Below are 54,528 nucleotides of genomic sequence, written 5' to 3'. Positions count from 1 at the left end.
GCAGTTGAGGCAGTTGAGGCAGTTGAGGCAGTTGAGGCAGTTGAGGCAGTTGAGGCAGTTGAGGCAGTTGAGGCAGTTGAGGCAGTTGAGGCAGTTGAGGCAGTATCAGGTTCCATTAAAAGAAAAGCCGGGACAAGCCCGGCTTTTTCTTTATCACTCAGCAGCTGCTTCAGCAGCGGCCGGGCGGTCTACCAGCTCGATGTAAGCCATCGGAGCGTTGTCGCCGGCACGGAAACCGCATTTCAAAATGCGAGTATAACCGCCGGCGCGCTCCAGGTAGCGCGGGCCCAGTTCATTGAACAGCTTAGCCACAATCGCGTTGTCGCGAGTGCGGGCAAATGCCAGACGACGATTAGCAACGCTATCGGTCTTGGCAAGGGTGATCAGCGGTTCAACGACACGACGCAGCTCTTTTGCCTTAGGCAGAGTCGTCTTGATGATCTCATGACGAACCAGGGAGCTGGCCATGTTGCGGAACATAGCCTGACGATGGCTGCTGTTCCGGTTCAGTTGACGACCACTCAAACGATGGCGCATGACCTTATCCTTCTAACTAAATCTGTGAAACCCGTAATCTGGATTACTCGTCAGCGATGCTGGCGGGCGGCCAATTCTCAAGGCGCATGCCAAGAGACAGACCACGGGAGGCCAACACATCCTTGATCTCAGTCAGGGACTTCTTACCGAGGTTGGGAGTCTTAAGCAACTCAACCTCGGTACGCTGTACCAGATCACCAATATAGTGGATAGCTTCTGCCTTCAGACAGTTCGCAGAACGAACTGTCAGCTCCAAATCATCGACAGGACGCAGCAGGATCGGATCGAACTCGGGTTTCTCTTCTTTCTTCTCGGGCACGCTGACATCGCGCAGATCCACGAAGGCTTCCAGTTGCTCAGCCAGAATAGTGGCAGAGCGACGGATAGCTTCTTCAGGATCCAGAGTACCATTGGTCTCCATGTCGATAACCAGCTTGTCCAAGTCGGTACGCTGTTCCACACGTGCTGCCTCAACATTGTAGGCAATACGAACGATGGGGCTGAACGCAGAGTCCAGCAACAGGCGACCGATAGGACGCTCTTCATCATCGTTGTGAACACGAGCAGAAGCAGGCACATAACCACGACCGCGCTGAACTTTCAGGCGCATGCTGATCTCAGCATTGGCACCAGTCAGGTGGCAGATTACGTGCTCCGGGTTAACAATCTCGACTTCATCACCGTGAGTGATATCACCTGCGGTAACGGGGCCTGTTCCAGACTTGGTCAGGGACAGAGTTACCTCGTCCTTGCCTTCCAGCTTCACAGCGATACCTTTCAGGTTGAGCAGGATTTCAAGAATGTCTTCCTGTACACCTTCTTTGCTGCTGTACTCATGCAGCACGCCGTCGATCTCGACTTCTGTGACTGCACAACCGGGCATAGATGACAGCAAAATACGACGCAGGGCGTTACCCAGCGTGTGACCAAAACCACGCTCAAGTGGCTCAAGAGTCACTTTTGCGTGAGTCGGGCTAACTTGCTCGATGTCAACTAGCCGCGGCTTAAGAAAATCTGTTACAGAACCCAGCATTGTGTCCTCTCTTTAGAAGCTAGCTTTACTTGGAGTAAAGCTCGACGATCAGCTGCTCGTTAATGTCGGCAGACAGGTCAGAACGCTCTGGCAGGCGCTTGAAGGCACCTTCCATTTTAGCGGTATCAACCTCTACCCAAGTCGGCTTCTCACGCTGACCAGCAACTTCCAGGGAAGCTTTGATACGCGCTTGCTTCTTAGCCTTCTCACGAACGCAGATCACGTCCTCAGGGGAAACCTGGAAAGAAGGAATGTTAACAACGCGACCGTTTACCAGGATAGCCTTGTGGCTCACCAGCTGACGTGATTCAGCGCGGGTAGCGCCAAAGCCCATGCGATAAACGACGTTATCCAAACGACCTTCCAGCAGCTGCAACAGGTTTTCGCCGGTGTTGCCTTTTTGACGGGCAGCATCGCGGTAGTAGTTGCGGAACTGTTTTTCCAACACGCCGTAGATACGACGAACTTTTTGTTTCTCGCGCAGTTGCACGCCGTAGTCAGACAGACGCGCTTTACGCGCACCGTGTTGACCAGGAGCAGTGTCAATCTTGCACTTGGAATCTATCGCACGAACACCTGACTTCAGGAAGAGGTCGGTGCCCTCACGACGGCTAAGCTTAAGCTTAGGACCGATATATCTTGCCATCTTCTTTCTCCAACAATCCTAGACCAATAAGCAACAGCGTTATACGCGGCGCTTCTTGGGAGGACGACAACCGTTGTGCGGGATCGGAGTCACATCAGTAATATTAGTGATGCGGAAACCAGCCGCGTTCAGCGCGCGGATGGAGGACTCACGACCGGGACCCGGACCTTTGACCATGACTTCCAGGTTCTTCACGCCGTATTCTTTGGCGATCTCACCAGCACGCTCAGCAGCTACCTGGGCAGCAAACGGAGTGGACTTACGGGAACCACGGAAACCTGAACCACCAGAGGTAGCCCATGACAGAGCATTGCCCTGACGGTCAGTAATGGTCACGATTGTGTTGTTGAAAGATGCATGAACGTGTGCAATACCGTCGCTCACTTGCTTTTTAACGCGCTTGCGAGCACGAGTCGGAGTTTTAGCCATTTTCTACCTTCCCGTTACTTCTTGATAGCCTTGCGCGGACCCTTACGGGTACGAGCATTGGTCTTGGTACGTTGACCACGAACAGGCAGGCTACGACGGTGACGCAAACCACGGTAGCAACCCAGATCCATCAAGCGTTTGATGTTCATGGATATCTGACGACGCAAGTCACCTTCAACGGTGAATTTACCTACTTGCTCGCGCAGACTCTCGATCTGAGCTTCGTCCAAGTCTTTAATTTTCACATTCTCAGCGATACCGGCTGCGGCACAAATGGCCTTGGAGCGGGTACGACCGACGCCATAAATCGCAGTCAACGCAATGACTGCATGCTTATGGTCAGGAATGTTAATGCCAGCGATACGGGCCACTGTTCACTCCTACATAGAGTAGATAACGACCACCACAAAGCCCGTGAGCGGATACGTGGCGGTCAACCAATACACAACAAAAGTTGGCTGGCTATATTAGCCAGCACAACTGTTTGTTGCAAGTCCTAACCGTAAAAAATTAGCCTTGGCGCTGTTTATGCTTTGGCTCGCTGCAAATCACACGCACCACACCGTGACGCTTGATGATTTTGCAGTTACGGCAGATTGCCTTAACGGAAGCACGAACTTTCATTGCTTAACTCCGTAACTACGCCGACCTTTAGCGGCCGTAGCCCTTCAGGTTGGCCTTCCTCAGGACGTCGCCATATTGATGAGACATCATATGGGTTTGTACCTGAGCCATGAAGTCCATGATAACCACCACGATAATCAGCAGCGAAGTGCCGCCGAAATAGAACTGTACGTTCCAGGCAGTCATCAGGAACTGGGGTACCAGACAGATAAAGGTTATATAGAGTGCACCTGCCAATGTCAGGCGAGTCATAACCTTATCGATATAACGTGCTGTCTGCTCGCCCGGGCGGATCCCCGGGATAAAGGCTCCACTCTTCTTCAGGTTGTCTGCCGTCTCGCGTGGATTGAACACCAACGCAGTATAGAAGAAACAGAAGAAGATAATGGCTGCTGCATACAGCATCTCATACAAGGGCTGACCCGGCTGCAGGACCATAGAGACCTGCTGCAGAACGTCTGCTACCTTGCCCTCGCCCTGACCAAACCATGAGGTGATGGTCCCTGGGAAGAGGATGATACTGGATGCGAAAATCGCAGGAATCACACCGGCCATATTCACTTTCAATGGCAGGTGCGTGCTTTGCGCGGCAAATACCTGGCGGCCTTGTTGACGTTTTGCATAGTTAACGACGATACGACGCTGACCACGCTCTACGAACACCACAAAGTAAGTCACTGCGAAAACAATCAAGCCCAGCAACAACAACAGCAGGATGTGCAATTCCCCTTGACGTGCCTGTTCGGCCGTAGCACCAATGGCATGAGGCAGCCCAGCAACGATCCCGGTGAAAATAATCAACGAGATGCCGTTACCGATACCACGCTCGGTAATCTGTTCACCTAACCACATTAAAAACATGGTGCCGGTAACCAGACTCACAACCGCCGTGAAATAGAAGCCCAAACCCGGATGAGTCACGAGTCCTTGCATCATATTCGGCAGACCGGTTGCGATACCAATGGCCTGGAAGGTTCCCAAAATCAATGTACCCCAGCGGGTATACTGATTGATCTTGCGACGGCCGGATTCACCTTCTTTCTTGAGTTCAGCAAGAGCGGGATGAACCACGGTCAGTAACTGGATGATGATCGACGCCGAAATGTACGGCATGATCCCCAACGCAAGAATAGAAGCACGCGAGAGTGCACCACCACTGAACATGTTGAACATCTCAATGATGGTGCCCTTCTGTTGCTGGAACAACTCGGCCAGTACGGCGGCGTCAATACCAGGAATCGGCACATAAGAGCCTGCACGGAAAACGATAATCGCCCCGAGAACGAAGAGCAGACGGCTCTTCAGTTCGCTCAGACCACCCTGCGCTTTAACATCCAATCCTGGTTTCTTAGCCATTGTACTGATTATTCCTCGATTTTACCGCCAGCGGCCTCGATGGCTGCACGTGCACCTTTGGTGACGGACACACCACGAACGGTCACAGCACGGTCAATGTTGCCAGACAGAACAATTTTAGCGAAAACGATGTTCTTAGTCAGAACGCCGGCTTGCTTCAAAGTGCTCACATCGACCACATCACCTTCTACCATGGCGATTTCGTTCAGACGCACTTCGGCAGAAACCAAAGATTTGCGAGAGAAGAAACCGAACTTCGGCAGACGGATTTTCAAAGGCATCTGGCCGCCTTCGAAACCAGCGCGGACTTTACCGCCACCGGAACGAGAGGTCTGACCTTTAACACCACGACCACCAGTCTTGCCCAGACCAGAACCAATACCACGGCCTGGACGGTGCTTGACAGACTTAGAGCCTGGGGCCGGAGACAGAGTGTTCAGACGCATGCTTAGCCCTCCACCTTAACCATGTAGTAAACCTGGTTGATCATACCACGGACGCAAGGAGTATCCTCCAGCTCAACGGTGTGACCAATGCGACGCAGACCCAGACCACGCAGAGTCGCCTTATGCTTAGGCAGACGGCCGATAGAGCTGCGCGTTTGAGTTACTTTTACAGTGTTAGCCATGTCGCATTACCCCAGAATTTCTTCAACGCGCAGACCACGCTTGGCAGCGATCTGGGCCGGGGATTGACCCTGTACCAGAGCGTCTACAGTTGCGCGAACAACGTTGATCGGGTTAGTGGAACCGTAGGTCTTTGCCAGCACGTTGTGGATACCAGCAACTTCCAGCACAGCACGCATGGCGCCGCCTGCAATGATACCAGTACCTTCAGAGGCCGGCTTCATGAACACGGTGGAACCGGAGTGAACGCCTTGCACCGGGTGGTGCAGAGTGCCATTGTTCAGTTCTACCTTGCTCAGGTTACGTTTAGCCTGTTCCATCGCTTTTTGAATAGCGGCGGGAACTTCACGGGCCTTACCGTAACCGTAACCTACACGGCCGTTACCATCACCCACCACGGTCAACGCGGTGAAGGACATGATACGACCACCTTTAACAGTTTTCGAAACACGGTTTACTGCAATCAGCTTTTCTTGCAGTTCGCCGGCTTGAGATTCGACTTTAGCCATCTTCGACTCCTAGCTTAGAACTGAAGACCAGCGTCACGAGCAGCGGTAGCCAGAGCGGCTACACGACCGTGATACTTGAAACCGGAACGATCGAAAGATACGTTCTGAATGCCTTTGGCGATAGCTCGCTCAGCGATAGCTTTACCGACTGCGGTAGCTGCATCTGCATTACCGGAGTACTTGATTGCTTCACTGATGGCTTTCTCTACTGTGGAAGCAGAGGCCAGAACTTCGGAACCGTTGGCTGCGATTACCTGCGCGTAGATATGACGCGGGGTACGGTGAACAACCAGACGGGTTGCTCCCAGTTCCTGCATCTTCTTCCGAGCACGAGTAGCACGACGGAGACGAGCTGCTTTCTTGTCCATAGTGTTACCTTACTTCTTCTTAGCTTCTTTAGTACGCACTTGCTCGTTGGCATAGCGTACACCCTTGCCCTTGTAGGGCTCCGGAGCGCGGTAAGCACGGATATCGGCGGCGACTTGGCCAACCATCTGCTTGTCTACACCACGGAGAATGATCTCAGTAGCAGTAGGACACTCAGCGGTCACACCAGCCGGCAGCGCATGCTCAACCGGGTGAGAGAAGCCCAGGGCCAGCGCGACAGCATTGCCCTTGATGGAGGCTTTATAACCTACACCAACCAGCTGCAGCTTACGCTCGAAGCCTTGGGTAACACCGATTACCATGTTGTTGACCAATGCACGTGCAGTACCAGCCTGAGCGTCGGCACCAGTGGAGCCGTCGCGCGGGGCGAACTTGAGTACATTGTCTTCTTTGGTCACTTCTACACCGGCGTGAATAGAACGAACCAGGGAACCTTTACCACCTTTGATGGACAGTTCCTGACCGTTCAGAGTCACCTCTACGCCAGCAGGAATAGTGACGGGTGCCTTAGCAACACGAGACATATCCTACCTCCTATTAAGCGACGTAGCAGATGATCTCACCGCCCATGCAAGCTTTACGAGCTGCACGGTCAGTCATCACACCTTTAGACGTGGACACGATAGCAACACCGAGACCGCCCATAACTTTCGGCAGGTCAGTAGTGCGCTTATAAATACGCAGGCCGGGACGGCTTACGCGTTGGATCAGTTCTACAACCGGTTTGCCCTGGAAATATTTCAGTTCAATTTCCAGTTCCGGTTTCACATCGCCAGCTACGGAGTAGCCAGTGATGTAACCTTCTTCTTTCAGCACGTGGGCGATAGCCACTTTCAGCTTGGAAGAAGGCATGGAAACCGCAACTTTGCTCGCCGCTTGACCGTTACGGATGCGGGTCAGCATGTCCGCGATCGGATCTTGCATGCTCATAGTCTAACTCCCGAGATTCTTACCAAGAGGCCTTTTTGAGACCTGGAATTTCGCCCTTCATGGCATGCTCACGCACCTTGATGCGAGACAGGCCAAACTTGCGCAGGAAACCGTGCGGACGACCAGTAATATTGCAACGGTTACGCTGGCGGGACGGACTGGAATCACGGGGCAGCTGTTGCAGTTGCAAGACAGCATCCCAACGCGCTTCTTCAGAAGCGTTCATATCAACGATGATAGCTTTCAGCTCGGTTCGCTTAGTGGCGAACTTGGCTACCAGCTTCGCACGCTTTGCTTCACGTGCTTTCATGGATGTTTTAGCCATAACCCTAACCTTACTTGCGGAATGGGAAGTTAAAGGCAGCCAGCAGAGCACGGCCTTCTTCATCGGTATTCGCGGAAGTGGTGATGGTGATATCCAGACCACGGACGCGATCGACTTTGTCATAGTCGATTTCCGGGAAGATGATTTGCTCACGCACGCCCATGGAGTAGTTACCACGACCATCGAACGCTTTAGCATTCAGGCCACGGAAGTCACGGATACGCGGTACGGAGATGCAAATCAGCCGTTCCAGGAACTCCCACATACGCTCGCCACGCAGGGTTACTTTACAACCTATCGGGTAGCCTTCACGAATCTTGAAGCCCGCAACAGATTTGCGAGCTTTGGTGATCAGCGGCTTCTGACCGGAAATGGCAGCCATATCGGCAGCAGCATTTTCCAGCAGTTTCTTATCAGAAATCGCCTCACCAACACCCATGTTCAGGGTGATTTTCTCGATCCGAGGGACTTGCATGATCGTCTTGTAACCGAACTGCTTTGACAGTTCTTGTGCTACATCGGATCTGTAGTAATCATGCAGTTTCGCCATCGTTAAACTCCAATTACTTCACAAGTTCGCCGGTAGACTTGAAGAAACGAACTTTTTTGCCGTCTTCAATCCGGAAACCAACACGGTCAGCCTTGCCAGTGGCAGAGTTGAACAGTGCTACATTTGAAACATCGAGGGGGGCTTCTTTGGTGACGATACCGCCAGCCTGACCCAAAGCGGGTACCGGCTTCTGGTGTTTCTTCACCTGGTTGATGCCTTCCACGAGAACCTTACCTTTAGCAATCAGAACTTGAGTGACTTTGCCACGCTTGCCCTTGTCTTTGCCGGTAAGAACTATCACTTCGTCTTCGCGACGGATTTTAGCTGCCATCGTTCGACTCCTTACAGTACTTCGGGTGCCAGGGACACAATCTTCATGAACTTCTCATTACGGAGTTCACGGGTCACCGGGCCAAAAATACGAGTACCGATTGGCTGTTGGTTGCCGTTAAGCAAAACAGCCGCATTGTTGTCGAAACGGATGACTGAGCCGTCCGGACGACGAACGCCTTTACGGGTGCGTACGACCACCGCGTTATATACATCACCTTTCTTCACTTTACCGCGAGGAATGGCTTCCTTGATGGAAACTTTGATGATGTCGCCGATGCCGGCATAACGGCGGTGCGAGCCACCCAGAACCTTAATACACATTACACTGCGAGCGCCGGAGTTGTCGGCTACACCCAGCATACTTTGCATCTGGATCATTTTAGTGCTCCGCTTTGTTTACTTCTTATCCCTTACGGGATCTGGCTGCCTTCAAAAGGCGCGAAACTATAACACAGAGAAATTGGAAAAGGTAGCCTAAAAAACAAACGGCCCCCGATGGGGGCCGTTTGGACTACAAAAGGCTGATTAAGCCTTTTCCAGGATCCCGACCAGGGTCCAAGACTTGGTCTTGGACAGCGGACGGCACTCGCGGATTTCCACGAGATCGCCAGCTTTACACTCGTTGGTCTCATCGTGTACGTGCAGCTTGGTAGTGCGCTTGATGATCTTACCGTAGATCGGGTGCTTTACCTTGCGCTCGATAGCGACGGTGATGGATTTATCCATCTTGTCGCTAATTACACGACCTTGCAGAGTACGGATTTTGTCAGTCATTACGCACCTGCCTTCTCAGTCAGTACAGTCTTGATACGTGCGACGTCACGACGCACTTGCTTCAGAGTGTGAGTCTGAGCCAGTTGGCCAGTGGAAGCTTGCATGCGCATGTTGAATTGCTCACGCAGCAGACCCAGCAGCTCCTGGTTCAGTTCATCGACGCTCTTTTGACGCAGATCTTGAGCTTTCATCACATCACCGTCTTAATTACGAAAGTGGTCTGAACGGACAGCTTAGCAGCGGCCAGGGCGAATGCTTCACGGGCCAGAGCCTCGGGAACACCGTCCATCTCGTACAGAACCTTGCCAGGTTGGATCGGGCATACCCAGTATTCGACGTTACCCTTACCTTTACCCATACGAACTTCGAGGGGCTTTTCGGTAATGGGTTTGTCCGGGAACACACGGATCCAGATTTTACCCTGACGCTTGACGTGACGGGTCATGGCACGACGGGCTGCTTCGATTTGACGAGCAGTCAGTTGACCACGGGATGTCGCCTTCAGGCCAAAGGTACCGAAGGATACTTCGTTACCAGAGTTGGCCAGACCGCGGTTACGACCCTTATGGGTCTTGCGGAATTTAGTACGCTTTGGTTGCAACATTTACCGAATCTCCTTACTTACCGCGGCGTTTGTTATCGCGCTTGGGCTTCGCAGGAGCTTGCTCTTGAGCAGCGGCAGCATTAACTGCAGCCAGACCACCCAGAACTTCGCCCTTGAAGATCCAAACCTTAACGCCGATCACACCGTAGGTGGTGTGGGCTTCAGAAGTTGCGTAGTCGATGTCGGCACGCAGGGTGTGCAAAGGCACACGACCTTCACGGTACCATTCGGTACGCGCGATTTCAGCGCCGCCCAGACGACCAGACACTTCCACTTTGATGCCCTTGGCACCCAGGCGCATTGCGTTTTGTACGGCGCGCTTCATAGCACGACGGAACATTACGCGACGTTCCAGTTGGGAAGTGATGCTGTCAGCAACAAGTTTGCCATCCAGCTCCGGCTTGCGGACTTCGGAAATGTTGATCTGTGCAGGCACGCCAGCGATAGCGGCGACAGCTTTGCGCAGTTTCTCAACGTCTTCGCCTTTCTTGCCGATCACGACACCCGGACGAGCAGTGTGAATGGTCACACGGATGCTCTTGGCCGGACGCTCGATGGTGATCTTGGACAAGGAAGCGTTTTTCAGCTCCTTGGTCAGGAACTGGCGTACTTGGAAATCGCTGTACAGGTTGTCAGCGAAGTCTTTGGTGTTCGCGAACCAGGTAGAATTCCAAGGCTTGGTAATACCCAGGCGAATGCCATTAGGATGTACTTTCTGACCCATTGCTTATCTCCCAGCCTTAGCGTCGGATACCACTACAGTGATGTGAGCGGTACGCTTGAGGATACGATCCGCGCGACCTTTGGCACGAGGACGGATGCGCTTCATGGAGGGACCTTCGTCGACCATGATAGTAGCAACACGCAGGGCGTCGATATCGGCGCCTTCGTTGTGCTCAGCGTTTGCAATGGCAGATTCCAGCACCTTCTTCACCAGCACTGCAGCCTTTTTCGGGCTGAAGGTCAGGAGAGTCAGAGCCTTGTCTACGGACAGACCACGTACTTGATCGGCTACCAGACGAGCTTTCTGGGCAGAAGTACGGGCATAACGGTGTTTAGCGATAGCTTCCATCATTTATCCCTTAGCGCTTCTTAGCCTTCTTATCAGCAGCATGGCCGCGATAAGTACGAGTCGGTGCGAATTCACCCAGTTTGTGACCGATCATTTCTTCGGTAACGAAAACCGGAACGTGCTGACGACCATTATGGACAGCGATGGTCAAACCGATCATGTTCGGGATGATCATTGAGCGACGGGACCAGGTTTTAACCGGCTTTTTATCCCCGCTTTCCACCGCTTTCTCTACCTTCTTCAGCAAGTGCAGGTCAATAAATGGACCCTTCTTGAGAGAACGTGGCATGGTGATTCCTCTATGTTAACAATTACTTGTTACGACGACGTACGATGTACTTGTCGGTACGCTTGTTCTTACGGGTCTTGAAGCCCTTAGCCTTCTGGCCCCAAGGGGACACAGGCTGCATGCCCTTGTTACGACCTTCACCACCACCGTGCGGGTGATCAACCGGGTTCATCGCCATACCGCGAACGGTCGGACGAATACCACGCCAGCGGTTGGCACCGGCTTTACCCAGTTGACGCAACATGTGCTCGGAGTTACCCACTTCGCCGATGGTAGCGCGGCACTCGGACAGAACTTTACGTACTTCGCCGGAACGCAGACGCAGAGTTACATAGTTACCTTCACGCGCCAGGATCTGGATGAAAGTACCAGCGGAACGAGCCAGCTGGGCACCTTTACCAGGTTTCATCTCAACGGCGTGAACGGTAGAACCGACCGGGATGTTGCGCATCGGCAGGGAGTTACCCACCTTGATGGCAGCATCAGCACCAGAAGCGATCGGATCGCCAGCTTTCAGGCCTTTCGGGGCCAGGATGTAACGACGCTCACCGTCTGCATACAACACCAGGGCGATGTTAGCGGTACGGTTAGGATCGTATTCCAGACGCTCTACTTTGGCAGGAATGCCGTCTTTGTCGCGTTTGAAGTCGACGATACGGTAATGCTGCTTGTGACCACCACCGATATGACGGGTAGTGATACGACCGTTGTTGTTACGACCACCGGACTTGCTTTTGCTGTCCAGCAGAGCGGCGAAGGGCTTGCCCTTGTACAGCTCTTGGTTGACGATCTTAACGACGTGGCGGCGGCCCGGAGAAGTAGGCTTGCACTTAACGATTGCCATTTTTCAGAACTCCTCTTACTCGGCTGCGCCCATGAAGTCGATGTCCTGACCAGCTTTCAGGGTCACATAAGCCTTTTTCCAATCGGAACGACGGCCTACACGCGCACCTGAGCGCTTGGTCTTACCCTTCATGTTCAGGGTACGGACGGTCTCAACTTCGACCTCGAACAGTTTCGCAACTGCAGCTTTGACTTCCGCCTTGGTGGCGTCGACAGCAATTTTGAACACGATAGTGTTCTGCTTCTCGGCGACCATGGTGCTCTTTTCAGAGATATGCGGAGCCTTCAGAACTTTCAACAGACGCTCTTCGCGGATCATGCCAGCATCTCCTCGATTTGCTTAACTGCATCAGCAGTCATCAGAACCTTGTCGAAAGCGATCAAGCTGACGGGGTCGATACCGGCTACGTCACGCACATCGACCTTGTACAGGTTGCGAGCGGCGAGGAACAGGTTCTCATCGACTTCAGCAGTCACGATCAGAACGTCTTTCAGTTCCATCTCTTTCAGCTTGGCGATCAGTTCTTTGGTCTTCGGCGCTTCGATGCCGAATTTCTCGACAACGATCAGGCGCTCTTGACGTACCAGCTCGGACAGGATGCTACGGATAGCGCCGCGGTACATCTTCTTGTTTACTTTTTGGCTGTGATCTTGCGGCTTAGCAGCAAAAGTCACACCACCGGAACGCCAAATAGGCGAACGGATGGAGCCAGCACGGGCACGACCAGTACCCTTCTGACGCCACGGCTTTTTGCCGCCACCAGACACTTCAGAGCGAGTCAGCTGCGCGCGAGTACCCTGACGGGCACCTGCGGCATATGCAACGACGACCTGGTGAACCAGAGCTTCGTTGAATTCGCGCCCGAAGGTAGTCTCGGAAACTTCAAGAGCGCTCTTGGCGTCTTTCATTACCAATTCCATTACTATCTCCTCAGACGTTACGCTTTAACGGCAGGTTTGACGATCACGTTGCCGTTGGTAGCACCCGGTACTGCACCTTTGATGAGCAGCAGGTTGCGTTCAGCGTCAACACGAACCAGTTCCAGGTTCTGAGTCGTTACACGCTCAGCTCCCATGTGACCAGCCATCTTTTTGCCCTTGAATACCTTACCCGGGGATTGGTTCTGACCGATAGAACCCGGAGCGCGGTGAGACAAGGAGTTACCGTGGGTCATATCCTGGGTGCGGAAGTTCCAGCGCTTAACAGTACCGGCAAAACCTTTACCCTTGGATGTGCCAGTAACATCTACCAGCTTAACGTCAGCGAAAAGATCTACTTTCAACTCGCCGCCAACAGTGAAAGTTTCACCGTTGTTCAGACGGAATTCCCACAGACCACGACCGGCTTCTACACCAGCTTTGGCGAAGTGGCCCGCTTCCGGCTTGGTCACACGGCTGGCTTTTTTGGCGCCAGTGGTAACCTGAATAGCGTTGTAGCCATCGGTTTCTACAGATTTGACCTGAGTTACACGGTTAGCTTCAACTTCGATAACAGTCACCGGGATAGAAACGCCATCTTCAGTGAAGATGCGAGTCATACCCACTTTGCGACCTACAAGACCGATTGTCATTGTTATCAATCCTTTCCGTAATTAGCCCAGGCTGATCTGGACGTCTACACCGGCTGCCAGATCCAGACGCATCAGGGCGTCTACGGTCTTGTCAGTCGGCTCAACGATGTCTACCAGACGCTTGTGAGTGCGGATCTCGTACTGATCACGCGCATCTTTGTTGACGTGCGGGGAGATCAGGACGGTGAAGCGCTCTTTGCGAGTCGGCAGCGGGATAGGACCGCGAACCTGCGCGCCAGTGCGCTTTGCAGTTTCAACGATTTCCGCTGTGGACTGATCTATCAGACGATGATCAAAAGCCTTCAGGCGAATACGGATTCTTTGGTTCTGCATTGACAGAGCTCCAATAGATAAAAGAACATAAATCAACACCGCCCGACTGGGAATTATCCCGCCAGAGGTGTGATTATTCACGTTTCCCCCCATATCGGGAGGACTGTAAGGCTGGCGACTCGTAAACGGGAAGCTCAGCATGCAGACATATCGTCTGGCTTACCTCATGGGTAAGCGGGGGGAATTATACGGATATTTTCAATTGGCGCAAGCTGACTCGTGCAGATAGTGCGCAATTTTTACCCGCAATGGTTCTCCCCGGAGACCCAGACCTCCGGACTGCCGCCAATCTCATCCAGCTAACGACAGTAGCGAGGTCAGACTGCTAGACTGCGGAGCCAATTGCCCCTTCAGCTGGTCATGCAAGGATCTGCAGTATGTTGAAAAATCAGAAGAGAGCCTATCAATACGGTCTGTGCGCCGTGGCACTCTGGTCCACGGTTGCCACCGCCTTCAAGCTGTCGCTGCGTTACTTCGAGCCGGTACAACTGCTACTGGTCGCCGCCCTCACCTCGACCCTGGCTCTGGGTGCCCTGGTGCTCAAACAGGGCAAGCTACCGCTGCTGGGGCTCTACTTGCGAGAGCGCCCTCTCTATTATCTGGCGCTGGGCACTCTCAATCCTTTCCTCTATTACCTGCTGTTGTTCAAAGCCTATGACCTGCTGCCGGCGCAACAGGCGCAGACCATCAACTACACCTGGGCCATCACCTTGAGTCTGCTGGCCGTGCCCTTTCTCGGCCAGAAGCTGCGCCGCCGGGATGGGGTGGCCATACTGCTCGGCTACTTCGGCGCCCTGGTGATCGCCACCAAGGGTGATCTGCTCGGCCTGCAGTTCGACAGCCCGCTCGGCGTGGGGCTGGCATTGCTCTCTACCCTGATCTGGGCGGGCTACTGGATCCTCAACACCCGTAATCAGGGGGATCCCATCGTCAGTCTGTTGCTCGGCTTCCTGCTCAGCCTGCCGCTCATTCTGGTGGCGACCTGGTGGCTGGCCGACTTCCGCATGACCGCCTGGCAAGGCTGGGCTGGCGCCATCTATGTCGGGCTGTTCGAGATGGGCTTTGGCTTCGTGCTCTGGTTGATGGCCATGCGCAGTGCCACGGACACGGCGCCGCTCAGCAATCTTATCTTCATCTCCCCCTTCGCCTCCCTGATCCTGCTCAACCTGCTGATCGGCGAGGAGATACATCCGGCCACCCCCATAGGCCTGGCTCTCATCGTCATCGCCTTGCTGGTGCAGCAGCTCAAATACGGCAAACGCTACCGCCAACCAGCCACGCCAGATGCCTGAGCAAGATCCCGGATAACAGAGAGGGGGCCATTGGCCCCCTCTCTGTCTCTAGATTGACCCCATTAGTCAACCCACTCCAGGGGCTGCTGTTTGGGCAGGCGGATCTCGACCAGCAAGCCGTCCCACATCGAGACGCCGAGCCGCAATGTGCCGTGGTGCTGCGCCACTATCTTGGCGACGATGGCGAGCCCCAGGCCACTGCCCCCTCCGGTGCGCGCCAGGCTGCCCTGAGTGAAGGGTTTGAGCACCCGCTGATAATCTCCCTCCGGGATGCCCGGGCCATCATCGGACAGCCGCAGGCGGACCCAGTGACCATCGTCCCTCAGCTCAGCATGTACCCGACTGGCACCATAACGCTGAGCATTACCGCACAGATTATTGAGCACCCGGCGCAAGCCAAGGGGGTGGCACTCGACCAGCACGGCCTCGGTTGGCAGGGCCAGCTCCAATTCCAGTCCCTGATCCCCCTGCAGCAGCAGCACATCGTGGATCAGCTGGGTCAGGTCGGTGGTCCGGGTTTCGACCTCGCCAGCCGGTCTTATGTAGTCGATGAACTGATCGATGATGGCATTGGTTTCATCGATGTCGGCGTTGATGCTTTCCTTGAGTCCCTCTTCCCGGGACGACATCATCTCGGTGGCGAGGCGGATGCGGGTGAGCGGGGTGCGCAGATCGTGGGAGACGCCAGCCATCATCAGGTTACGCTCCTCGATCAGATCCTTGATGGAATGGGACATGTGGTTGAAGCTGCGGGTCAGCCGGCGCAGCTCCCGCGAGCCCTTCTCGGGCAGTGCATCGGGGAATTGCCCCCTTGCCACGGCGACAGCCCCCGCCTCCAGCGCCTCGAGCGGGCGCATCAACTGACGGGCAAAATGCCAGGCGCCAAACAGCACCACCACCAGCAATATGCTCAGATAAAGGAGCAGTGGCTGAATGTCGTCATCATCTATCTCGGTGAGCGGCACCCGCAGCCAGATCTCGCTCGCCTGGGGCGGCTGGATCCAGATGATGTAGTGATCCTGGATCTCCACCCGGACCTGGGCCGGGCCGCCCAGCTCATGACTGATCCCCTCCTCCAGATATTCATAACGCTTGGCCATCTTCAGGCCGTGCTGCTCAGCCTCGTGCTGACTGTAAATATCGATGCCCGTCGCCATGTGGACCAGGGCCTCAGCTTCATCGGGCAGGGTACCGTCCAGTTCGGCGGGGAAGATGAGCTTGACCTGATTGGCCAGCAGGTGGCTGATCTGCTTGACCGTGGGCTCCAGCAGATAGTTGTAGAAGGCGGCATAGGAGACCAGCTGATAGACCAACAGCACCGAGCCCAGAAACCAGAGGGTACGGGAGAACATGCTGGTCGTGCGCCTCATCGGCTCTCTCCGTCCGGTACAAACACATAGCCCAGACCCCAGACGGTCTGCAGATACCTGGGTTGGGCCGGATCCTGCTCCAGCAAGCGGCGCAGGCGCGACACCTGCACATCGATGCTGCGCTCGGTGGCGGTATATTCGCGGCCACGGGCCAGATTCATCAACTTGTCACGGGATAGCGGCTCACGGGGATGACTGACCAGCACCTTGAGCACGGCGAACTCGCCGCTGGTCAGGGAGAGGGGCTCATGGTCCCGGGTCAGCTCCCGGGTCGCGAGATCGAGGCGGTAGGCACCAAAGCTGACGACCTTCTCGGTGGCGGAGGGGGCACCTGGCAGCTCCACCTGATGGCGGCGCAGCACGGCACGGATCCGGGCCAGCAATTCCCGCGGGTTGAACGGCTTGGGCAGATAGTCATCGGCGCCCATCTCCAGGCCGACGATGCGATCGACCTCGTCCCCCTTGGCGGTGAGCATCAACACCGGGATCTGGTTGCCCGCTTCGCGCAGACGGCGACAGATGGAGAGGCCATCTTCCCCAGGCAGCATGAGATCGAGCACCATCAGGCTGAAGTTCTCCCGCGCCAGCAGGCGATCGGCCTGCTCACCATTGGCGACGCCGCGCACCCCGAACCCCTGTTCGCTCAGATAACGCTCCAGCAGGGCCCGCAGCTTGAGGTCATCATCGACCACCAACACCTTGTATTGCTGACTCATTTTGCCTCTCCTTACCCATGAGGGGTCATCCTAGGCGCTTGCCCTGCCCCGGCCAAGACGAAAAGTGTTACCGGTTATTGCTTGGGAGCGTTGCCCGCGCCTCGAAGGGGCTGTAACGGATTTCGTTGATATACCAGAACTGCAAGCCGGACGGCGTGCTCACCTCCACCTCGTCATCGACCTGTTTCTTGAGCAGGGCACGCGCCAGGGGGGAGTCCACGCTGAGTTTGCCTTCAGAGAGGTTGAACTCGTCGGGCCCCACCAATCGATAGCGCACCCGCTGACCGGCTTCATCTTCCAGCTCAACCCAGGCGCCGAAGAAGACCCGCCCCTCCTGCTGGGGGCTGGGATCCACTATGGTGAGGGCATCGAGCCGCTTGCCAAGAAAGCGCAGCCGCCGGTCTATTTCCCGCAGTCGCTTCTTGCCATAGATGTACTCGGCATTCTCCGATCGGTCGCCGAGGGCCGCGGCCTCAGACACCGCCTGCGTCACCCTGGGCCGATCCTCCTTCCAGAGGGTCTTGAATTCCCGATCCAGTTCGAGCCACCCTTCACGGGTGATATAATCGCTTTTTTTCATCTTTACATGTCCTTGCCACTTGGGTTCTATTCTAACCCCGCGTGGAGTGGGCCCGCGAGCCGCCAACCAGTGACCATGGAGACCCAGAGCACAGATGCAAACCATAGAACGACAGATAGCCAGCGAGCTGAATGCCCGGCCACAGCAGGTACAAGCCGCCATCCGCCTGCTGGACGAAGGGGCCACTGTGCCCTTCATCGCCCGCTACCGCAAGGAGGTCACCGACGGGCTGGATGACAGCCAGTTACGTACTCTGGAGACCCGGCTCGGTTATCTGCGCGAACTGGAAGAGAGGCGCCAGGTGATCCTCAACTCCGTCAAGGAGCAGGGCAAGCTGACCCCGGAACTGGCCCGTGCTTTGGGCGAGGCCGATACCAAGACCCGCCTCGAAGATCTCTACCTGCCCTACAAACCCAAACGCCGCACCAAGGGGCAGATGGCCATAGAGGCGGGGCTGGAACCCCTGGCCGATCGCCTGTTCGCCAATCCCAATCTGGATCCCGAGCGAGAGGCCGCCGCCTTTATCAATATCGAGGCTGGCATAGCCGATACCAAGGCGTCCCTCGACGGTGCCCGCTACATCTTGATGGAACGCTTCGCGGAGCAAGCTCCCCTGCTCGCCCGGCTGCGCGATTATCTGTGGCACAACGCCACCCTGCGCGCCCGGCTGGTCGAGGGCAAGGAGCAGGAGGGAGCCAAGTTCAAGGACTACTTCGAACATGACGAACCGCTGCACAAGGCCCCCTCCCATCGGGTGCTGGCCATGTTGCGCGGCCGCAACGAAGGGATGCTCAATCTGGCGCTGATAGTGGGTGAGGATGAGGCCAGCCACCCCTGCGAGGGCATCATCGCCCAGCAGGTTGGCGTCAAGGCCCAGGGCCGTCCCGCCGACAAGTGGCTGCAAGGGGTGGTGAGCTGGACCTGGCGCATCAAACTCTCCTTGCAGATGGAGACCGAGCTCATCGGCCAAGTCCGCGAACAGGCCGAAGAAGAGGCGATCAAGGTGTTCGCCATGAATCTCCAGGATCTGCTGATGGCGGCGCCGGCCGGCATGCGTTGCACCATGGGGCTGGATCCCGGTATCCGCACCGGGGTCAAGGTGGCGGTGGTCGACGCCACCGGCAAGCTGGTCGATAGCGCCACCATCTATCCCTTCGAGCCGAGAAAGCAGGTGGAACAGAGCCTGGCCACCCTGCGCGATCTCTGCGTCAAACATAAGGTAGAGCTGGTCAGCATCGGCAATGGCACCGCCTCCCGCGAGACGGATCGCCTGACGGCTGAACTGTTCAAACGCTACCCGGAGGCGCGCGCGCAGCAGATCGTGGTCAGCGAGGCGGGTGCCTCCGTCTACTCCGCCTCCGAGCTCGCCTCCCAGGAGTTTCCGGATCTTGATGTCTCCATCCGCGGCGCCGTCTCCATCGCCCGCCGCCTGCAAGATCCCCTGGCCGAGCTGGTCAAGATAGATCCCAAGAGCATAGGGGTGGGCCAGTACCAGCATGATGTCGGTCAGAGCCAGCTGGCCCGCAAGCTCGATGCCGTGGTGGAAGATTGCGTGAACGCGGTCGGTGTGGATGTGAATACCGCCTCGGTACCGTTGCTGACCCGGGTCTCCGGCCTCTCCCAGACCCTGGCCCAGAACATAGTGGCTTACCGTGATGAACATGGCGCCTTCAAGAGCCGCCAACAGTTGCTCAAGGTGAGTCGACTCGGCCCCAAGGCGTTCGAGCAGTGTGCTGGTTTCCTGCGCATTCGTGGCGGCACTCATCCCCTCGATGGCTCGGCGGTGCATCCAGAGTCTTACCCTGTGGTTGAGCGGATCCTGGCGCAGCTCCAGCAGGCGGTAGATGACCTGCTCGGCAACGGCCCCCTGCTACGTAGCCTCAAGCCAGCCGACTATGTCGATGACAAATTCGGGGTGCCGACTGTCACCGATATCATTGGCGAGCTGGACAAGCCGGGCCGGGATCCCCGTCCCGAGTTCAAGACCGCCACCTTCAAGGAGGGGGTGGAGAAGATAAGCGACCTGCAACCCGAGATGGTGCTGGAAGGGGTGGTCACCAATGTCACCAATTTCGGGGCCTTCGTCGACATAGGGGTCCATCAGGATGGCCTGGTGCATATCAGCTCCCTGACCGATCGCTTCATCAAGGATCCCCGGGAAGTGGTCAAGACAGGGGATGTGGTCAGGGTCAAGGTGCTGGAGGTGGATGCCCCCCGCAAACGCATCAGCCTGACCATGCGCCTGGATCAGCAGGCCGGCGATCAGGGGGGACGCAAGCCCAGAGCAGAGGCAAACGACCGGGCGGCACCCCGGGGGCAAGCTGCCAAACCGGCTCGCCCCCCACAGCAAGACAGCAAACCGGCCGAGAGTGCCGCCTTCGGCAACGCCTTTGCGGCCGCGTTTGCCAAGGCTAAAAAATAGCGCCTCAAATGCCCGGATAAACAAGAAGCCCCGCGAGGGGCTTCTTGTTATTGGGGATCTCCCCTTCTCTGCCGCTATCCCGTGCAGAGCATCAGGCTCAAGGAGCCCTGTCATGGCAACGCCAGTTCAGATTTTCAGATCGAACTGCTGGGGCGTGGCGGGTCGGCTGGCCGTGCGATAGCGCTGAGCGATGGCCTGGCTGCGTATCTCCATGTAGGCATTCAACACCCCGCCTTGCATGCCGGGATGAGCATATTGGCCAACCCGGGTTGGTAACCCACCACCGAACACCAACGACGAGGCGATCCCGTGGCTGCCCCTCTGATCCCCTGCCCGCTCGGCATCTTGATGACTCTCCCGATGCGTCCCTTGCTGGCTGCCCTGGCCGTCCTGATGCCCACGCTCATCGACCCGCTGAGGTAGCGAGTGAGGAGCCGAGGAGAGGGTGCCCGCCCCCTCCCGCATCGCACCGTCACGGAGCAACCCCTGGCGGAGGGTCTGCCTCTCCTGATCCTGCTGACTGGCCGATTTCTGGCTGCCGCTAGCGGCAGCACCCTGAGGGGGCTGGGGGATCAGTTCGGCGCGGCGATTGTCGGTGCGCGCCGCTTCCGTCTGAGGTTGCAGCGCGTTGGGCAGGCTGGGGGGAAGTGTGACGTTGAGGCTCATGATAGTGCTCGGCCACCCCAAGGGTGGCCAAGCAGGCCTCTTAGACCCGAATGTCGATCAGACTGCCGAGCATGTCACTGGCCGTCTGGATCACCCTGGCCGAGGCACCGGCCTGCAGCTCACCGAGCTTGAGGTTGATCAGCTCGTCGGTGAGCGCCACCGGGGCCGCCTCGGGTTCAGGCCGCGCCACACTGACGCTGGCAATGGCCTCGCTTGCCTGGTCAACCCTCTGCTCGGCCCGCTGATATCCCTGCAGGCCAGTGGTAAAGGCGGAATCAATTTGCATGGTGCTATCTCCCTGACAGTGGAGTAAGTATCCACCGCCTCGCGGGATTATCAAAGCATGGCGCTCGATTTTTAATCAGCGCAGTCAGCCCCCATGGCGAGCCACTCCCTCAGACCGCTGACAAAAGGCTCAGGGTGAGAAATAAAGGGAGCATGGGAGGCCTTGGCCAGTATCTGGCTCTCGCTGCGAGGATAGCGTTCATCGAGCAGCGCAATGCTGGCCCTGGGCACCAGGGAGTCGAGGCGACCATAGACTCGTAGCCAGGGCAGAGCCAGCTGCGCCAGCTCCTCGCGCAAGTCCACCTCGGCCAGCATGGTCAGGCCCGCCGTGAGAGCAACCAGCTGCGGCGCAGGCCGCTGCGCCAACCACTGTTTCAACTGGCGGATATCGTCCCGGGCATGTTCGCTGCCCATGGCCTGAATGGCCAGGAAGCGCTCCACCGTCTGGCGAAAATCCCCCCCCAGCGCCGTCATGAAACCCTCCAGCACCTTGGGAGCTATACCGGGCCACTCCTCTCGCGCCATGAAGCAGGGGGAGCTGGCAACGGTGATGAGGGAGGCGACCCGCTCCGGTGTATCGAGGGCAATGCGGCTCGCCACCAGACCACCGAGGGACCAGCCGAGCAGGTGGGCGCGCGGCGGCAATACCGCGGCGACCTGCCGCGCCAGCCAGTTGAGGTCATAATCCACCCCCTCGGCCAGCGGGCTGGCGCCAAAGCCGGGCAAGTCGATCAGATGCAACCGAAAATGCGGGCTGAGCAGGGGGGCTATCCCGTGCCAGACGGCACCATTCATGCCCCAACCATGCAACAACACCAGATCTGGCCCCTGACCGAGGCGCTCCACCACTATGCTCATCAGACTCCCTCACATCCATTCATTGGGGTCGCATGTTAAAGCGCCTGCTCGCCAAAGCAAGTCCGATCCTCGGTACCCCGGTCGACTGGTTGGGACTCTGCCTGCTCTGTCGACAACCCTGTGACACCGATCCCCTGCTCTGCCACTGGTGTCGTACCAGCCTGCGCCAGCAAGAGCATCGCTGCCGACTCTGTGCCACCCCTCTCGAAGAGAGGTGGCCACTCTGTGGCCGCTGTCAGCGCAGGCCGCCCCCCTGGGACAGGTTGCAAGTCATAGGGGACTATCTGCCGCCCTACCCCTGGCTTATTCCTCGCCTGAAATATGGTGGCGACTTGCTGCTGGCCCCCCTGCTCGCCAGGCTGCTGGCCGATCACCTGACCCTGGAGGATCCCCCCGAGGCCATCATCCCGGTGCCCTTGCATTGGTGGCGCCAGTGGCGCCGTGGTTTCAATCAGGCCGAGCAGCTGGGTCTCTGTCTGAGCCGTTTAACCGGCATCCCTCTCGATCTTCGGGTCATTCGCCGCATCCGGGCGACCCCTCAGCAGACCCAGCTCAGCGCCAGCCAGCGCCGCCGCAATCTCAAGGGGGCCTTCCACATCGCTCCCCATCACTACCAGCATGTCGCCCTGCTCGACGATGTGGTCACGACGGGTGCTACGGCGGGTCAGCTCACCCGCCTGCTCCATGAGAGCGGGATAGCAAGAGTCGAGGTGTGGGCGCTGTGCCGTACCCTGCCCCATGTCAAGTAACGCCGGTCCTGTGAGCCAACCGGAACAGTGGCAACATAACAGTGCCATCGGGCGGCGTGAGGTGTAGATCCTGCGTGCCATGGCTGCGCGTCCAAGCCTTGAACACGCGCTATCCAAGGGGCGGCAACCGCGTTATCATGAATACCCTAGTCGTACACTCAGGTTTATGAGGATAGTGATGATCAGCATTTCCGACACCGCCCAGGCGCATTTCCGCAAGCTGCTGGAAAATCAGCCTGATGGCACCAACATCCGGGTGTTTGTGGTCAATCCGGGAACCCAGAACGCCGAGTGCGGCGTCTCTTACTGCCCACCGGATGCGGTGGATCCGGAAGATCAACACCTCCCTTACAGCGGCTTCGACTGCCTGGTCGATCCCCTGAGCGCCCCTTACCTGGTCGATGCCACCATCGACTTCGTCACCGATCAGATGGGCTCCCAGCTCACCCTCAAGGCACCCAACGCCAAGATGCGCAAGGTGGCCGACGATGCCCCCCTGGCCGATCGCATCGAATACGTGCTGATGTCAGAGGTCAACCCCATGCTGGCCGGTCACGGTGGCAAGGTGACCTTGATTGACATCACCGACGACAAGCTGGCGATTTTGCAGTTCGGTGGTGGTTGCAACGGCTGTTCACAGGTGGATTACACCCTGAAAGAGGGGATCGAGAAGCAGCTGCTGGAGAAATTCCCGGGCGAGCTCAACGGCGTCAAAGATGCCACCGAGCACCAGCGTGGCGATCACTCCTACTATTGATAGCGCAGGCATGAGTACCCCTGTGCTCATGTCCGTTATCCATTGAGGTTGCCCTGCCCCCTCGTACATTACCCATGAAAAAGCCCCGCCAATTTGGCGGGGCTTTTTGCTATCGGATATGCCGGGATCAACCAGGGATCATTCGTCGCGCTTGTCGCGACTGAGCAAGGCGATGGCAGCCTCTTTCGGGTTGCGGCCCTGATAGAGCACCTGGAAGATCTGCTCGCAGATGGGCATCTCGACCCCGTAACGGGCCGCCAGCAGATGCACTTCCTTGGTGTTGCGATAGCCTTCCACCACCTGACCGATCTCGGCCATGGCGGTATCCACCTCTTTACCGGCCCCGAGCGCCAGACCGAAGCGGCGGTTGCGGGACTGGTTGTCGGTACAGGTCAGCACCAGATCCCCGAGCCCCGCCATCCCCATAAAGGTCTTGGCATCGGCACCCAGGGCCGCACCGAGGCGCTGCATCTCCACCAGACCCCGGGTGATGAGCGCGGTTCTGGCGTTGGCGCCAAAACCCAAGCCGTCGGAGAGGCCGGCGCCGATGGCGATGACGTTCTTGACCGCCCCCCCCAGTTGCAGACCGATGAAGTCCGGATTGGTATAGACCCGGAATGATCGGCCGCAATGGAGCAGATGGGAGAGGTCGTCGGCGAAATCGTCGTGGGTCGAGGCGACCGAGATGGCCGTCGGCAAACCGGCGGCCAGCTCTTTGGCGAAGGTAGGACCCGAGATGACCGCCAGCGGTATCTCCTCCCCCAGTATCTCGCGGGCCACATCCTGCAGCAGCCGGCCGCTGTCCGGCTCCAATCCCTTGGTGGCCCAGGCGATACGAGTATCGGGACGCAGGAAGGGTTTGATCTCGGTCAGCACCTGGCCAAAGACATGACTCGGCACCACCAGCAGCAGCACGGGAGCGGCTTGTACCGCCTGCTCGAGATCCGCGCTCAGCTGCAGCGTAGCGGGGAAGGGCACATCCGGCAGGAAGGCCTTGTTGCAACGATCGGCTTCCAACACGGCGACATGAGCCGGATTATGGCCCCATAGCAGGGTCGAATGACCGTTACGGGCCAGAGAAATGGCAAGGGCGGAGCCATAAGACCCCGCCCCCAACACCGAAATCGCGATCGGGTCGGCCATTGATCAGGCTTCCGCTGTTGCCTGTTGAACCTGAGCCTGTGCCATGTGCTGGGCAAACAGGGCATCGAAGTTGACCGGTGCCAGGTTCAGCTGCGGGAAGGAACCCTTGCTGACCAGGTTGGCCACGGCTTCGCGGGCATAAGGGAACAGAATGTTCGGGCAGAAAGCGGCCAGGCAATGCGCCAGCTGTGGCTCCGGCAGGTTGCCGATGCTGAAGATACCGGCTTGCTGCACTTCACACAGGAAGGCGGTCTCGGTTTCCAGCTTGCAGGTGACGGTCAGGGTCAGTACAACCTCATACACGCCGTCAGCCAGGACGCTGGTCTTGGTGTCCATGTCCAGCTTGACGTCCGGTTGCCACTCTTTCTGGAAGATGTGCGGCGTGTTCGGCGCTTCGAAGGAGACATCCTTGGTGTAAACACGCTGGATGTGGAATTCCGGTTGTACTTCCTGGTTGTTGATTTCGTCAGCCATTCTTTTGATTCCTTTGATAAAAATGTTGGGCGCACGCCCTTAAATCAGCGTTTTTTGGTTACCGGCAGATTGTCTGCACGCCATTGGGCCATGCCACCGCTGAGCACATACACCTGCTTGAAGCCGGCCTTGCTCAACTGACGGGCCGCGCCACCAGCGGTCATCCCCGACTCGCACACCACTATGATGGGGGCATCTTTATGCTTTTCAACCGCGCCCAGATTATTGGCCTGGATCTGGCTGGCGGGCAGGTGCTGGGCACCGGCCAGATGACCCTTGGCATATTCGTCCTGGCTACGGGTATCAACCACGATGGCGTTCTCACGGTTGATGAGCAGCGTTGCACCGTGGTTATTTACCGTTTTAACCGGAGAGAGGCTGGCACGTACCGTGGTGTAGATCAGGGTGCCCGCCAGACCCAACCAAGCCGCCGACAACAGCGGATTGCGGGTCGCAAAATCCAAATACTCTTGCATCTTTTACTATCCAAAGACCGAGACAAGTGGCCGAGTATACATGGGCCCCCAGTGAAGATCAGCCATCTTGGCGGCAAAGCGAGAGCGGGCTCCCATCAAGGTGCCGCCTCGGGCCACCTCCCCCTCAATGGGCCGTCTTCTATATAAGGAGGGAGGCTTGATGGTCATCTTGGGCAACGGGATAACCCTCGATAGACAAGCTGACAACATGCCGAAAACGGCTCGATAACAGCGAAAAATCCAAGGGGGAGAGGCGCTTGGGGATCAGGTGACTATTTCGGCAGATGTAGTAATATTACGCTAGTTTCGATTCCCCAGTTCATTCCTATCCGAGAGGACATAGCTTTATGTCAACAGCGAAAAAACCCCTGGTTTTGGTCATCATGGACGGTTGGGGCTACAGCACCAAGCAAGAGCACAATGCCGTTGCCGCCGCCAAGACCCCGAACCTGGACCGCCTGGCCCATGACTACACCAGCACCCTCATCTCAGGCTCCGGCCTGGACGTGGGCCTGCCCGATGGCCAGATGGGCAACTCCGAAGTGGGCCACGTCAACATTGGCGCCGGTCGCATCGTCTATCAAGAATTGACCCGTATCTCCAAGGACATTGCTGAAGGTACTTTCTTCAATAACGTCGAGCTGGGCAAAGCCGTCGACAGCGCCGTCAGCAACGGCAAGGCCGTGCACATCATGGGCCTGATGTCTCCGGGTGGCGTACACAGCCATGAAGAACACATCATGGGTATGATCGAGATGGCCGCCAAGCGTGGCGCCGAGCAGATCTACTTCCACGCCTTCCTGGATGGCCGCGACGTCCCGCCGCGCTCCGCCCAATCCTCCATCGAGCAGTTCGATGCCCTGTTTGCCCGTCTGGGCAAGGGTCGCTTCGCCTCCATGATCGGCCGCTACTTCGCCATGGACCGCGACAACCGCTGGGATCGCGTGCAGCAAGCCTATGACCTGATGACCCAGGGCAAGGGCGAGTTCACCGCCGACAACGCCAGCGACGCCCTGGCCGCCGCCTATGCCCGCGACGAGAACGACGAGTTCGTCAAGGCCACCCGCATCGGTGCCGCCGCGCCCATGAACGACGGCGATGCGCTGATCTTCATGAACTTCCGTGCCGACCGTGCCCGCGAAATCACCCGTGCCTTCGTCGATAGCGATTTCACCGGCTTTGCCCGCGAAGCGACCCCGGCCCTGAACTTCGTGATGCTGACCGAATACGCGGCCGACATCAAAGCCGTCTGCGCCTATCCGCCCACCGCGCTGGTCAACACCCTGGGTGAGTGGCTGGCCAAGCAGGGCAAGACCCAGCTGCGCATCTCCGAAACCGAGAAGTACGCCCACGTCACCTTCTTCTTCAACGGTGGCGAAGAGGCCTGCTTCCCCGGCGAGGATCGCGAGATCGTCGCCAGCCCGAAAGTGGCCACCTATGACCTGCAGCCGGAGATGAGCTCGGAAGAGCTGACCGACAAGCTGGTCGGCGCCATCAAGAGCGGCAAGTACGATGTCATCATCTGCAACTACCCGAACGGCGACATGGTCGGCCACACCGGTGTGTTCGATGCCGCAGTCAAAGCCTGTGAAGCCGTTGACCACTGCATCGGCCGCGTCACCGAAGCCCTGGCGGAAGTGGGTGGCGAATGCCTGATCACCGCCGACCATGGCAACGCCGAGAAGATGCTGGACGAAGAGACCGGTCAGGCCCACACCGCCCACACCAACCTGCCGGTGCCGCTCATCTATTTCGGCCGCAAGGCTGAAGTGGCGCAAGACGGTAAATTGTCCGATCTGGCCCCGACCATGCTGACCCTCATGGGTCTGCCGGTGCCGCCGGAAATGACTGGCAAGCCCCTGATGATTCTGAAATAATCCTGCCCCATGCGGGGATGCGGATATATTTCACTCAAAACCAGTCGCGTCTGCCTGTTGGCAGGCGCGCTGTTTTTTGCGTTTGGCCCGGCCCCTGTGTCGGCAGCCAACGAACTCGGTCAGATGCAGTCCCAGATAAAGGATCAGCGCAAGACCATCAAGCTCAGCAAGGGCGAACTCGCCAAGCTCAACAATCAGTTGAAGCAAGATGAGCAATCCATTTCCGCGGCGGCCGCCAAACTCAACGAAACCAGGCGGCAGCTGCAGCAGAACCAGCGCAAGCTGGTTGAACTGCAACAGAACAAGAGCGAGCTGGAGCAAGAGGCCAAGCACCAGAAGCAACTGCTGGCCAAACAGGCCGAGAGCGCCTTCCAGGCCGGTAATCACGACTATCTCAAACTGCTGCTCAATCAGCAGGATCCGGCCAAGATCAGCCGCTCCCTCGACTATTATGACTACCTCAACAAGGCGCGCATCGAGGCCATCGATGCCCTGAGAGCCACCCGCACCAAGCTCGCCAAGAACCAGCAAGCCACCCAGCAGACCGAACAGGCACTGCAGAGCCTGCTTGGCGAGCAGCAAGAGCATCACCAGAGCCTGCTGGCCAGCCAGCAGAGCCGCGCCAAGGTGCGCAACCAGCTGCAGCAATCGGTACAAAATGACGAACAGAAGCTGACCAAGCTGGTCAAGGCGGAGAAAGCCCTGAAGGCCCGGCTGGAAGAGCTGCGTCGCCAGCGGGAAGAACAGGAACGCCGTGAACGGGCCGAGCGGGAGCGACTGGCCAAGCTGAAGGCCGAGCAGGAGCGCCAGCGCCGTCTGGAGGCGCAACGCCTGGCCGCCGAGCAGAAGCGGATTGCCGAACAGCAGCGGATCGCGGCCGCGCAGCAGAAGGTCGGCGAACAGAAGCGGCTCGCCGCCGAGCAGCAGCGAGTCGCCGCGCAACAAGGCAGGGTTGCACAGCAGCAAGCCACCGCCCGCAACAGCGCCAAGGCAAGTGCCAACGGCTATGGCGGCCTCAGCACCAACGGCAGCCTGCGCTGGCCGGTGCAGGGCCCCATCCTCATCTCTTACGGCTCCCAGCGCACCGGCCAGCTCAAGTGGAAAGGCACCCTGATCGGTGCCAACGAGGGGGCTCAGGTCAAGGCAGTGGCGCCGGGGCAGGTGGTCTATGCTGACTGGCTGGATGGCTTCGGCATGTTGTTGGTGATTGACCACGGAAAGGGCTACATGAGTCTGTATGGCCATAACCAGTCGCTGCTACGCCAGACCGGTCAGAAGGTAGAGCAGGGTGAGCCCGTCGCCTTGGTCGGTGACAGCGGTGGCCAGGACAGGCCCGGTCTCTACTTCGAAATCCGCTACCAGGGCGAGGCGATCAACCCCAGCAAGTGGCTGGCGCGCCGCTAAGACCACTCATCAGTTCACACCAAGAGCCCGCGACTGCGGGCTCTTTGTTGTCTACCGCTCCCCGGCTGACGAGGGCGACATGTTGAAAGATGACGGAGTGACTAGGGCTCAGGGGAAGACCTGGATACCCAGGGTCTCCAGCAGGCCCTGCTGCTGGTACTCGCTGATCTGGACCCCCTGGAGATCAACCCGGCGCAGATCCAGGCCGGGCAGATCGCAGCCACGCAGATCGCAGCCGGTGAGTGTGACACTCTGCCAGTCAAATTGGCCAAACTCCCCATGACTCATATCCGAGCCCGCCAGGGAAGCCCCTCTCAGGTTCGCGTTCTGCCAGCGGTTGTTGCTCAGCTCGCAACGCTCCAGCAGACAGGACTCCAGATTGGCGAAGCTGAAGTTGTTGCCGGTCAGATAGGCCTCGCAGAAGTAGCTCTTGGGGGTGATCTGGTTGGCGAAGCTGGCCTGGGCGAGATTGATGCCCACCGCCTGGCAGTCGCGCATCTCCAATCCCAGGCACTGGCTGCGGCTAAGATCCGCCAGGGTGAGATCGCAGCGCAAGAAACTGGCCTCACGCAGATCGCAACCCTGCAGCAGGCAGTGCTGCTCCGTCTCCCTGTCATAGAAGCGACACTCCACGAAGCGGCACTCCCGCAGATCCAGCCAGGAGAAGTTGCACCCCAGGAAGAGGCAGTGCTCGAATTGCTCCCCTTCCACCTCATCGGCCTCGAACCTGTGCCCCTGGAATGTCTTGCCCTTCTCCATGATTCTCTCCTCTTCACTGGCGTCATATGCTAACTTTTTGCGCAAAAACGGTAATGTTACACGTAGCATTACCCCGGGATCCCATCATGAACGACAGCCGTAAACGCCGCCCTACCCTGCAGGACATTGCCGATCTGACCGGCGTGACCAAGATGACGGTGAGCCGCTACCTGCGCGATCCCCAGGCCGTGGCCGAGGCTACCCGGAGCGGGAAGAGGAGCAGGTGGCCTCCCTGCTCTCCTATCATGTGGATGCCTTGATCCTCTCGGACAGCCTGCATACCCCCCGCACCCGCAAGATGATTGCCACCGCCGGCATCCCGGTGGTGGAGACCATGGATCTGCCGGAGCAGCCCATCGATCTGGTGGTCGGCATGGATCACCGCGCCGCCGCCCGGGCCATGGTAACAGAGATGCTCAGCCGGGGCCGCCGTCGTCCCATCTATCTGGGAGCCCGACTCGATGTGCGTACCCGACTGCGGATGGAGGGTTATTACCAAGCCATGGCGGAGGCTAATCTGCCCGGTCGCCACCTGCTGACCGAGCGCGCCTCCAGCTTCGCCCTGGAGGGGAACTGCTGGAGCAGGCCCTGGCCGAGTATCCGGATCTCGATGGCCTCTACTGCACCAACGACGATCTCGCGGTCGGCGCCCTGCTGCGCTGCCAGGCACTGGGCATAGCGGTACCAGAGCGGCTCGCCATCGCCGGCAGCAATGCCCTAGACATTGGCCGCGCCATGAGCCCCAGCCTGGCCAGTATCATTACCCCCCGTGAAGCCATGGGGCGCGAGGCCGCCACCCTGCTGATGGCGAGGCTCGCCGGCAACCCCGTGCCCCAGACCCGGATCGATCTCGGTTTCACCCTCTATCCAGGTGACAGCCTGGGCTAAATTCCCCTCATCCACAGCACGCAGGGTCGCACGCAACATAAAAGAGAGGCCACCCTGGGGTGGCCTCTCTTGTGGGGTGCCGTCACGGACCCGGGGAGATGGGCTCTTGATCAACGCTTGCTTAGCGTGCCACCAAGGCAACCGCCTCGCAGGAGAGGCGGGTCACCTCTGCCCAGTTGCCACTCTTGAGCGCCTCGGCCGGCAGCATCCAGGAGCCGCCGACGGTGGCGACGCACTTCAGGGCCAGGTAGTCGGCGACATTGTGCGGGCCTATGCCGCCTGTGGGGCAGAAGCGGATCTGCGGCAGGGGCGCGGCGATGGCGGCAAGCGCCTTGGTGCCGCCGTTGGCCTCGGCCGGGAAGAATTTCAGGTGGTCGTAGCCCGCTTCCAGCGCCTGCATCACCTCAGACGGGGTGGCCACCCCCGGGATCAGTGGCGCCGTGCCGCTGGCGCCATGGGCCAGCAGTGCCGGTGTCATGCCCGGGGAGATGACGAAGCGCGCCCCGGCGGCCACAGCGGCATCATACTGGGCACTGTTGAGCACAGTACCGGCGCCCACCATGGCGTCCGGCATCGCCTCGGCGATCAGCTTGATGGCCTCCAACGCCACCGGGGTACGCAGGGTGATCTCGAACACCGAGATGCCACCGGCCAGCAGGGCCCTGGCCATGGGCAGCGCCTGATCCAGTTCATTGATGACCATGACGGGCACCAGCGGAGAGGCGGCGAACACCTCGGCAGGGGTCAGTTTCCAGTTTTTCATCATCTTTTCCTTATTCGACTCGTCATTACTCGAAAATGGTGGCGCCACACTCGGCGCTCGATACGGTGCGACGCATCACACTGAACAGTTCACGGCCCCACCCCTCTTGCTCAAGGGTGAGATCAATCTCGGCCTGGGTGCGGCCAGTCAATTCGGTCAGGCAGTCAAGGCGGCCAGTCTCTGCATCCAGACGCAGCATGTCGCCGTCCTGCAACAGGCCGATGGCGCCGCCATGCAGCGCCTCCGGCGTGACGTGGATGGCGGCCGGTATCTTGCCGGAGGCGCCGGAGAGGCGACCATCGGTGACTAGGGCGACCTTGTATCCCGCCTTCTGCAAGTTGCCGAGCACCGGCATCAACATGTGCAACTCGGGCATGCCGTTGGCTCCATCGTGCTGTCCCACGTCAACGACTCCGGCTTCTGGCTGGCGAACCGTTATCTGGGGCTCTCCGAGAAGCAGACACTGCAGACCTGGACGGTGATGGAGACCATCATCGGCACCACGGGCGGCGTGGTCGCCATGATCATTTTCAGCCTGCTTTAAGCACAAGCCTGTCAATAAAAGGCCTCCATCCTGAGGCCTTTTTCACCTTTCTGATGATTGTTGCTTTGGCTGAGGGGGTGAGATTGCTAGAATCGCCTATTCGTCGCCCCGAGTGGAACGCTTAACTCAGTGATATCAGGTTTCTCTATGCATTCATCGGCCCATTATCGACACCTGTTGGCGAACTTGCCCCAGATTGCCGTCGCCGCACAACAGTTCCAGACACTCTACAGTGCCCGGGATTTCAAGAGCCGGACCCTGTCGCTTATCCAGCACGCCCGTCAGCGCATCTATCTGGTCGCCCTCTACCTGCAAGATGACGAGGCTGGCCGTGAAATCATGGCCGCCCTCTACGCCGCCAAACAACGCAATCCAGCCCTCGACATCAAGCTGTTCGTCGATTTTCACCGTGCCCAGCGCGGCCTGATCGGCAAGGGCAAACAGGGGGGCAACCATCTGATGTATCAAGAGATGGCTGCCCAGTATCCGTACCAGATCGAAACCTATGGCGTACCGGTCAAGGGGCGCGAGCTGCTGGGGGTGCTGCATCTCAAGGGCTTCATCTTCGATGACACCCTGCTCTATTCCGGTGCCAGCCTGAATGACATCTATCTGCATCAGCAGGAACGTTACCGCTTCGACCGCTACCACCAGATAGAGAGCACAGAGCTGTGCCGCGCCATGGTCAACTACGTGGATGACCAGTTCGTCGCCAATCCCGCCGTGCAGCGCCTCGACAGTGCCGAGATCCCGACGGCCAAGCAGCTCAAGGGACCTATCCGCCGCTTCAAGATGAGCCTGCGCCAGAGCCAATATCGCTTCAACACCAGCAAGGCCGATGGCCAGCAGATCGCCATCACGCCGCTGGCGGGCCTGGGCAAGCGCAACAACCTGCTCAACCGCACCATTCGTAATCTGGTGCGCGCCACCGAGCGGGAGATCTTTATCTGCACCCCCTATTTCAACCCGCCCAAGGAGCTGAACAAGGACATAGAGTCCCTGCTCAACCGGGGTTGCAAGGTGACCATAGTGGTGGGTGACAAGACGGCCAACGACTTCTTTATCCCCCCCGGTGAGAAGTTCAGCACCATCGGCGGCCTGCCCTATCTGTATGAGACCAATTTGCGCAAGTTCGCCGAGCGCAATCAGCATCACATCGATGCGGGTCGACTCAACCTCATGCTGTGGCGTCATGAGCGCAACTCCTATCACCTCAAGGGCATCTTCGTCGATGAGGAGTGGGCCCTGCTCACCGGCAACAACCTCAACCCGCGCGCCTGGGCGCTGGATCTCGAGAATGGCCTGCTCATTCAGGACAGGGATCGCCAGCTGGCCGAACAGTTTGCCACCGAGAAGGCCAACATACTGGCCAACACCAGCCGCATCGGCAACTACAGCCAGGTGGAAGAGCCCAAGGACTACCCGGAGCAGGTGCGCAAGCTGCTGGCCCGGATCCACAGGGTCAAGGCGCACCTGTTGTTGAAACGCATTATCTGATCCCCTGCCCATGCTGCGCCTAACACCAAAGGCCTGCCGTTTTCGGCAGGCCTTTGTCATGGCGGCTGGCTGCTTGTCGCTGCAACGCGGCTTGCACCGCAACCTCAATAACCCCTATCATCTGGACATATTTACAGTATTCGCGGGCATCTAATTGATGAAATTGGATAAAATTCCTCTCGATAGCCTGAAGGGCGTCGGCAGCAAGATGCAGGAGAAGTTCGAGCGGCTCGGACTGGCCACCGTGCAGGATCTGCTGTTCCACCTGCCCCACCGCTACGAAGATCGCACTCAGGTGTGGCCCATCGGCGATCTCATTCCCGGTCTACATGGGGCGGTCGAGGGAGAGATCCAGGATACCCAGCTGGTGATGGGCCGTCGCCGCATGCTGGTGTGCCGCATCAGCGACGGCACCGGCTCCCTCACCCTGCGATTCTTCAATTTCACCGCCGCCCAGAAAAACAGCCTGGCCCAGGGCAGACTCATCCGTTGCTTCGGCGAGACCCGACCCGGCAAGTTCGGCCTGGAGATGGCCCACCCCGAATACAAGCTGCTCGGTGAGGAGCAGGCTGGCCAGACCGAAGAGGCGCTCACCCCCGTCTATCCTGCCACCGAGGGGCTGCGTCAGCTCACCCTGCGCAATCTCACCGATCAGGCTTTGCTCTTGCTGGCGCAACACGGGGTGGAAGAGCTGTTGCCCGCCGGTCTCTATCCCCAGCAGACGGATCTGGCTGCCGCCCTGCAACTGCTGCACAGGCCACCCCCCTCGGTCGCCCTGGATCAACTCGACAGCGGTCAACATCCGGCCCAGCGCCGTCTGGTGCTCGAAGAGCTGCTGGCCCACAACCTGTCGATATTGAAAGTTCGGGCCCAGGCCCAGACCCAGCATGCCCACGCCCTGGCGCCCGCCCCCGAGCTGGTTCAGCGTCTGCTGGGTGCCCTGCCCTTCAGCCCCACCGGCGCCCAGAGCCGGGTAGTGGCGGAGATAAGCCACGATCTGCAACAGAGCCATCCCATGATGCGGCTGGTACAGGGGGACGTGGGCTCGGGCAAGACCCTGGTGGCGGCCTTGGCGGCACTGCAGGCCATCGGCAGCGGCTGCCAGGTGGGATTGATGGCGCCGACCGAGCTGTTGGCCGAACAACACGCCATCAACTTCAATCACTGGCTGGCTCCCCTGGGGATCCAGGTCGGCTGGCTGGCGGGCAAGCAGAAAGGCAAGGCGAGGGAGGAGGCGCTCGCCGCCATTGCCGATGGCAGCGTGCGCATGATTGTCGGCACCCACGCCATCTTCCAGCAGCAGGTGGTGTTCGAGCGCCTCGGGCTGGTCATCATAGACGAACAGCACAGATTCGGGGTGCATCAGCGCCTCGCCCTGCGCGAGAAGGGAGAGCGGGAGGGGGTCCACCCCCACCAGCTCATCATGACCGCAACCCCCATTCCCCGCACTCTGGCCATGACCGCCTATGCGGATCTCGATACCTCCGTCATCGATGAACTGCCGCCGGGCCGCACTCCAGTCACCACTGTCGCCCTGCCGGACAGCCGCCGTGGCGACGTGATAGAGCGGGTCAAGCTCGCCTGCCAGGAGGGCAAGCAGGCCTACTGGGTCTGCACCCTGATCGAGGAGTCCGAGGTGCTCGAGTGCCAGGCCGCCGAGGATACCGCCAGCGAGCTGCAGACCCTGCTGCCCGGCCTGCATATCGGTCTGGTCCACGGCCGGATGCGCCCCATCGAGAAGCAGCGGGTCATGGAGGAGTTCAAGGCGGGCATATTGCAGCTGCTGGTCGCCACCACCGTCATCGAGGTGGGGGTGGATGTGCCCAACGCCAGCCTGATGATCATCGAGAACCCGGAGCGACTGGGGCTGGCCCAGTTGCATCAGCTGCGGGGCCGGGTCGGCCGGGGATCGGTTGCTTCCCACTGCGTGTTGCTCTATCACGCCCCGCTATCCAAGACGGCCCAGAGCCGGCTCGGGGTGTTGCGGGAGACCAATGACGGCTTCCTGATCGCCCAGCGGGATCTGGAGTTGCGTGGCCCCGGCGAGCTGCTCGGTACCCGCCAGACCGGCTTGGCGGATCTCAAGATAGCCGATCTGGTACGCGACCAGGCGCTCATTCCCCAGGTGCAGAAGCTGGCCCGCTATCTGATGGATCAGCACCCTGATCATGTCGAGCCCCTGATCCGCCGCTGGCTGGGTCTGCGGGATCACTACTCCAATGCCTGACCCCGGGGAGCCCCACTCTGTTGCCACTTAATCTGATGCCAAGGAGGCTGTGACTCATGAATGCCTGGTTACGCGCCCTGCTCTACACGCTCGCTTTCCTGTTGCTGTTCGTCTGGATGGGACTGGGGCTGTTCGATGCCGAGCGTGCCAAGGACCCCATCGCCAACTGGCTCAGCCGCCAGACCGGTGAACCCGTGGCCATAGGCCGGCTGGTGTTCAACCCGCTCCACCCCTATACCCTGCTGGCGGAACAGGTGAGCTATGGCGAGGCGGTCAAGTTTGACAAGGTCTACATCGAGGTCGACAGCATAGACTGGCTCAGCCGGGATGTGCGCCTCGCCCATCTGGACCTGATCAAGCCCAGCATCCGCTGGCCACTGCCCAACCAGCTGCCGAGCCTGCCGCTGCGATCCCTCACAGTGCAAGACAGCAAGATTGACGGGCTCAACCTCATCAGCGATGGGCTCAAGCTGCAGGGGGCCAGCGCCACCCTGAGCAACTGGCAGCTGCTCAGCCCGGGCCAACCCGTGCTGGCGGATCTCTCGCTCAACATCAACCGGCTGGAGACGCCCAAACTGACCCTGACCCGCCTGGCGCTGGCTGGCAAGCTGCAGGGCCAGGTGCTGACCACGGATCGACTGGTGACTCAGTTGTTTGACGGTGTCGCCGAGGCTGGCGTGGTGCTGGACTGGCCCGCCCGCAGCCTGCGCCTGCAGGATCTCAAGGCCAGGGGATTGCGCATCGAGCTGGCGGACCTTGGCGACCAACCCTGGCCCCTGCGCCGGGTCAGTCTGGATCGCGGCGACTTCCAGCATGTCAGTCTCAACTCCCTGACCGACGAGTTCTCCCTCAATGACTTCAATGGTGAATTGAGCCAGTTCGAGTGGCAGAGGGGCAGCGCGGCCAGCGGCCAGCTGCTCGGCAGTCTGGGAGATGCGGGGCGCGGCCTATTTCAGCTGGAAGATATCGAGGGGCAGCTGAGCTTCTCCGGTCAGCAGATCAACGCCACTCTCAAGGGCAAAGGCTATGACGGCAGCTTCGACGCCATGTTCAGCCTGGATCCCGATCGCCAGCAGTTGCGCCTGCGCCAGCTGAGCCTGACTGGCATGGACATCAGCCTGCCCCAGGGGTGGTGGCAAGCCTGGCAGGCCGCGCGTCCAGCGCGGCTCGAGATAAGCCAGCTTCACTTCGACAAGCTGAGGGTGCTCTCCTTCGATGAGGCTCTGCCACTCTCCCTGAGCGGCTGGAACCTGGATCTGCAGCAGCTGGGGCTGGATGGCAGACAGCCCCTGGCCCTGAGCGAGCAGGGTGCGCTCAACAGCGATTGGATTGAGCTGGCCTGGGATGGCCTCTCGGCCCGCAATGGTCAGCTGGCCCTCAGCGCGGCCCCCGGGCTCTGGCAGCTGAGCAAGCTCAGCAGCCAGTTGCCCGATGAGGGCAGTCTGGCTATCAATGGCCAGTGGAGCCGCGAGGCGCAAGTCCCATCCAGCCTCACCCTCAAGGGCGAAAAACTGGATCTGGCTCAATGGGGCAAGCTGCTCCACAGCCCGCTCTCCTTTGCCGGCAAGGCCGATCTCGCCATGGATCTGCAAGCCAGCTTGCCAGAGTGGCGCACCAGCCTGAGCGGCACCCTGAGCCTGGATGCCAAGGACCCCTTCTGGGACGGTGTGAAACTGGATCCTCTCCTCGATGAGTGGTTTGCCCAAGCCACGCCCCCGGGCCTGAGTCAGGACGCCCTTTGGCAAGCCATGCAGGGGGGCGATACCCCCTTCTACCAGCTAGCCCTGGCCGCAACGATTCAGGGGGGCAAGCTACAACTGACCCGCGGCGGCGCCTCCACCATCACCCACTTGCTCGCCTTGAGCGGCGGTCTGGATCTGGGCGGCGATCTGTGGCAACTCGACATAGGCGCCCTCAATCGAGAGGGGTGCGCCGAGCTCATCGGTCAATGGCGCGGTCCGCTCGCGGCCCCCGAACTCGCCTGGCAGTTCAGTGCAGCCAAGGCAAATTGCGACTGGCAGGTTGGGGTCAGCTACCCTGCTCAGGGGCGCGACACCCCGCTCCATCGCCCCCCAACCCCCGATAGTCCGTCGGCGACGAACTCAGGTGGCTGAGCCCTGCAGATGCTCTCCCCATCAGCACAGAGGCCTCCCAGGGGAGGCCTCTGTGCTTGCGTCCTAGCTGCGCTTCGCTGGCTGCACCACATAGCGGCCGAGGAACTCGGCGGCGAGCTGGCTGCCGCTGAACAGCTTTATTTTGAGGCTGAACTTGGCCGATTTCCCCTCCCGCAACGGTTGCAGCACGGCGGGCATCCCCTCACGAGCGACCCTGGCCTCCGGCTCCTTTGTCACCGGGCGGTAATACTTGATATCTCCCTCCGCCAGCACGGTATCACCGACCAGTCCCTCTTCCTTCAGTTGCAGCCAGATCAGGCCCCAGCCTGCCAGCACGCACTGGCTATAGATGCTGCCGGCGAACATGGTCTCATGGACATTGAGGTTGGCCGCCAGATTGGCCTTGAGATGGAAGGTCTGGCCGTCGTAATGGGTGATGTGTACCCCCATCTTTTCGCTGATGGGAATGCCCCTCGCCCAGCGGGTGGTGAGATCCTGGCACCATTGGGGTCTGTACTCTATGGTCTGCAGCGGGCTCAGGGACTTGATCATCTGACGGTGGGGAATACGACCGAACGAGACGGGGCCCTCACCCACCTCGATGAAGCCGCATCTGCGATAGAACTCCACCGCCTCCTGGCGGGCATTCATCACCAGTCGCTTGACCTTCTCCTCACAGGCGAGCTGTTCCAGATCCGCGACCATGCGCATCCCCAGCCCCTGACCACGGTACTCGGGCAGCATGGCCATGAAGCGGATCTGGGCCTCGTCCCCACCCACGAACAGGCGGCCCACGGCGATGGGGGTACCATCGGGGGCCAGCATCATGCGATGAATGGCGACTGAGTCATATTCGTCTCGCTCGGAGCCAGGGGGAAAGTTGAATGGCTTGCGCAGCAGTTCCCAGCGCAGCTGGTAATAAGCATCCAGCTCTGACTCTGTTTGAGGGGTTACCACCCGGTACATAGCGACATCCTTGGGTTACACTGGTCGAAAGCCATCTTGCCGTGCAATTTCATGGACTTCAATCTACAGACGTATCAGGCCGAACAGTTATTACATCTGGGAGTCAGTCCGAGCCGCCGTATCTGCGTTCAGCAAAATAGCGCTCATCGCTGGCTGGAGATAGATGGCGTGGTGCAATCCGCCATGGTGCGCACCGCCCCGCAACAGCTCTGTCTGCCCCACCAGCAAGCCATCGCCAACCTGCTGCCAGCAAGGGCCGAACGCATACTTGAGCTGGGTCTCGGCGGCGGCGACATAGGCCGTCACCTGCTGGGTCGCTGGCCAGAGGCCAGCCTCGACAGCGTGGATCTCGACGCCGAGGTGATCAGCCTCTATCGCGACTTCTTCATGACGACGGGAAGTGCGGAGCGCCAGTGCCTGCATCAGGCCGATGCCCTCGCCTTCCTGCTCGAACAGAGCGGTGACTACGATCTCATCCTGGTGGACTTGTTCAGTCAGGACGGCAACCCGCCCCTGCTGTTCAGCCCCCACTTCTATCAAGCCCTGGCGAGTCGACTGCGCGGTGAACTCATCATCAATCTGCTGCCCAGAACCGGACGAGAGCTGGATCAGGTGCTGCTGCTGGTCGAGCGCTGGATAGGCCAGCCGCAGTTGAGAGGAGTGCCGGGTTGCATCAACCAGATAGTCCATGCTCGCCAAGCCTGAGAAGCCTCATACCTGCAACCAGAAGGTGACGGGGCCATCGTTGAGCAGTGCCACCTTCATGTCGGCGGCGAATCGCCCGGTCTCGGTCCGCAGACCCGCCCCCCTGGCCTGGTCGATAAAGTATTCATAGAGCCTGTTGGCCTCCTCCGGCCTGGCGCCCCCCGAGAAGCTGGGCCTCATCCCCTTGCCGGTGTCCGCCGCCAGGGTAAATTGGGATACCACCAGCAGACTGCCCCCCACCTGGCTCACATTGAGATTCATCCTGCCGTTCTCGTCGGAGAAGATGCGATAGCCGCTCACCTTGTGCAGCAGCTTGTCGGCCTTGCCCTCATCATCACCTTGCTCCACCCCGAGCAACACCAGCAAGCCCTGCTCTATGGCGCCAACCACCTCTCCCTCAACGGTAACGCTGGCCTCGCTAACCCTTTGAATCAATGCAATCATCCGCGACTCCTTTGCCTGGTACAGCTTGAAATGAAACGACCGCCCCGGGGCGGTCGTCCATGTTACCAACAAGAGGCCGAGTCAGCCCAGTTCCTCAATGGCCGGCTTCTCATCCCCCCGAGACAGGCCGTGGTCTCGGCAGCGAGCTGAACAAGCTCACATAGCCAGACAAACAGGATAGGCCCGGAGGGCGCCTGTCGAGCTAGCCCAGCTCTTCAGCGCCCGGCTTCTCGTACTCTCCCAAGCAGGCGGTAGTCTCGGCGCCCAGTAGTACCACCAGCCAGCTTAAGTACACCCAGACAAAGAGGATGGGGATCGTCGCCAAGGCACCATAGATGGCCTGATAAGAGGGGAAATTGGTGATGTAGAGCGCAAAGCCACGCTTGGCTAACTCAAACAACACGGCCGCGACCAGGGCACCGACCAGGGCGTGGGAGAGCCGCACCTTGCAGTTGGGCACCACAGTATAAATAAGCAGAAAACCAATGACGGAGAAGAGGAAAGGCAGGCCCCGCAGCAGCCAGTAACCGACCCCGAACAGCGCCTCTCCCTGGAAGATCCGCAGCGAGATGATATAGGAGGAGACGGCAATGCTGGCCCCGATGAGCACAGGGCCCAGGGTCAGGATCATCCAGTACATGGCGAATGCCTGGCCGAGGGGCCTGCCCCGGGTAGAGCGCCAGATGTAGTTGAGGTTCTTGTCGATGGCCGAGATGAGCATCAGCGCCACCACCACCAGCGCCCCTATCCCCACGGCCGTGGTATTGGTGGCATTGGCAACGAAGCCATCGATGTACTGCTTGAGGGCATCTCCCGCCGTCGGCACGAAGTTGGCGTAGACGAACTGCTCCATCGCCTGCTTGATCCCTTCAAACACCGGGAAAGCCGACATCATGCCAAACACGACCGCTATCATGGGCACCAGGGAGAGCAGGGTCACATACGCCAGATAGCCCGCGGTGACCGTCAGCCGGTCTTGTTGAAAACGACCCCAGACGAAGTGGGCAAAGTGGCGGCCATCATGGCGCAAGAACGCGGAGGCGTGCGCCAGTTGCTGGCGAAAGTGATGTTGCATAGTAACGTCCTACGAGACTGATTCTGCCCCCTATTGTGTCAGACTCGCCAGGGGATTGCCCGATCCCAGATAAAATGAGTCCTGTTTCCGACCCGGCGGCGTCATCTCGGCGACTGCCCCGATGAGGGTCGACAATCCCGGATCACCACCCCATTCCCGGCTCCTTCCTTGGCATGCACCCATAAAAAAATCCGAACACCAGAGGTGTTCGGATTTTTTATCACCACCATCAGGCCGGATTAGCGGCATGATGGGAGAGAGATCAGGCGCGACCGGAGCGCTTGCGATCCATCTCGGTCAGCAGCTTCTTACGAATACGTACTGCCTTGGGAGTGATCTCTACCAATTCATCGTTGTCGATGAACTCGAGAGCCTGTTCCAGGGTCATGCGGATCGGCGGAGTCAGCACTTGAGCTTCATCGGTACCGGAGGCACGCATGTTGGTCAGCTGCTTGCCCTTCAGGCAGTTCACTGTCAGATCGTTGGAACGGGAGTGAATACCGATCACCTGGCCTTCGTACACTTCGGTCGCGTGACCGATGAACAGACGACCACGGTCTTGCAGACCGAACAGGGCGAAGGTCAGGGCCTTACCGGTGGCGTTGGAGATCAGCACGCCGTTCTGACGCTCGCCGATGCTGCCACCCTTGTGCGGGCCGTAATGGTCGAAGGTGTGGTACAGCAGACCGGTACCTGAGGTCATGGTCAGGAATTCGGTCTGGAAACCGATCAGGCCACGGCTCGGGATCATGAAGTCAAGACGGACACGACCCTTGCCATCCGGGGTCATGTTGGTCATCTCGCCCTTACGCAGGCCGAGTTGCTCCATGACAGAACCCTGGTGCGTCTCTTCCACGTCCACGGTAACGGTTTCGAACGGCTCGTGCAGGACGCCGTCGATGGTGCGCAGGATAACTTCCGGACGGGATACCGCCAGCTCGTAACCTTCGCGACGCATGTTTTCGATCAGGATGGACAGGTGCAGTTCACCACGGCCGGAGACGCGGAACTTGTCCGGATCTTCAGTCTCTTCCACGCGCAGGGCCACGTTGTGGACCAGTTCATGGGTCAGACGCTCCATGATGTTGCGGGAGGTCACGAACTTGCCTTCTTTACCGGCGAACGGTGAGGTGTTGACCTGGAAGGTCATGTTCACGGTCGGCTCGTCAACGGAGAGCGGCGGCAGGGCTTGGACAGCATTGTTGTCACAGATGGTGTCGGAGATTTTCAGCTCGCCCAGACCGGTGATGGCAATGATGTCGCCCGCTTGCGCGTCGGCCACTTCGGTACGGGACAGACCCAGGTAGCCCAGTACCTGACCCACTTTACCGGTCCGGTTCTTGCCGTTGGCACCGACGATGGTGACTTGCTGGTTGGTTTTGACGCGACCACGGGTGATACGGCCGATACCGATAACACCGACGTAGGAGTTGTAGTCCAGCTGGGAGATCTGCATCTGGAAGCCGCCGTCGACATCAGCCGCAGGTGCTTCCACGTTGTCAACGATGGCCTGGAACAGGGGTTCCATGTTGTCGGACTCAACGCTTTGGTCCATGGTGGCCCAACCGTTCAGTGCAGAGGCGTAGACAACTTTGAAGTCCAGCTGCTCATCGGTGGCACCCAGGTTGTCGAACAGATCGAAGACCTGATCCATTACCCAGTCAGGGCGAGCACCCGGACGGTCGATCTTGTTGATGACGACGATCGGCTTCAGACCCTGGGCGAATGCTTTCTGGGTGACGAAACGGGTTTGCGGCATTGGGCCGTCAACGGCGTCAACCAGCAGCAACACGGAGTCAACCATGGACATGACACGCTCTACTTCACCACCGAAGTCGGCGTGACCCGGGGTATCAACGATGTTGATGCGGTAGTCGTTCCAACGGATTGCAGTGTTCTTGGCGAGAATGGTAATACCACGTTCTTTTTCCAGATCGTTGGAATCCATCAGACGCTCTTGACCATCAGTGGTACGGTCGAGGGTTCCAGACTGCTGCAGCAGTTTATCAACCAGGGTAGTTTTGCCGTGGTCTACGTGCGCAATAATCGCAATATTGCGTAAATTCTCTAACATTCTCGCCTCAATCACCGGGTAAAATTGGGCGCTAATTGTACTCTCGCCTTTGTGATCTGCCTAGCAGAATCGCAGTAGATTCACGCACTGCAATGGATCTGGATCATAGACCCGCGCCAACAAGCCTGTTTATATGGGGGTTCCTGCCCTCTTGCACTTGTTTGGCGCACCAAAAAGATCCCAGGTAGCACCAAATTGGTGCAATGTAGGGCGGAAGCAGCAGATTTTGGGACGCCAAGATGCGGCAACTGCCCTGAAATCATGCTGTCACAAACTTGGCACGATACTCGCTTATGTGAATGTGATGACGAATTCACCCAAAGAGTTTTAACACCGGAGGTTACTTAGCATGTCAGCTCAGAACGTAATGGCCTTGATCCAGGAACATGAAGTCAAGTTTGTCGACCTGCGCTTTACCGACACCAAGGGTAAAGAGCAGCACGTTTCCATCCCTTCCCACCAGGTCAACGAAGAGTTCTTCGAAGACGGCAAGATGTTCGATGGCTCCTCCATCGGCGGCTGGAAAGGTATTAACGAGTCTGACATGGTGCTGATGCCGGATGCGGCCTCCGCCAAGCTGGATCCGTTCACCGAAGAGACCACCCTGAACATCGTCTGTGACATCCTGGAACCGGCCACCATGCAAGGCTACGATCGCGATCCGCGCTCCATCGCCAAGCGTGCCGAAGACTTCCTGAAGTCCAGCGGCATCGCCGATACCGTCCTGTTTGGACCAGAGCCCGAATTCTTCATGTTCGACAACATCACCTTCTCGAACACCATGGGCCACAGCTTCGTCAAGATTGAATCCGAAGAAGCCGCCTGGAACTCAGGTACCGCCTACGAGCACGGCAACAAGGGTCACCGCCCCTTCGTCAAGGGTGGTTACTTCCCGGTTGCACCGGTTGACTCCTCCCAGGACATTCGCGCCGCCATGTGTCTGGTGCTGGAAGAGATGGGTCAGGTCGTCGAGGCCCACCACCATGAGGTGGCTACCGCCGGTCAGAACGAGATCGCCACTCGCTTCAACACCCTCACTCTGAAGGCTGATGAAGTCCAGGTGCTGAAGTACGTGATCCACAACGTGGCCCACGCCTACAACAAGACAGTCACCTTCATGCCAAAACCCATGTTTGGCGACAACGGCTCCGGCATGCACTGCCACCAGTCTCTGGTCAAGAACGGCGTCAACCTGTTCGCCGGTGACCTGTACGGCGGCCTGTCCGAGATGGCACTGCACTACATCGGCGGCATCATCAAGCACGCCAAGGCCATCAACGCCTTCGCCAACCCGACCACCAACTCCTACAAGCGTCTGGTACCAGGCTACGAAGCCCCGGTCATGCTGGCTTACTCCGCCCGTAACCGTTCCGCTTCCATCCGTATCCCGGTCGTACCTAGCCCGAAAGCACGTCGCATCGAAGTGCGCTTCCCGGATCCGGCTGCCAACCCCTACCTGGCCTTCGCGGCCCAGCTGATGGCTGGTCTGGACGGCATCATCAACAAGATCCATCCGGGCGATGCCATGGACAAGAACTTGTACGACCTGCCGCCGGAAGAAGCCGCAGAAGTGCCGACCGTTGCCGGCTCTCTGGACGAAGCCCTGGCAGGTCTGGATGCAGATCGCGAGTTCCTGACCCGCGGTGGCGTGTTCAGCGATGACTTCATCAACTCCTACCTGGAGCTGAAGCAGCACGACGTGGACCGCGTCCGCATGACCCCGCACCCGCTGGAGTTTGAACTGTACTACTCTGTCTAACAGATACAGTCAGAACCCAATAGAGAAAAAACCCGCCTCATGGCGGGTTTTTTCTCTGATAGGCTTTAGGCGAGATCCCACCAAGGAGAGATGGATGAGAATGAGCCGCTATGCCGGGTTCTTGCTGCTGATCTGCCTGAACGCCCAGGGGGCCAAGATCTACTCCTGGATCGACAGCAGGGGGATCACCCACTACACCAGCACCCCTCCCGCCGGTCAGCAAACTCAGGAGATCGATCTGCGAGTCGCCCCCCTGGTCGGCACCAGCACCCATTCGGTACAGGTCGATAATTACAACCACCTCATTGGCGCCGATGTCAGACAGGCCGAACTGGCCATCTCCCTGCTCTCCCCCGAGCCAGACAGCACCCTGCGCGACAACACGGGCAACATAGTGTTCGAAGCCCAGGTCACCCCAGTCCCTCCACCCCAGTTCGACCTGCGTCTCTTGCTCGATGGCAAGGAGCGGGTCCGGATCCACAACACGCTGATCATCCGCCTGGAAAACCTGGATCGGGGCACCCATAGGGTGCAGCTCGAGCTACTGGCAAAAGACGGTACGATCCTTGCTAAATCAGAAGTTGTGACTTTCTATCTGCACAGAACCAGAGCCAATCAGGCAGCCACCCCGGGCCCTACGCCTCATAAAGGGTGATCCTCTGCACCTATGCGGGTAGACTGAATGCACTATATTGGTGCATTACCGGTGTGTAGCACCGTTTTAGGGAGAAACCTGTGCCAGTCCGCTCGGATCAAGCCAAGACATTACTCGACAACCTGCTGACTGCCGTCATCCTGATGGACGAACGTCTCTGCATTCAGCACGTCAATCCTGCGGCAGAACAGCTGCTCTCCCTCAGTCAACGCCGGCTGATCGGGCTGGAGCTGCCCCATCTGCTGGAGCACATCTCCCTCGACTTGCAACGCTTTCGTCAGTGCCTCATCTCGGGGCAAGGCTTCACCGACAGCGAGGTGACCCTGGTCGTGGAAGGGGAACCTCGCCTGGTCGAACTCAGTGCCAGCCCCCTGGCCGACCATGAACAGCGTTTGATCGTGGTAGAGCTGCGCAAAATCGACCAGCAGAAGAAGATCAGTCAGGAGTTGCAGCAGCATGCTCAACAGCAAGCGGCCAGAGAGCTGGTGCGCGGTCTGGCCCACGAGATCAAAAACCCCCTGGGTGGCCTGCGTGGTGCGGCCCAGTTGCTGCAAAAGGAGCTGCCGGATCCGGCCTTGCGTGAATATACCGGCATCATCATCGAGCAGGCTGACAGGTTGCGGTTGCTGGTCGATCGCCTGCTTGGCCCCCAGCGTCCCGGCCGCCATCAGGTTCACAATGTCCACTCGGTACTGGAGCAGGTTCGCCGCCTGGTGGAGCTGGAACTGCCCGCCGGGATCCGCATAGAGCGGGACTATGACCCCAGCATTCCCGAATTCGAGATGGAACCGGATCAGCTGCAACAGGCCTTCCTCAACATAGTGCGCAACGCCGCCGAGGCACTGATCAGCCAGACAGGCCTGATCAGCCTGCGCACCCGCACCGTGTTCCAGATCACCATCCATGGCCAGCGTTACCGGCTCGCCGCCGAGATAAAGATCATCGACAACGGACCCGGCATCCCGGATGCCATCCGTGACACCCTCTTCTACCCCATGATCACCGGTAAAGAGGGGGGAACGGGGCTCGGCCTCTCCATCGCCCAGAACCTGATCGATCAGCACAAGGGCCGTATCGACTGCATCAGTTGGCCAGGACATACCGAGTTCACCGTTTATCTACCGCTTCGCAAATAAGGGAACGTCATGACCGCAAAAGTATGGATCGTCGATGACGACAGTTCGATCCGCTGGGTGCTGGAGCGCACCCTGGGCAACGAGGGTTTCGAGTGCGAGAGTTTCGCCGATGGCGAGGCCCTGCTGCACTCCCTGGAGGCACGATCTCCCGATGTGATCCTGTCCGACATCCGCATGCCCGGCATCGATGGCCTCAGCCTGCTGGAACAGATCCATCGTCGTCAGGCGGACTTGCCCATCATCATCATGACCGCCCACTCGGATCTCGATTCCGCCGTCAACGCCTACCAGCGTGGCGCCTTCGAATATCTGCCCAAGCCGTTCGATATCGAGGAGGCGGTCACCCTGGTGCGCCGCGCCGAGAATCACCTGAAAGAGCAGCGCACCAAACGCAAGACTCGCCCGCAAGACGCCAGCAGCAGCCCGGAGATCATCGGTGAAGCCCCTGCCATGCAGGAGGTGTTTCGCGCCATAGGCCGGCTGTCGCGGTCCAGCATCTCGGTGCTGATCAACGGCCAGAGCGGCACCGGCAAGGAGCTGGTCGCCCACGCCCTCCATCGCCACAGCCCGCGTGCCCACAAGAACTTCATTGCCCTCAACATGGCGGCCATCCCGAAAGATCTCATCGAATCTGAGCTGTTCGGCCATGAGAAGGGCGCTTTCACCGGGGCCAACAACATTCGCCATGGCCGCTTCGAGCAAGCGGATGGCGGCACCCTGTTTCTCGATGAAATCGGCGACATGCCACTCGATGTGCAGACCCGGCTGTTGCGGGTACTGGCCGATGGCCAGTTCTATCGCGTCGGCGGCCATCAGCCGGTACAGGTGGACGTGCGCATCATCGCCGCCACCCACCAGAATCTGGAGAAGCGGGTCGCCGATGGCGAATTCCGGGAGGATCTGTTCCACCGCCTCAACGTCATCCGCATCCATATCCCGGCCCTCAAGGAGCGCCGTGAGGATATCCCCCAGTTGGCGCACCACTTCCTGCTGCGAGCTGCCAAGGAGCTCAACGTCGAGGCCAAGAGTCTGCACCCGGATACCCAGGTGTTCATCAGCCGGCTCCCCTGGCCTGGCAACGTCCGTCAGTTGGAAAACGTCTGCCGTTGGCTGACCGTCATGGCCTCGGGACAGGAGGTGCTGGTCGCCGATCTGCCTCCCGAGCTGCTGACCCCGATCACCAGCGTCGCCGAGCCGGGGCAGCCTGCACTGGCCGGTGGCTGGCAGCAACAGCTGCGCGACTGGGTCGCCGCCAAGCTGGCTCTGGGAGAGATTGACATACTGGCCGATGCCATGCCTCAGTTCGAACGCATCATGCTGGAGACGGCGCTGGAGCATACCCATGGCCATAAGCAGGAGGCGGCTCGCCTGCTCGGCTGGGGTCGTAACACCCTCACCCGCAAGCTCAAGGAGCTCGATTTCTCCTGAGCTCGGCTGGCCCCCAGCCACAAGGGGGGCCCGCCATGCTGCGATTTCAAGCCCCTCCTTTGCCAGCCTCAGCATGATCCCAACGACAGCGACTCAGCACACAGCGGCCCCCTTCCGGGCTTGGCAATGCCATGAAAAAATCCGCCGTCTTTCGCTGCAATGCGAAAAACGGCGGATAGTGTCGACGCTTGTCAGACTAACGTTGCCCCTGGCGGCTCACTGACACTGCGCATAGCGTCTCAGCGAGCTTGTCTCCCATGAGGGCTCAATATGCCTTGCTGCCCAGCAAGTGACCATCGACCGGCGAGGGTAAGCCGTACTGGGAGTTCTTGCCATGAAACGCCTTGGTGGTCTGGCCAAGGTCGCCCTTGAAGCGGGGATCCTGGGGCCTTTCCTGACTATTGATGTAAAGCGACACATCCCAAGCCTGCTGGTCGCTCAGGCTTCCCCCCTGAGAGAGCGGCATGTTGCTCTTGATGAAGGCGGCCGCCTTGTCGATACCGTGCATGCCCGCGCCCCAGTTGTAGCTCTCCTTGCCCCACAGTGGCGGGAAGACGTAGCGATCCGCTACCTTCTTGCCCTCCCCCTCGGCGCCGTGGCAATCGGCACAGCGCTCGGCATAGACACTCTGGCCCCGCTTGAAGTCGGGGGACTGGGGAGGGGTGGCGATGGTGAAGAAGTTGCGACCCGGCAGCTTGTCACTGATGGGGGCACCGCTCGCCAGCCAGTAGGAGTAGGCCACCAGATCGCGGATGGCAGGGCTGTCATAGGCGGGAGGCTGCCCCCCCTTGGCATTCATCGAATAGAGGAAGCAGCCTTGCAGCCGATCCTCATAGGTGTTCACCTTGTTGTTCTTCTTGCGATAGGCGGGATAGGAAGGATAGGCACCCCACAGCGGACTGGCGCCGGGAATGATGCCGGAACCCAGATGGCAATTGCTGCACTGCAGGCCATTACCGGGCTGACCCTGCCCCTTGAGCTGCTGGGTGTTGACGAACAGGCTGTAGCCCCGCTTGATGGCGGCACCCATCTCACCATCCGGCACCGCAGACCAGTCGGGCACCTTGTGATAGTTGCCATCCGGCGCCTTCTCTCCAAGGGGGACGCTGAACTGATCATCAAAGGATTCGGCATGGACCAGCCCAGCCAGCAGGCAGCTCATCAGATAGAGATATTTCATTTCGTCACCCCCTGGGCGGCGAAGTAGTTGGCTACGGCCTCCACTTCTGACTCGCTAAGCGACTTGGCGATGGCAGACATGGATCCCATGGCGCCCGCCGGACGCTTATCCGCTTTCCAATACATCAGCTGACGCTTGAGGTAGGCAGGATCCTGGCCGGCGAGGCGTGGAAACAGGGGCATGACGCCAATGCCACTGGGCCCATGACAGGCAACACAGGCAGGCAAGTTACGATCCGGTTTACCCGCCAGAGCCAGCCGCTCACCAGCGTCCATATCTCCCGGCCATTTCTCCCCACTCCAGTGCAGCGCCACTTCCTTGGCCGCCGACTGGCTGGCGAAGTGGTTGGCTGCACGCTTTATCTGCTCGTCGCTGAGTTGATAGATGATGGGATTCATGAAGTCGCTGACCCGTTTTCCGCTGCGAAAGGCGTGCAGTTGCTCAGTCAGATAGGCTTCTGATTGTCCCCAGAGGCTGGGAATATTGGACTCTTTCGGCACGCCATTCAGACCATGGCAGGTGCCACAGATTTGGGGTACATCCTGGGTTGCCTGAGCGGCCTGGGCCAAAGGGGGCACCAGACAGGTCAACAGGGTGGTGAGCAGTGCTCGCATCTTTATCGACAAGGATGTATCTCCAATCAACAGCGGTAAAATCCATATTACTTGTCAGGGTAACACCCCCTATCGAAGAGGGGTAGCCATAGCATAGCTGCTCTCCAGTGGTCCGATCTGGCCAAAGAAAACGCCAGCCCGAGGGCTGGCGTTGTTATAACGGATGAGATCACTGGCCTCATTGCGAGATGGTGAGACCCTGGCTGTCGGCCCCTAGGCTCAACAGCTTGCCTGGGACAACCCGACCACTGAGCAGGGCCTGGGCCAAGGGGTTCTCCACCTTCTGCTGGATAGCCCGCTTGAGGGGTCGCGCCCCGTAGACGGGATCGAAACCGGCATGCACCAGCTTGGTCAGCAACTCCTCGCTCACCTCCACCTCGAAGCCCTGGGACTCCAGACGGCCCATCAGGCTCTTGAGCTGGATCCGGGCGATGGACTTGATGTGATCCTCGCCGAGGGGGTGGAACACCACAGTCTCGTCGATCCGGTTGATGAATTCCGGTCGGAAGCTGCGGGTCAGCAGCTCCATCAACAGGGCCTTCATCTCCTCATAGTCCTTCTCGGCATAGTGCTCCTGGATCAGATCCGAGCCGAGGTTGGAGGTCATGATCACCACGGTATTGCGGAAATCGACGGTGCGGCCCTGACCATCGGTCAGACGACCATCGTCCAGCACTTGCAACAGGATGTTGAACACATCCGGGTGCGCCTTCTCCACCTCATCCAGCAGGATCACCGAGTAGGGGCGACGGCGTACCGCCTCCGTGAGATAACCCCCCTCCTCGTAACCCACGTAGCCGGGGGGCGCACCCACCAGCCGCGCCACGCTGTGCTTCTCCATGAACTCGGACATGTCGATGCGCACCATGGCGTCCTGGGTATCGAACAGAAACTCCGCCAGCGCCTTGCACAGCTCGGTCTTGCCCACCCCGGTCGGGCCGAGGAACAGGAAGGAGCCGATGGGGCGGTTCGGATCGGACAGACCTGCCCGGGAGCGGCGAATGGCGTTGGAGACGGCTTCCACCGCCTCTTCCTGGCCGATCACCCGGCTGTGCAGCTGCTCTTCCATGCGCAGCAGCTTGTCGCGCTCCCCTTCCAGCATCCGCGCCACCGGGATCCCGGTCCAGCGCGCCAGCACGTCTGCGATCTCCACATCGGTGACCCGGTTGCGCAGCAGGCTGGTCTCCTGCATCTCGGCCTGAGTGGCGAGATCGAGCTGCTTCTCCAACTCGGGGATGCGGCCGTATTGCAGTTCGGACATGCGGGCCAGGTCCCCGGCGCGGCGTGCGACGTCGAGATCCTGACGGGCCTGCTCCAGCGCGGCCTTGATATGCTGGGTACCGGCCAGCGCCGCCTTCTCCGCCTTCCAGATCTCTTCCAGCTCGTTGTAGTCGCGCTCCTTCTCGGTCAGCTCCTGACTGAGCAACTCCAAGCGCTTGCGACTGGCGTCGTCATCTTCTTTGAGCAGCGCCTGCTGCTCCAGCTTGAGCTGGATGATGCGCCGCTCCAGCCGATCCAGCGACTCCGGCTTGGAGTCGATCTGCAGCCGGATGCTGGCCGCCGCCTCGTCGATGAGGTCGATGGCCTTGTCCGGCAGCTGGCGATCGGCGATGTAACGGTGGGACAGCTGAGCCGCCGCGACTATGGCCGGATCCGTGATCTGCACATGGTGGTGCAGCTCATAACGCTCCTTCAGCCCGCGCAGTATGGCGATGGTGTCTTCCACCGAGGGCTCCTCCACCAGCACCTTCTGGAAGCGGCGCTCCAGCGCGGCATCTTTCTCCACGTACTGGCGATATTCATCAAGGGTGGTGGCGCCGACGCAGTGCAGCTCACCGCGCGCCAGGGCCGGTTTGAGCATGTTGCCCGCGTCCATGGCCCCCTCGCCCTTGCCGGCGCCGACCATGGTGTGCAGCTCGTCGACGAAGAGGATGACGTTGCCCTCCTCTTTGGCGAGATCGCTGAGCACGGCTTTGAGGCGCTCTTCGAACTCACCGCGATACTTGGCGCCCGCGACCAGGGCCCCCATATCCAGGGAGAGCACCCGCTTGTTCTTGAGCCCTTCCGGCACCTCACCGTTGATGATGCGCTGAGCCAGCCCCTCGACGATGGCAGTCTTACCGACCCCGGGGGCACCGATCAGCACCGGGTTATTCTTGGTACGGCGCTGCAGCACCTGGATGGTGCGACGGATCTCTTCGTCCCGGCCGATCACGGGGTCAAGCTTGCCTATTTCGGCGCGCTCGGTGAGATCGATGGTGTACTTCTCCAACGCCTGGCGATTCTCCTCGGCATTGGCGTCATCGATCTTCTTGCCGCCACGGACCTTGTCGATGGCCTGCTCGAGTTTCTCTTTGGTCAGACCCTGGCTGCGCAGCAGCTCGCCCAGGTTGCCCTTCTCATCGAGAGCCGCCAGCAGGAAGAGCTCGGATGAGATGAACTGATCCTTGCGCTGCTGAGCCAGCTTGTCACAGACGTTGAGCAGACGACCCAGGCCATTGGAGAGCTGTACATCGCCCTCGACGCCGCTCACCTTGGGCAGGCGGTCGAGCTCCTCGCCGAGGCGGGAGCGCAGGGCATTGATGTCTATCCCGCACAGGGTCAGCAAGGGACGGCTAGACCCACCATCCTGATTGACCAGGGCGGTCATCAGATGGACGGGTTCGATAAATTGATGATCTCGACCCAGTGCGAGGGACTGGGCATCAGAAATAGCTACTTGGAATTTACTGGTCAGGCGATCGAGGCGCATTGCACTCCTCCCTTTGAAACAGACGCCGCCTTGGGCGGCAACAACGGAACTTTCTGATAAGGAAGATGAGGTCTGCGGCCAGGATTTCAAGGGGAGTGGTTGTTTATTTTTTCCTCAATGGCGGTTTCAGAGAGGGCGGCGCGTTATCCGGCAAGGGGCGAGCCGGTGCGCTGTTCCGGCCAGAGGGACAGGCATTCATAGGTGGGCGCTCACCGGCTTCGCTGAGCGCCCACCTGTCTACTCTGCCAGCCAAATGAGGGAGGCCATCCGGCCGGTCTGGCCATCCCGGCGATAGGAGTAGAAACGCTCGCGGTCGCTGAAGGTGCAGTGCTCGCCCCCATAGACGGCGCTCACTCCGGCGCGGGCCAGGCGCAGCCGGGCCAGCTGGTAGATATCTGCCAGCCACTTGCCCTCGTTGGCAGACGGGATGAAGGCGGCAACGGCTTCGGCCTGCTCGGCGAGAAAAGCGTCGCGCACCTCGCCACCGACTTCAAAGGCACTGGGCCCTATGGCCGGGCCCAGCCAGGCGAGTATCTCGGCGGGCTTGCAGCCCATGGCTTTGATGCTGGCCTCCAGTACGCCATTTTGCAGACCACGCCAACCGGCATGGGCGGCAGCCACCACGGTGCCCGCCCGGTCGCACAGCAGCACCGGCAGGCAGTCGGCCGTCATCACTATGCAGGCCAACCCCGCCTCGTGGGCGCAGGCGGCATCGGCCTCCGGTGCCCCGTCGTATTCGTTGCTGACGGGGTGGACGGCGATGCCGTGCACCTGATTGAGCCAGTTGAGCCGACCCGGGATCCCGGCGGCTTGTTGCAACAAGCCACGATTGGCCTCGACCAAGGCAGCGTCATCCCCGACATGGGCCCCCAGGTTGAGACCGGCAAAGGCGCCTTGGCTCAGGCCGCCATCCCGGGTGGTGGAAAGGGCCCGGACCCGCGCCGGGGCAGGCCAGTTCGGTACTATCGTCTCCATCACTGACTCCTTATCAATCATGAAAAAATACCATAAAAAACGGGGCACCCACTGGGTACCCCGCCCTTCGCACTCTCTTGGACCACTCCGTATCATCCGGCCTGGTCGACGCGCTTAGCCCCAGATCAGATCATCCGGATTGGCCAGGGTATCGGCACGCATTGCCTCCATCAGATCCAGCATGTCCTGCGGCGTTGAGGAGTGCCACTGCATGACTTCGCCGGTGATGGGGTGAGCCAGTTGCAGCATGGTGGCGTGCAGGGCCTGACGGTGGAAGCCGCGCAGGGCAGCAGTCAGCTCGGGGGTGCCGTTGCGCAGCAGACGCATGCGACCACCGTAGGCGGGATCGCCTACCAGCGGGTGCTTGATGTGCGCCATGTGTACCCGGATCTGGTGAGTACGACCGGTTTCCAGTCGCAGTCGCAGGCGGGTGTGGCCACGAAACTTCTCATGCACCCGATAGTGGGTCACGGAATCACGGCCATTGGGAATGACAGCCATGTGGGTACGCTGGGTAGGATGACGGCCTATGGGCGCATCCACGGTACCGCCTGCGGTCATGTGACCGATGGCAACCGCTTCATACTCACGGGTGATCTGGCGGGCCTGCAGCGCCTCCACCAGATGGGTCTGCGCCGGGATTGTCTTGGCGATGACCATCAAGCCAGTGGTGTCCTTGTCCAGACGGTGGACAATGCCGGCGCGAGGCACTTCGGCTATCTCGGGATAGAGGTGCAGCAAGGCGTTCAGCACTGTGCCGTCCGGCGTGCCTGCCCCCGGGTGAACCACCAGACCAGCCGGCTTGTCGATCACCAGAATATGCTCATCTTCGAAAACGATGTTGAGCGCTATATTCTGGGCATCCCAGCGGGTGTCGTCTTCCAGCTCGACCGTGACATGGACCTGCTGCCCCGAGATGACTTTCTCACGGGGGATGTTGGCAACCTGACCATCCAGGGTCACTCTGTCTTGCAGGATCCACTCCTTGATCCGGGTGCGGGAGTAGTCGGGAAATATTTCTGCCAGAGCCTGATCGAGTCGCTGCCCGAATTGGTGATCCTGGAATTCGCCTGTTAATTCAATATGCTGGCTCATGTATGGTCTCTTGAGCGGGGGTTTCAATTCGAAATAAT

Annotated in this window: 63 protein-coding genes and 3 pseudogenes; 16 read left to right on the top strand and 50 right to left on the bottom strand. The window is 59.3% G+C overall.

What is annotated here, in order from left to right:
• Positions 1–153 precede the first annotated feature (153 nt).
• The 28 genes from rplQ to rpsJ all read right to left on the bottom strand — a co-directional run bounded on the left by rplQ (position 154) and on the right by rpsJ (position 13,771).
• Positions 154–537 carry a 50S ribosomal protein L17 gene (gene rplQ / locus M2366_RS16255; RefSeq protein WP_005307999.1) on the bottom strand — a complete coding sequence of 128 codons (384 nt, stop codon included), beginning with the start codon at positions 535–537 and terminating at the stop codon, positions 154–156.
• Positions 538–580: 43 nt separating this feature from the next.
• Positions 581–1,570 (bottom strand): DNA-directed RNA polymerase subunit alpha, encoded by a 990-nt coding sequence (locus tag M2366_RS16250; protein ID WP_005307997.1) that lies wholly within the window; start codon positions 1,568–1,570, stop codon positions 581–583.
• Positions 1,571–1,595: 25 nt separating this feature from the next.
• Positions 1,596–2,216: a 30S ribosomal protein S4 gene (gene rpsD / locus M2366_RS16245; RefSeq protein ID WP_005890929.1), complete on the bottom strand. Its 621-nt coding sequence runs from the start codon at positions 2,214–2,216 to the stop codon at positions 1,596–1,598.
• A gap of 39 nt (positions 2,217–2,255) precedes the next feature.
• On the bottom strand, positions 2,256–2,645 hold the full coding sequence (gene rpsK, locus M2366_RS16240) for a 30S ribosomal protein S11 (protein ID WP_005319702.1): 390 nt from the start codon (positions 2,643–2,645) through the stop codon (positions 2,256–2,258).
• Between the two features lie 14 nt (positions 2,646–2,659).
• A complete protein-coding gene (gene rpsM, locus M2366_RS16235; protein WP_005307991.1) occupies positions 2,660–3,016 on the bottom strand; it encodes a 30S ribosomal protein S13 in 357 nt (118 codons plus the stop codon).
• Positions 3,017–3,155: 139 nt separating this feature from the next.
• On the bottom strand, positions 3,156–3,269 hold the full coding sequence (gene rpmJ / locus M2366_RS16230; RefSeq protein ID WP_005319705.1) for a 50S ribosomal protein L36: 114 nt from the start codon (positions 3,267–3,269) through the stop codon (positions 3,156–3,158).
• 27 nt (positions 3,270–3,296) lie between these two features.
• On the bottom strand, positions 3,297–4,625 hold the full coding sequence (secY, locus tag M2366_RS16225; protein WP_005890927.1) for a preprotein translocase subunit SecY: 1,329 nt from the start codon (positions 4,623–4,625) through the stop codon (positions 3,297–3,299).
• Positions 4,626–4,633: 8 nt separating this feature from the next.
• The gene (gene rplO, locus M2366_RS16220; protein ID WP_005890925.1) at positions 4,634–5,071 is read right to left on the bottom strand and encodes a 50S ribosomal protein L15; all 438 of its coding nucleotides are present in this window, start codon (positions 5,069–5,071) and stop codon (positions 4,634–4,636) included.
• 2 nt (positions 5,072–5,073) lie between these two features.
• Positions 5,074–5,253: a 50S ribosomal protein L30 gene (gene rpmD, locus M2366_RS16215; RefSeq protein ID WP_005307985.1), complete on the bottom strand. Its 180-nt coding sequence runs from the start codon at positions 5,251–5,253 to the stop codon at positions 5,074–5,076.
• 6 nt (positions 5,254–5,259) lie between these two features.
• Entirely contained in the window at positions 5,260–5,760 is a 501-nt protein-coding gene (rpsE, locus tag M2366_RS16210) for a 30S ribosomal protein S5 (protein ID WP_005890922.1), read from the bottom strand.
• 14 nt (positions 5,761–5,774) lie between these two features.
• Positions 5,775–6,128, bottom strand: coding sequence for a 50S ribosomal protein L18 (gene rplR, locus M2366_RS16205; RefSeq protein WP_005890919.1), 354 nt, complete (start codon positions 6,126–6,128; stop codon positions 5,775–5,777).
• A gap of 9 nt (positions 6,129–6,137) precedes the next feature.
• Positions 6,138–6,671 (bottom strand): 50S ribosomal protein L6, encoded by a 534-nt coding sequence (gene rplF, locus M2366_RS16200; RefSeq protein WP_005890917.1) that lies wholly within the window; start codon positions 6,669–6,671, stop codon positions 6,138–6,140.
• A gap of 13 nt (positions 6,672–6,684) precedes the next feature.
• Positions 6,685–7,077, bottom strand: coding sequence for a 30S ribosomal protein S8 (gene rpsH / locus M2366_RS16195; protein WP_005890915.1), 393 nt, complete (start codon positions 7,075–7,077; stop codon positions 6,685–6,687).
• A 19-nt stretch (positions 7,078–7,096) separates the two neighbouring features.
• The gene (gene rpsN, locus M2366_RS16190; protein ID WP_005319722.1) at positions 7,097–7,402 is read right to left on the bottom strand and encodes a 30S ribosomal protein S14; all 306 of its coding nucleotides are present in this window, start codon (positions 7,400–7,402) and stop codon (positions 7,097–7,099) included.
• Between the two features lie 10 nt (positions 7,403–7,412).
• Positions 7,413–7,952, bottom strand: coding sequence for a 50S ribosomal protein L5 (gene rplE, locus M2366_RS16185; RefSeq protein WP_005890912.1), 540 nt, complete (start codon positions 7,950–7,952; stop codon positions 7,413–7,415).
• Positions 7,953–7,965: 13 nt separating this feature from the next.
• The gene (gene rplX / locus M2366_RS16180) at positions 7,966–8,283 is read right to left on the bottom strand and encodes a 50S ribosomal protein L24 (protein ID WP_005890910.1); all 318 of its coding nucleotides are present in this window, start codon (positions 8,281–8,283) and stop codon (positions 7,966–7,968) included.
• Positions 8,284–8,294: 11 nt separating this feature from the next.
• Positions 8,295–8,663: a 50S ribosomal protein L14 gene (rplN, locus tag M2366_RS16175; RefSeq protein WP_005890908.1), complete on the bottom strand. Its 369-nt coding sequence runs from the start codon at positions 8,661–8,663 to the stop codon at positions 8,295–8,297.
• A gap of 147 nt (positions 8,664–8,810) precedes the next feature.
• Positions 8,811–9,059 carry a 30S ribosomal protein S17 gene (rpsQ, locus tag M2366_RS16170; protein WP_005890905.1) on the bottom strand — a complete coding sequence of 83 codons (249 nt, stop codon included), beginning with the start codon at positions 9,057–9,059 and terminating at the stop codon, positions 8,811–8,813.
• The gene (gene rpmC, locus M2366_RS16165) at positions 9,059–9,250 is read right to left on the bottom strand and encodes a 50S ribosomal protein L29 (protein WP_005319733.1); all 192 of its coding nucleotides are present in this window, start codon (positions 9,248–9,250) and stop codon (positions 9,059–9,061) included. Before rpmC ends, rpsQ begins: the two co-directional genes overlap by 1 nt.
• A complete protein-coding gene (rplP, locus tag M2366_RS16160) occupies positions 9,250–9,663 on the bottom strand; it encodes a 50S ribosomal protein L16 (RefSeq protein ID WP_005307963.1) in 414 nt (137 codons plus the stop codon). Before rplP ends, rpmC begins: the two co-directional genes overlap by 1 nt.
• A gap of 13 nt (positions 9,664–9,676) precedes the next feature.
• On the bottom strand, positions 9,677–10,387 hold the full coding sequence (gene rpsC / locus M2366_RS16155) for a 30S ribosomal protein S3 (protein ID WP_005890900.1): 711 nt from the start codon (positions 10,385–10,387) through the stop codon (positions 9,677–9,679).
• A gap of 3 nt (positions 10,388–10,390) precedes the next feature.
• A complete protein-coding gene (rplV, locus tag M2366_RS16150) occupies positions 10,391–10,735 on the bottom strand; it encodes a 50S ribosomal protein L22 (RefSeq protein WP_005890899.1) in 345 nt (114 codons plus the stop codon).
• 10 nt (positions 10,736–10,745) lie between these two features.
• Positions 10,746–11,024: a 30S ribosomal protein S19 gene (gene rpsS, locus M2366_RS16145; protein ID WP_005307960.1), complete on the bottom strand. Its 279-nt coding sequence runs from the start codon at positions 11,022–11,024 to the stop codon at positions 10,746–10,748.
• 22 nt (positions 11,025–11,046) lie between these two features.
• Entirely contained in the window at positions 11,047–11,868 is an 822-nt protein-coding gene (gene rplB / locus M2366_RS16140; protein WP_042042663.1) for a 50S ribosomal protein L2, read from the bottom strand.
• A gap of 15 nt (positions 11,869–11,883) precedes the next feature.
• Positions 11,884–12,186: a 50S ribosomal protein L23 gene (rplW, locus tag M2366_RS16135; RefSeq protein WP_005319747.1), complete on the bottom strand. Its 303-nt coding sequence runs from the start codon at positions 12,184–12,186 to the stop codon at positions 11,884–11,886.
• On the bottom strand, positions 12,183–12,788 hold the full coding sequence (gene rplD, locus M2366_RS16130; RefSeq protein ID WP_005890881.1) for a 50S ribosomal protein L4: 606 nt from the start codon (positions 12,786–12,788) through the stop codon (positions 12,183–12,185). The genes rplW and rplD overlap by 4 nt, the downstream gene beginning before the upstream one ends.
• Before the next feature lie 17 nt (positions 12,789–12,805).
• Positions 12,806–13,438 carry a 50S ribosomal protein L3 gene (gene rplC / locus M2366_RS16125; RefSeq protein ID WP_042042661.1) on the bottom strand — a complete coding sequence of 211 codons (633 nt, stop codon included), beginning with the start codon at positions 13,436–13,438 and terminating at the stop codon, positions 12,806–12,808.
• A gap of 21 nt (positions 13,439–13,459) precedes the next feature.
• Positions 13,460–13,771, bottom strand: a complete 312-nt coding sequence (gene rpsJ / locus M2366_RS16120) for a 30S ribosomal protein S10 (RefSeq protein WP_005307944.1) — start codon at positions 13,769–13,771, stop codon at positions 13,460–13,462.
• 377 nt (positions 13,772–14,148) lie between these two features.
• On the opposite strand from rpsJ, the gene M2366_RS16115 reads away from it, so the two are divergent.
• Entirely contained in the window at positions 14,149–15,063 is a 915-nt protein-coding gene (locus M2366_RS16115; protein ID WP_259270171.1) for a DMT family transporter, read from the top strand.
• Between the two features lie 62 nt (positions 15,064–15,125).
• Here M2366_RS16115 and envZ read toward each other — a convergent pair whose 3' ends face one another.
• The 3 genes from envZ to greB all read right to left on the bottom strand — a co-directional run bounded on the left by envZ (position 15,126) and on the right by greB (position 17,729).
• Positions 15,126–16,433: a two-component system sensor histidine kinase EnvZ gene (envZ, locus tag M2366_RS16110; protein WP_042042659.1), complete on the bottom strand. Its 1,308-nt coding sequence runs from the start codon at positions 16,431–16,433 to the stop codon at positions 15,126–15,128.
• Positions 16,430–17,149 carry a two-component system response regulator OmpR gene (gene ompR / locus M2366_RS16105; RefSeq protein ID WP_005890831.1) on the bottom strand — a complete coding sequence of 240 codons (720 nt, stop codon included), beginning with the start codon at positions 17,147–17,149 and terminating at the stop codon, positions 16,430–16,432. The genes envZ and ompR overlap by 4 nt, the downstream gene beginning before the upstream one ends.
• Before the next feature lie 67 nt (positions 17,150–17,216).
• Positions 17,217–17,729, bottom strand: a complete 513-nt coding sequence (gene greB, locus M2366_RS16100) for a transcription elongation factor GreB (RefSeq protein ID WP_259270170.1) — start codon at positions 17,727–17,729, stop codon at positions 17,217–17,219.
• 94 nt (positions 17,730–17,823) lie between these two features.
• On the opposite strand from greB, the gene M2366_RS16095 reads away from it, so the two are divergent.
• Positions 17,824–20,151 (top strand): Tex family protein, encoded by a 2,328-nt coding sequence (locus M2366_RS16095; protein ID WP_259270169.1) that lies wholly within the window; start codon positions 17,824–17,826, stop codon positions 20,149–20,151.
• A gap of 126 nt (positions 20,152–20,277) precedes the next feature.
• On the opposite strand, the gene M2366_RS16090 is transcribed toward M2366_RS16095, so the two are convergent.
• The 3 genes from M2366_RS16090 to bioH form a co-directional block, all read right to left on the bottom strand.
• The gene (locus M2366_RS16090; RefSeq protein ID WP_259270168.1) at positions 20,278–20,817 is read right to left on the bottom strand and encodes a hypothetical protein; all 540 of its coding nucleotides are present in this window, start codon (positions 20,815–20,817) and stop codon (positions 20,278–20,280) included.
• Positions 20,818–20,857: 40 nt separating this feature from the next.
• Complete coding sequence (locus tag M2366_RS16085) at positions 20,858–21,103, bottom strand: flagellar biosynthesis protein FlgE (RefSeq protein WP_259270167.1); 246 nt, start codon at positions 21,101–21,103, stop codon at positions 20,858–20,860.
• A gap of 71 nt (positions 21,104–21,174) precedes the next feature.
• A complete protein-coding gene (bioH, locus tag M2366_RS16080) occupies positions 21,175–21,960 on the bottom strand; it encodes a pimeloyl-ACP methyl ester esterase BioH (RefSeq protein ID WP_259270166.1) in 786 nt (261 codons plus the stop codon).
• A 32-nt stretch (positions 21,961–21,992) separates the two neighbouring features.
• On the opposite strand from bioH, the gene M2366_RS16075 reads away from it, so the two are divergent.
• A complete protein-coding gene (locus M2366_RS16075; RefSeq protein WP_042042651.1) occupies positions 21,993–22,709 on the top strand; it encodes a ComF family protein in 717 nt (238 codons plus the stop codon).
• A gap of 178 nt (positions 22,710–22,887) precedes the next feature.
• On the top strand, positions 22,888–23,466 hold the full coding sequence (gene nfuA / locus M2366_RS16070; RefSeq protein WP_042042648.1) for a Fe-S biogenesis protein NfuA: 579 nt from the start codon (positions 22,888–22,890) through the stop codon (positions 23,464–23,466).
• Between the two features lie 138 nt (positions 23,467–23,604).
• Here the strand turns inward: nfuA and gpsA are convergent, their stop codons facing one another.
• Genes gpsA through M2366_RS16055 form a run of 3 tightly spaced genes read right to left on the bottom strand, consistent with a single transcriptional unit; the run spans position 23,605 to position 25,559 of the window.
• A complete protein-coding gene (gpsA, locus tag M2366_RS16065) occupies positions 23,605–24,609 on the bottom strand; it encodes an NAD(P)H-dependent glycerol-3-phosphate dehydrogenase (RefSeq protein WP_259237120.1) in 1,005 nt (334 codons plus the stop codon).
• 3 nt (positions 24,610–24,612) lie between these two features.
• Positions 24,613–25,083 carry a protein-export chaperone SecB gene (gene secB / locus M2366_RS16060; protein ID WP_042042645.1) on the bottom strand — a complete coding sequence of 157 codons (471 nt, stop codon included), beginning with the start codon at positions 25,081–25,083 and terminating at the stop codon, positions 24,613–24,615.
• Positions 25,084–25,127: 44 nt separating this feature from the next.
• Entirely contained in the window at positions 25,128–25,559 is a 432-nt protein-coding gene (locus tag M2366_RS16055; protein ID WP_005890807.1) for a rhodanese-like domain-containing protein, read from the bottom strand.
• Between the two features lie 347 nt (positions 25,560–25,906).
• Here M2366_RS16055 and gpmM point away from each other — a divergent pair, with 347 nt between their 5' ends.
• Together gpmM and M2366_RS16045 are read left to right on the top strand one after the other, a co-directional pair.
• Complete coding sequence (gpmM, locus tag M2366_RS16050; RefSeq protein ID WP_042042644.1) at positions 25,907–27,436, top strand: 2,3-bisphosphoglycerate-independent phosphoglycerate mutase; 1,530 nt, start codon at positions 25,907–25,909, stop codon at positions 27,434–27,436.
• A gap of 9 nt (positions 27,437–27,445) precedes the next feature.
• Complete coding sequence (locus M2366_RS16045) at positions 27,446–28,840, top strand: peptidoglycan DD-metalloendopeptidase family protein (RefSeq protein ID WP_259270165.1); 1,395 nt, start codon at positions 27,446–27,448, stop codon at positions 28,838–28,840.
• 108 nt (positions 28,841–28,948) lie between these two features.
• Here the strand turns inward: M2366_RS16045 and M2366_RS16040 are convergent, their stop codons facing one another.
• The gene (locus M2366_RS16040; RefSeq protein ID WP_259270164.1) at positions 28,949–29,599 is read right to left on the bottom strand and encodes a Qnr family pentapeptide repeat protein; all 651 of its coding nucleotides are present in this window, start codon (positions 29,597–29,599) and stop codon (positions 28,949–28,951) included.
• An 86-nt stretch (positions 29,600–29,685) separates the two neighbouring features.
• Between M2366_RS16040 and M2366_RS16035 the strand changes: the two are divergent.
• A pseudogene (locus M2366_RS16035) lies at positions 29,686–30,487 on the top strand (LacI family DNA-binding transcriptional regulator).
• Between the two features lie 121 nt (positions 30,488–30,608).
• Here M2366_RS16035 and M2366_RS16030 read toward each other — a convergent pair.
• Together M2366_RS16030 and M2366_RS16025 are read right to left on the bottom strand one after the other, a co-directional pair.
• Positions 30,609–31,250, bottom strand: coding sequence for a bifunctional 4-hydroxy-2-oxoglutarate aldolase/2-dehydro-3-deoxy-phosphogluconate aldolase (locus M2366_RS16030; RefSeq protein WP_259270163.1), 642 nt, complete (start codon positions 31,248–31,250; stop codon positions 30,609–30,611).
• Between the two features lie 25 nt (positions 31,251–31,275).
• Positions 31,276–31,638, bottom strand: a pseudogene (locus tag M2366_RS16025) (dihydroxy-acid dehydratase); the annotation flags it as partial.
• On the opposite strand from M2366_RS16025, the gene M2366_RS16020 reads away from it, so the two are divergent.
• The 4 genes from M2366_RS16020 to M2366_RS16005 all read left to right on the top strand — a co-directional run bounded on the left by M2366_RS16020 (position 31,582) and on the right by M2366_RS16005 (position 37,632).
• The gene (locus M2366_RS16020; RefSeq protein ID WP_404972805.1) at positions 31,582–31,794 is read left to right on the top strand and encodes a hypothetical protein; all 213 of its coding nucleotides are present in this window, start codon (positions 31,582–31,584) and stop codon (positions 31,792–31,794) included. The pseudogene M2366_RS16025 and the gene M2366_RS16020 overlap by 57 nt on opposite strands.
• Positions 31,795–31,941: 147 nt before the next feature.
• Positions 31,942–33,291, top strand: a complete 1,350-nt coding sequence (gene pssA, locus M2366_RS16015; RefSeq protein WP_259270162.1) for a CDP-diacylglycerol--serine O-phosphatidyltransferase — start codon at positions 31,942–31,944, stop codon at positions 33,289–33,291.
• 157 nt (positions 33,292–33,448) lie between these two features.
• Positions 33,449–35,518 (top strand): ATP-dependent DNA helicase RecG, encoded by a 2,070-nt coding sequence (gene recG, locus M2366_RS16010; protein WP_259270161.1) that lies wholly within the window; start codon positions 33,449–33,451, stop codon positions 35,516–35,518.
• Positions 35,519–35,574: 56 nt separating this feature from the next.
• On the top strand, positions 35,575–37,632 hold the full coding sequence (locus M2366_RS16005) for a membrane assembly protein AsmA (RefSeq protein WP_259270160.1): 2,058 nt from the start codon (positions 35,575–35,577) through the stop codon (positions 37,630–37,632).
• 63 nt (positions 37,633–37,695) lie between these two features.
• On the opposite strand, the gene M2366_RS16000 is transcribed toward M2366_RS16005, so the two are convergent.
• The gene (locus tag M2366_RS16000) at positions 37,696–38,598 is read right to left on the bottom strand and encodes a bifunctional GNAT family N-acetyltransferase/hotdog fold thioesterase (RefSeq protein ID WP_259270159.1); all 903 of its coding nucleotides are present in this window, start codon (positions 38,596–38,598) and stop codon (positions 37,696–37,698) included.
• Positions 38,599–38,649: 51 nt separating this feature from the next.
• Between M2366_RS16000 and M2366_RS15995 the strand changes: the two genes are divergently transcribed.
• On the top strand, positions 38,650–39,303 hold the full coding sequence (locus tag M2366_RS15995; RefSeq protein WP_259270158.1) for a spermidine synthase: 654 nt from the start codon (positions 38,650–38,652) through the stop codon (positions 39,301–39,303).
• A 6-nt stretch (positions 39,304–39,309) separates the two neighbouring features.
• Here M2366_RS15995 and dtd read toward each other — a convergent pair whose 3' ends face one another.
• The 3 genes from dtd to typA form a co-directional block, all read right to left on the bottom strand.
• Positions 39,310–39,747, bottom strand: a complete 438-nt coding sequence (dtd, locus tag M2366_RS15990) for a D-aminoacyl-tRNA deacylase (protein ID WP_259270157.1) — start codon at positions 39,745–39,747, stop codon at positions 39,310–39,312.
• Positions 39,748–39,949: 202 nt separating this feature from the next.
• The gene (locus M2366_RS15985) at positions 39,950–40,822 is read right to left on the bottom strand and encodes a virulence factor BrkB family protein (RefSeq protein WP_224431473.1); all 873 of its coding nucleotides are present in this window, start codon (positions 40,820–40,822) and stop codon (positions 39,950–39,952) included.
• A 262-nt stretch (positions 40,823–41,084) separates the two neighbouring features.
• The gene (gene typA / locus M2366_RS15980) at positions 41,085–42,896 is read right to left on the bottom strand and encodes a translational GTPase TypA (RefSeq protein ID WP_042042628.1); all 1,812 of its coding nucleotides are present in this window, start codon (positions 42,894–42,896) and stop codon (positions 41,085–41,087) included.
• Positions 42,897–43,245: 349 nt separating this feature from the next.
• On the opposite strand from typA, the gene glnA reads away from it, so the two are divergent.
• The 4 genes from glnA to glnG all read left to right on the top strand — a co-directional run bounded on the left by glnA (position 43,246) and on the right by glnG (position 47,874).
• Positions 43,246–44,655 (top strand): glutamate--ammonia ligase, encoded by a 1,410-nt coding sequence (glnA, locus tag M2366_RS15975; protein WP_042042627.1) that lies wholly within the window; start codon positions 43,246–43,248, stop codon positions 44,653–44,655.
• Between the two features lie 100 nt (positions 44,656–44,755).
• The gene (locus M2366_RS15970; protein ID WP_259270173.1) at positions 44,756–45,310 is read left to right on the top strand and encodes a DUF4124 domain-containing protein; all 555 of its coding nucleotides are present in this window, start codon (positions 44,756–44,758) and stop codon (positions 45,308–45,310) included.
• Positions 45,311–45,390: 80 nt separating this feature from the next.
• The gene (gene glnL, locus M2366_RS15965) at positions 45,391–46,446 is read left to right on the top strand and encodes a nitrogen regulation protein NR(II) (protein ID WP_259270156.1); all 1,056 of its coding nucleotides are present in this window, start codon (positions 45,391–45,393) and stop codon (positions 46,444–46,446) included.
• Positions 46,447–46,455: 9 nt separating this feature from the next.
• Positions 46,456–47,874, top strand: a complete 1,419-nt coding sequence (glnG, locus tag M2366_RS15960) for a nitrogen regulation protein NR(I) (RefSeq protein ID WP_042042621.1) — start codon at positions 46,456–46,458, stop codon at positions 47,872–47,874.
• 265 nt (positions 47,875–48,139) lie between these two features.
• Here glnG and M2366_RS19935 read toward each other — a convergent pair whose 3' ends face one another.
• The 6 genes and pseudogenes from M2366_RS19935 to rluD form a co-directional block, all read right to left on the bottom strand.
• Positions 48,140–48,616, bottom strand: coding sequence for a c-type cytochrome (locus M2366_RS19935; RefSeq protein WP_370736615.1), 477 nt, complete (start codon positions 48,614–48,616; stop codon positions 48,140–48,142).
• Positions 48,617–48,637: 21 nt separating this feature from the next.
• Positions 48,638–48,904 (bottom strand): annotated as a pseudogene (locus M2366_RS19930) (c-type cytochrome); the annotation flags it as partial.
• Between the two features lie 146 nt (positions 48,905–49,050).
• Positions 49,051–49,680, bottom strand: a complete 630-nt coding sequence (locus M2366_RS15950; protein ID WP_259270154.1) for a c-type cytochrome — start codon at positions 49,678–49,680, stop codon at positions 49,051–49,053.
• A gap of 166 nt (positions 49,681–49,846) precedes the next feature.
• Positions 49,847–52,420: an ATP-dependent chaperone ClpB gene (gene clpB / locus M2366_RS15945; protein ID WP_042042617.1), complete on the bottom strand. Its 2,574-nt coding sequence runs from the start codon at positions 52,418–52,420 to the stop codon at positions 49,847–49,849.
• Between the two features lie 237 nt (positions 52,421–52,657).
• Complete coding sequence (pgeF, locus tag M2366_RS15940; protein WP_259237108.1) at positions 52,658–53,395, bottom strand: peptidoglycan editing factor PgeF; 738 nt, start codon at positions 53,393–53,395, stop codon at positions 52,658–52,660.
• Between the two features lie 114 nt (positions 53,396–53,509).
• Complete coding sequence (gene rluD, locus M2366_RS15935; RefSeq protein WP_042042615.1) at positions 53,510–54,490, bottom strand: 23S rRNA pseudouridine(1911/1915/1917) synthase RluD; 981 nt, start codon at positions 54,488–54,490, stop codon at positions 53,510–53,512.
• Positions 54,491–54,528: the final 38 nt, after the last annotated feature.

It is taken from the genome of Aeromonas sp. BIGb0405, assembly GCF_024807335.1.
Lineage (GTDB): Bacteria > Pseudomonadota > Gammaproteobacteria > Enterobacterales > Aeromonadaceae > Aeromonas > Aeromonas rivuli.
The sequence above is the reverse complement of the archived record's forward strand: the minus strand, read 5'-3'. Positions and strand labels throughout refer to the sequence as shown.

Excerpts from the sequence above, each read along its gene's own strand:
- rplQ (WP_005307999.1), bottom strand. The coding sequence starts at position 537 with ATGCGCCATCGTTTGAGTGGTCGTCAACTGAACCGGAACAGCAGCCAT.
- M2366_RS16250 (WP_005307997.1), bottom strand. The coding sequence starts at position 1,570 with ATGCTGGGTTCTGTAACAGATTTTCTTAAGCCGCGGCTAGTTGACATC.
- rpsD (WP_005890929.1), bottom strand. The coding sequence starts at position 2,216 with ATGGCAAGATATATCGGTCCTAAGCTTAAGCTTAGCCGTCGTGAGGGC.
- rpsK (WP_005319702.1), bottom strand. The coding sequence starts at position 2,645 with ATGGCTAAAACTCCGACTCGTGCTCGCAAGCGCGTTAAAAAGCAAGTG.
- rpmJ (WP_005319705.1), bottom strand. The coding sequence starts at position 3,269 with ATGAAAGTTCGTGCTTCCGTTAAGGCAATCTGCCGTAACTGCAAAATC.
- secY (WP_005890927.1), bottom strand. The coding sequence starts at position 4,625 with ATGGCTAAGAAACCAGGATTGGATGTTAAAGCGCAGGGTGGTCTGAGC.
- rplO (WP_005890925.1), bottom strand. The coding sequence starts at position 5,071 with ATGCGTCTGAACACTCTGTCTCCGGCCCCAGGCTCTAAGTCTGTCAAG.
- rpmD (WP_005307985.1), bottom strand. The coding sequence starts at position 5,253 with ATGGCTAACACTGTAAAAGTAACTCAAACGCGCAGCTCTATCGGCCGT.
- rpsE (WP_005890922.1), bottom strand. The coding sequence starts at position 5,760 with ATGGCTAAAGTCGAATCTCAAGCCGGCGAACTGCAAGAAAAGCTGATT.
- rplR (WP_005890919.1), bottom strand. The coding sequence starts at position 6,128 with ATGGACAAGAAAGCAGCTCGTCTCCGTCGTGCTACTCGTGCTCGGAAG.
- rplF (WP_005890917.1), bottom strand. The coding sequence starts at position 6,671 with ATGTCTCGTGTTGCTAAGGCACCCGTCACTATTCCTGCTGGCGTAGAG.
- rpsH (WP_005890915.1), bottom strand. The coding sequence starts at position 7,077 with ATGAGCATGCAAGATCCGATCGCGGACATGCTGACCCGCATCCGTAAC.
- rpsN (WP_005319722.1), bottom strand. The coding sequence starts at position 7,402 with ATGGCTAAAACATCCATGAAAGCACGTGAAGCAAAGCGTGCGAAGCTG.
- rplE (WP_005890912.1), bottom strand. The coding sequence starts at position 7,952 with ATGGCGAAACTGCATGATTACTACAGATCCGATGTAGCACAAGAACTG.
- rplX (WP_005890910.1), bottom strand. The coding sequence starts at position 8,283 with ATGGCAGCTAAAATCCGTCGCGAAGACGAAGTGATAGTTCTTACCGGC.
- rplN (WP_005890908.1), bottom strand. The coding sequence starts at position 8,663 with ATGATCCAGATGCAAAGTATGCTGGGTGTAGCCGACAACTCCGGCGCT.
- rpsQ (WP_005890905.1), bottom strand. The coding sequence starts at position 9,059 with ATGACTGACAAAATCCGTACTCTGCAAGGTCGTGTAATTAGCGACAAG.
- rpmC (WP_005319733.1), bottom strand. The coding sequence starts at position 9,250 with ATGAAAGCTCAAGATCTGCGTCAAAAGAGCGTCGATGAACTGAACCAG.
- rplP (WP_005307963.1), bottom strand. The coding sequence starts at position 9,663 with ATGTTGCAACCAAAGCGTACTAAATTCCGCAAGACCCATAAGGGTCGT.
- rpsC (WP_005890900.1), bottom strand. The coding sequence starts at position 10,387 with ATGGGTCAGAAAGTACATCCTAATGGCATTCGCCTGGGTATTACCAAG.
- rplV (WP_005890899.1), bottom strand. The coding sequence starts at position 10,735 with ATGGAAGCTATCGCTAAACACCGTTATGCCCGTACTTCTGCCCAGAAA.
- rpsS (WP_005307960.1), bottom strand. The coding sequence starts at position 11,024 with ATGCCACGTTCTCTCAAGAAGGGTCCATTTATTGACCTGCACTTGCTG.
- rplB (WP_042042663.1), bottom strand. The coding sequence starts at position 11,868 with ATGGCAATCGTTAAGTGCAAGCCTACTTCTCCGGGCCGCCGCCACGTC.
- rplW (WP_005319747.1), bottom strand. The coding sequence starts at position 12,186 with ATGATCCGCGAAGAGCGTCTGTTGAAAGTTCTGAAGGCTCCGCATATC.
- rplD (WP_005890881.1), bottom strand. The coding sequence starts at position 12,788 with ATGGAATTGGTAATGAAAGACGCCAAGAGCGCTCTTGAAGTTTCCGAG.
- rplC (WP_042042661.1), bottom strand. The coding sequence starts at position 13,438 with ATGACAATCGGTCTTGTAGGTCGCAAAGTGGGTATGACTCGCATCTTC.
- rpsJ (WP_005307944.1), bottom strand. The coding sequence starts at position 13,771 with ATGCAGAACCAAAGAATCCGTATTCGCCTGAAGGCTTTTGATCATCGT.
- M2366_RS16115 (WP_259270171.1), top strand. The coding sequence starts at position 14,149 with ATGTTGAAAAATCAGAAGAGAGCCTATCAATACGGTCTGTGCGCCGTG.
- envZ (WP_042042659.1), bottom strand. The coding sequence starts at position 16,433 with ATGAGGCGCACGACCAGCATGTTCTCCCGTACCCTCTGGTTTCTGGGC.
- ompR (WP_005890831.1), bottom strand. The coding sequence starts at position 17,149 with ATGAGTCAGCAATACAAGGTGTTGGTGGTCGATGATGACCTCAAGCTG.
- greB (WP_259270170.1), bottom strand. The coding sequence starts at position 17,729 with ATGAAAAAAAGCGATTATATCACCCGTGAAGGGTGGCTCGAACTGGAT.
- M2366_RS16095 (WP_259270169.1), top strand. The coding sequence starts at position 17,824 with ATGCAAACCATAGAACGACAGATAGCCAGCGAGCTGAATGCCCGGCCA.
- M2366_RS16090 (WP_259270168.1), bottom strand. The coding sequence starts at position 20,817 with ATGAGCCTCAACGTCACACTTCCCCCCAGCCTGCCCAACGCGCTGCAA.
- M2366_RS16085 (WP_259270167.1), bottom strand. The coding sequence starts at position 21,103 with ATGCAAATTGATTCCGCCTTTACCACTGGCCTGCAGGGATATCAGCGG.
- bioH (WP_259270166.1), bottom strand. The coding sequence starts at position 21,960 with ATGAGCATAGTGGTGGAGCGCCTCGGTCAGGGGCCAGATCTGGTGTTG.
- M2366_RS16075 (WP_042042651.1), top strand. The coding sequence starts at position 21,993 with ATGTTAAAGCGCCTGCTCGCCAAAGCAAGTCCGATCCTCGGTACCCCG.
- nfuA (WP_042042648.1), top strand. The coding sequence starts at position 22,888 with ATGATCAGCATTTCCGACACCGCCCAGGCGCATTTCCGCAAGCTGCTG.
- gpsA (WP_259237120.1), bottom strand. The coding sequence starts at position 24,609 with ATGGCCGACCCGATCGCGATTTCGGTGTTGGGGGCGGGGTCTTATGGC.
- secB (WP_042042645.1), bottom strand. The coding sequence starts at position 25,083 with ATGGCTGACGAAATCAACAACCAGGAAGTACAACCGGAATTCCACATC.
- M2366_RS16055 (WP_005890807.1), bottom strand. The coding sequence starts at position 25,559 with ATGCAAGAGTATTTGGATTTTGCGACCCGCAATCCGCTGTTGTCGGCG.
- gpmM (WP_042042644.1), top strand. The coding sequence starts at position 25,907 with ATGTCAACAGCGAAAAAACCCCTGGTTTTGGTCATCATGGACGGTTGG.
- M2366_RS16045 (WP_259270165.1), top strand. The coding sequence starts at position 27,446 with ATGCGGGGATGCGGATATATTTCACTCAAAACCAGTCGCGTCTGCCTG.
- M2366_RS16040 (WP_259270164.1), bottom strand. The coding sequence starts at position 29,599 with ATGGAGAAGGGCAAGACATTCCAGGGGCACAGGTTCGAGGCCGATGAG.
- M2366_RS16030 (WP_259270163.1), bottom strand. The coding sequence starts at position 31,250 with ATGAAAAACTGGAAACTGACCCCTGCCGAGGTGTTCGCCGCCTCTCCG.
- pssA (WP_259270162.1), top strand. The coding sequence starts at position 31,942 with ATGCATTCATCGGCCCATTATCGACACCTGTTGGCGAACTTGCCCCAG.
- recG (WP_259270161.1), top strand. The coding sequence starts at position 33,449 with ATGAAATTGGATAAAATTCCTCTCGATAGCCTGAAGGGCGTCGGCAGC.
- M2366_RS16005 (WP_259270160.1), top strand. The coding sequence starts at position 35,575 with ATGAATGCCTGGTTACGCGCCCTGCTCTACACGCTCGCTTTCCTGTTG.
- M2366_RS16000 (WP_259270159.1), bottom strand. The coding sequence starts at position 38,598 with ATGTACCGGGTGGTAACCCCTCAAACAGAGTCAGAGCTGGATGCTTAT.
- M2366_RS15995 (WP_259270158.1), top strand. The coding sequence starts at position 38,650 with ATGGACTTCAATCTACAGACGTATCAGGCCGAACAGTTATTACATCTG.
- dtd (WP_259270157.1), bottom strand. The coding sequence starts at position 39,747 with ATGATTGCATTGATTCAAAGGGTTAGCGAGGCCAGCGTTACCGTTGAG.
- M2366_RS15985 (WP_224431473.1), bottom strand. The coding sequence starts at position 40,822 with ATGCAACATCACTTTCGCCAGCAACTGGCGCACGCCTCCGCGTTCTTG.
- typA (WP_042042628.1), bottom strand. The coding sequence starts at position 42,896 with ATGTTAGAGAATTTACGCAATATTGCGATTATTGCGCACGTAGACCAC.
- glnA (WP_042042627.1), top strand. The coding sequence starts at position 43,246 with ATGTCAGCTCAGAACGTAATGGCCTTGATCCAGGAACATGAAGTCAAG.
- M2366_RS15970 (WP_259270173.1), top strand. The coding sequence starts at position 44,756 with ATGAGCCGCTATGCCGGGTTCTTGCTGCTGATCTGCCTGAACGCCCAG.
- glnG (WP_042042621.1), top strand. The coding sequence starts at position 46,456 with ATGACCGCAAAAGTATGGATCGTCGATGACGACAGTTCGATCCGCTGG.
- clpB (WP_042042617.1), bottom strand. The coding sequence starts at position 52,420 with ATGCGCCTCGATCGCCTGACCAGTAAATTCCAAGTAGCTATTTCTGAT.
- pgeF (WP_259237108.1), bottom strand. The coding sequence starts at position 53,395 with ATGGAGACGATAGTACCGAACTGGCCTGCCCCGGCGCGGGTCCGGGCC.
- rluD (WP_042042615.1), bottom strand. The coding sequence starts at position 54,490 with ATGAGCCAGCATATTGAATTAACAGGCGAATTCCAGGATCACCAATTC.